52 protein-coding genes, 1 rRNA gene and 2 pseudogenes are annotated in these 52989 nt (G+C 30.5%); 10 read left to right on the top strand and 45 right to left on the bottom strand.

What is annotated here, in order from left to right; all coding sequences use genetic code 11:
• Together Ctaglu_RS19475 and abc-f are read right to left on the bottom strand one after the other, a co-directional pair.
• A 16S ribosomal RNA gene (locus tag Ctaglu_RS19475) occupies positions 1–181 on the bottom strand; the annotation flags it as partial.
• A 447-nt stretch (positions 182–628) separates the two neighbouring features.
• Entirely contained in the window at positions 629–2284 is a 1656-nt protein-coding gene (gene abc-f, locus Ctaglu_RS19470; protein WP_125004822.1) for a ribosomal protection-like ABC-F family protein, read from the bottom strand.
• A 527-nt stretch (positions 2285–2811) separates the two neighbouring features.
• Here abc-f and Ctaglu_RS19465 point away from each other — a divergent pair.
• On the top strand, positions 2812–3369 hold the full coding sequence (locus Ctaglu_RS19465; RefSeq protein WP_125004820.1) for a TetR/AcrR family transcriptional regulator C-terminal domain-containing protein: 558 nt from the start codon (positions 2812–2814) through the stop codon (positions 3367–3369).
• A gap of 101 nt (positions 3370–3470) precedes the next feature.
• Here Ctaglu_RS19465 and Ctaglu_RS19460 read toward each other — a convergent pair whose 3' ends face one another.
• The 17 genes and pseudogenes from Ctaglu_RS19460 to Ctaglu_RS19380 all read right to left on the bottom strand — a co-directional run bounded on the left by Ctaglu_RS19460 (position 3471) and on the right by Ctaglu_RS19380 (position 17929).
• On the bottom strand, positions 3471–5168 hold the full coding sequence (locus Ctaglu_RS19460; RefSeq protein ID WP_125004818.1) for an oleate hydratase: 1698 nt from the start codon (positions 5166–5168) through the stop codon (positions 3471–3473).
• 123 nt (positions 5169–5291) lie between these two features.
• Positions 5292–5468: an IS1096 element passenger TnpR family protein gene (locus Ctaglu_RS26505; protein WP_373861703.1), complete on the bottom strand. Its 177-nt coding sequence runs from the start codon at positions 5466–5468 to the stop codon at positions 5292–5294.
• 35 nt (positions 5469–5503) lie between these two features.
• Entirely contained in the window at positions 5504–5899 is a 396-nt protein-coding gene (locus Ctaglu_RS19450; protein ID WP_125004816.1) for a nucleotidyltransferase substrate binding protein, read from the bottom strand.
• Positions 5886–6176 carry a nucleotidyltransferase domain-containing protein gene (locus tag Ctaglu_RS19445; RefSeq protein ID WP_125004814.1) on the bottom strand — a complete coding sequence of 97 codons (291 nt, stop codon included), beginning with the start codon at positions 6174–6176 and terminating at the stop codon, positions 5886–5888. The genes Ctaglu_RS19450 and Ctaglu_RS19445 overlap by 14 nt, the downstream gene beginning before the upstream one ends.
• 396 nt (positions 6177–6572) lie before the next feature.
• Positions 6573–6689 (bottom strand): annotated as a pseudogene (locus Ctaglu_RS19440) (helix-turn-helix domain-containing protein); the annotation flags it as partial.
• A 179-nt stretch (positions 6690–6868) separates the two neighbouring features.
• Entirely contained in the window at positions 6869–7741 is an 873-nt protein-coding gene (locus Ctaglu_RS19435; protein WP_125004810.1) for a BglG family transcription antiterminator, read from the bottom strand.
• A gap of 175 nt (positions 7742–7916) precedes the next feature.
• Positions 7917–9671, bottom strand: coding sequence for an ABC transporter ATP-binding protein (locus tag Ctaglu_RS19430; protein WP_125004808.1), 1755 nt, complete (start codon positions 9669–9671; stop codon positions 7917–7919).
• A 245-nt stretch (positions 9672–9916) separates the two neighbouring features.
• Complete coding sequence (locus tag Ctaglu_RS19425) at positions 9917–10828, bottom strand: Rpn family recombination-promoting nuclease/putative transposase (RefSeq protein WP_125004806.1); 912 nt, start codon at positions 10826–10828, stop codon at positions 9917–9919.
• A gap of 741 nt (positions 10829–11569) precedes the next feature.
• Positions 11570–12448 (bottom strand): SPL family radical SAM protein, encoded by an 879-nt coding sequence (locus Ctaglu_RS19420; protein ID WP_125004804.1) that lies wholly within the window; start codon positions 12446–12448, stop codon positions 11570–11572.
• A gap of 79 nt (positions 12449–12527) precedes the next feature.
• Positions 12528–14222, bottom strand: a complete 1695-nt coding sequence (locus Ctaglu_RS19415; RefSeq protein WP_125004802.1) for a diguanylate cyclase — start codon at positions 14220–14222, stop codon at positions 12528–12530.
• Between the two features lie 68 nt (positions 14223–14290).
• The gene (locus Ctaglu_RS19410) at positions 14291–14425 is read right to left on the bottom strand and encodes a cyclic lactone autoinducer peptide (protein ID WP_125004800.1); all 135 of its coding nucleotides are present in this window, start codon (positions 14423–14425) and stop codon (positions 14291–14293) included.
• A gap of 19 nt (positions 14426–14444) precedes the next feature.
• Positions 14445–15086 (bottom strand): accessory gene regulator ArgB-like protein, encoded by a 642-nt coding sequence (locus tag Ctaglu_RS19405; protein WP_125004798.1) that lies wholly within the window; start codon positions 15084–15086, stop codon positions 14445–14447.
• Positions 15070–15555, bottom strand: coding sequence for a hypothetical protein (locus Ctaglu_RS19400; protein ID WP_125004796.1), 486 nt, complete (start codon positions 15553–15555; stop codon positions 15070–15072). Before Ctaglu_RS19400 ends, Ctaglu_RS19405 begins: the two co-directional genes overlap by 17 nt.
• Before the next feature lie 116 nt (positions 15556–15671).
• Complete coding sequence (locus Ctaglu_RS19395) at positions 15672–16220, bottom strand: DUF5317 family protein (RefSeq protein WP_125004794.1); 549 nt, start codon at positions 16218–16220, stop codon at positions 15672–15674.
• A gap of 142 nt (positions 16221–16362) precedes the next feature.
• Positions 16363–16524 carry a Fic family protein gene (locus tag Ctaglu_RS26500; protein WP_185732836.1) on the bottom strand — a complete coding sequence of 54 codons (162 nt, stop codon included), beginning with the start codon at positions 16522–16524 and terminating at the stop codon, positions 16363–16365.
• 639 nt (positions 16525–17163) lie between these two features.
• Entirely contained in the window at positions 17164–17730 is a 567-nt protein-coding gene (locus tag Ctaglu_RS19385; protein ID WP_148097599.1) for a DUF8743 domain-containing protein, read from the bottom strand.
• 7 nt (positions 17731–17737) lie between these two features.
• Positions 17738–17929 carry a hypothetical protein gene (locus tag Ctaglu_RS19380; RefSeq protein ID WP_148097598.1) on the bottom strand — a complete coding sequence of 64 codons (192 nt, stop codon included), beginning with the start codon at positions 17927–17929 and terminating at the stop codon, positions 17738–17740.
• A gap of 611 nt (positions 17930–18540) precedes the next feature.
• Between Ctaglu_RS19380 and dcm the strand changes: the two genes are divergently transcribed.
• Positions 18541–19779 carry a DNA (cytosine-5-)-methyltransferase gene (gene dcm / locus Ctaglu_RS19375; protein ID WP_125004788.1) on the top strand — a complete coding sequence of 413 codons (1239 nt, stop codon included), beginning with the start codon at positions 18541–18543 and terminating at the stop codon, positions 19777–19779.
• Between the two features lie 10 nt (positions 19780–19789).
• Here dcm and Ctaglu_RS19370 read toward each other — a convergent pair whose 3' ends face one another.
• The 11 genes from Ctaglu_RS19370 to Ctaglu_RS19330 all read right to left on the bottom strand — a co-directional run bounded on the left by Ctaglu_RS19370 (position 19790) and on the right by Ctaglu_RS19330 (position 32506).
• Positions 19790–21211 (bottom strand): Sau3AI family type II restriction endonuclease, encoded by a 1422-nt coding sequence (locus Ctaglu_RS19370; RefSeq protein WP_233439871.1) that lies wholly within the window; start codon positions 21209–21211, stop codon positions 19790–19792.
• A 642-nt stretch (positions 21212–21853) separates the two neighbouring features.
• Positions 21854–22711, bottom strand: a complete 858-nt coding sequence (locus Ctaglu_RS19365; protein WP_185732833.1) for a toll/interleukin-1 receptor domain-containing protein — start codon at positions 22709–22711, stop codon at positions 21854–21856.
• Positions 22712–22715: 4 nt separating this feature from the next.
• Complete coding sequence (locus Ctaglu_RS19360; protein WP_125004781.1) at positions 22716–24497, bottom strand: hypothetical protein; 1782 nt, start codon at positions 24495–24497, stop codon at positions 22716–22718.
• 304 nt (positions 24498–24801) lie between these two features.
• The gene (locus Ctaglu_RS19355; RefSeq protein WP_148097597.1) at positions 24802–25026 is read right to left on the bottom strand and encodes a hypothetical protein; all 225 of its coding nucleotides are present in this window, start codon (positions 25024–25026) and stop codon (positions 24802–24804) included.
• A gap of 36 nt (positions 25027–25062) precedes the next feature.
• Positions 25063–25635 carry a metallophosphoesterase family protein gene (locus Ctaglu_RS19350; RefSeq protein WP_267901305.1) on the bottom strand — a complete coding sequence of 191 codons (573 nt, stop codon included), beginning with the start codon at positions 25633–25635 and terminating at the stop codon, positions 25063–25065.
• A 582-nt stretch (positions 25636–26217) separates the two neighbouring features.
• A complete protein-coding gene (locus tag Ctaglu_RS19345; RefSeq protein WP_125004831.1) occupies positions 26218–26991 on the bottom strand; it encodes an NERD domain-containing protein in 774 nt (257 codons plus the stop codon).
• Positions 26992–28371: 1380 nt separating this feature from the next.
• Complete coding sequence (locus Ctaglu_RS25395) at positions 28372–28518, bottom strand: hypothetical protein (RefSeq protein ID WP_185732831.1); 147 nt, start codon at positions 28516–28518, stop codon at positions 28372–28374.
• A 379-nt stretch (positions 28519–28897) separates the two neighbouring features.
• Positions 28898–29914: an alpha/beta hydrolase gene (locus Ctaglu_RS19340; RefSeq protein WP_125004775.1), complete on the bottom strand. Its 1017-nt coding sequence runs from the start codon at positions 29912–29914 to the stop codon at positions 28898–28900.
• A 276-nt stretch (positions 29915–30190) separates the two neighbouring features.
• Complete coding sequence (locus tag Ctaglu_RS19335) at positions 30191–31393, bottom strand: MerR family transcriptional regulator (RefSeq protein ID WP_125004773.1); 1203 nt, start codon at positions 31391–31393, stop codon at positions 30191–30193.
• Between the two features lie 634 nt (positions 31394–32027).
• Positions 32028–32189 (bottom strand): hypothetical protein, encoded by a 162-nt coding sequence (locus tag Ctaglu_RS25390; RefSeq protein WP_185732830.1) that lies wholly within the window; start codon positions 32187–32189, stop codon positions 32028–32030.
• Positions 32190–32299: 110 nt separating this feature from the next.
• Positions 32300–32506 carry a pepsin/retropepsin-like aspartic protease family protein gene (locus Ctaglu_RS19330; RefSeq protein ID WP_125004771.1) on the bottom strand — a complete coding sequence of 69 codons (207 nt, stop codon included), beginning with the start codon at positions 32504–32506 and terminating at the stop codon, positions 32300–32302.
• 214 nt (positions 32507–32720) lie between these two features.
• On the opposite strand from Ctaglu_RS19330, the gene Ctaglu_RS19325 reads away from it, so the two are divergent.
• The 4 genes and pseudogenes from Ctaglu_RS19325 to Ctaglu_RS19315 all read left to right on the top strand — a co-directional run bounded on the left by Ctaglu_RS19325 (position 32721) and on the right by Ctaglu_RS19315 (position 35006).
• Positions 32721–33068 carry a hypothetical protein gene (locus Ctaglu_RS19325; RefSeq protein ID WP_125004769.1) on the top strand — a complete coding sequence of 116 codons (348 nt, stop codon included), beginning with the start codon at positions 32721–32723 and terminating at the stop codon, positions 33066–33068.
• A 20-nt stretch (positions 33069–33088) separates the two neighbouring features.
• A complete protein-coding gene (locus tag Ctaglu_RS25385) occupies positions 33089–33226 on the top strand; it encodes a hypothetical protein (protein WP_185732828.1) in 138 nt (45 codons plus the stop codon).
• Between the two features lie 190 nt (positions 33227–33416).
• Positions 33417–34478: pseudogene (locus Ctaglu_RS19320) on the top strand (IS1595 family transposase).
• Positions 34479–34685: 207 nt separating this feature from the next.
• On the top strand, positions 34686–35006 hold the full coding sequence (locus Ctaglu_RS19315) for a hypothetical protein (protein ID WP_125004767.1): 321 nt from the start codon (positions 34686–34688) through the stop codon (positions 35004–35006).
• A 175-nt stretch (positions 35007–35181) separates the two neighbouring features.
• Here Ctaglu_RS19315 and splB read toward each other — a convergent pair whose 3' ends face one another.
• From splB to Ctaglu_RS19255, 15 genes are all read right to left on the bottom strand, one after another.
• Positions 35182–36204, bottom strand: a complete 1023-nt coding sequence (gene splB / locus Ctaglu_RS19310; protein ID WP_125004828.1) for a spore photoproduct lyase — start codon at positions 36202–36204, stop codon at positions 35182–35184.
• A gap of 119 nt (positions 36205–36323) precedes the next feature.
• Positions 36324–37538 (bottom strand): NAD(P)/FAD-dependent oxidoreductase, encoded by a 1215-nt coding sequence (locus Ctaglu_RS19305; RefSeq protein WP_125004765.1) that lies wholly within the window; start codon positions 37536–37538, stop codon positions 36324–36326.
• 309 nt (positions 37539–37847) lie between these two features.
• Positions 37848–38237, bottom strand: coding sequence for a hypothetical protein (locus tag Ctaglu_RS19300; protein WP_125004763.1), 390 nt, complete (start codon positions 38235–38237; stop codon positions 37848–37850).
• A gap of 798 nt (positions 38238–39035) precedes the next feature.
• Positions 39036–39446 carry a peptide deformylase gene (locus Ctaglu_RS19295; protein ID WP_125004761.1) on the bottom strand — a complete coding sequence of 137 codons (411 nt, stop codon included), beginning with the start codon at positions 39444–39446 and terminating at the stop codon, positions 39036–39038.
• 130 nt (positions 39447–39576) lie between these two features.
• Entirely contained in the window at positions 39577–41472 is a 1896-nt protein-coding gene (locus Ctaglu_RS19290) for an ATP-dependent DNA helicase (RefSeq protein ID WP_125004759.1), read from the bottom strand.
• A gap of 650 nt (positions 41473–42122) precedes the next feature.
• Positions 42123–42284 (bottom strand): hypothetical protein, encoded by a 162-nt coding sequence (locus Ctaglu_RS25380; RefSeq protein ID WP_185732826.1) that lies wholly within the window; start codon positions 42282–42284, stop codon positions 42123–42125.
• Positions 42285–42646: 362 nt separating this feature from the next.
• Complete coding sequence (locus Ctaglu_RS19285; protein WP_125004757.1) at positions 42647–42799, bottom strand: lmo0937 family membrane protein; 153 nt, start codon at positions 42797–42799, stop codon at positions 42647–42649.
• Positions 42800–43091: 292 nt separating this feature from the next.
• A complete protein-coding gene (locus Ctaglu_RS19280; protein ID WP_125004754.1) occupies positions 43092–44618 on the bottom strand; it encodes a transposase in 1527 nt (508 codons plus the stop codon).
• A gap of 303 nt (positions 44619–44921) precedes the next feature.
• Positions 44922–45188: a YggT family protein gene (locus Ctaglu_RS19275; protein ID WP_233439870.1), complete on the bottom strand. Its 267-nt coding sequence runs from the start codon at positions 45186–45188 to the stop codon at positions 44922–44924.
• 99 nt (positions 45189–45287) lie between these two features.
• Positions 45288–45575, bottom strand: a complete 288-nt coding sequence (locus tag Ctaglu_RS19270) for a sll1863 family stress response protein (protein WP_125004750.1) — start codon at positions 45573–45575, stop codon at positions 45288–45290.
• Between the two features lie 41 nt (positions 45576–45616).
• Positions 45617–45769, bottom strand: a complete 153-nt coding sequence (locus Ctaglu_RS19265; RefSeq protein WP_125004748.1) for a lmo0937 family membrane protein — start codon at positions 45767–45769, stop codon at positions 45617–45619.
• A 66-nt stretch (positions 45770–45835) separates the two neighbouring features.
• Positions 45836–46012, bottom strand: coding sequence for a hypothetical protein (locus Ctaglu_RS25375; RefSeq protein ID WP_185732824.1), 177 nt, complete (start codon positions 46010–46012; stop codon positions 45836–45838).
• A gap of 205 nt (positions 46013–46217) precedes the next feature.
• Positions 46218–46409, bottom strand: coding sequence for a rubredoxin (locus tag Ctaglu_RS19260; RefSeq protein WP_125004746.1), 192 nt, complete (start codon positions 46407–46409; stop codon positions 46218–46220).
• Between the two features lie 426 nt (positions 46410–46835).
• On the bottom strand, positions 46836–46982 hold the full coding sequence (locus tag Ctaglu_RS25370) for a hypothetical protein (RefSeq protein ID WP_185732822.1): 147 nt from the start codon (positions 46980–46982) through the stop codon (positions 46836–46838).
• 676 nt (positions 46983–47658) lie between these two features.
• Positions 47659–47940, bottom strand: a complete 282-nt coding sequence (locus Ctaglu_RS19255) for a helix-turn-helix domain-containing protein (protein WP_233439868.1) — start codon at positions 47938–47940, stop codon at positions 47659–47661.
• Positions 47941–48989: 1049 nt separating this feature from the next.
• Between Ctaglu_RS19255 and Ctaglu_RS19250 the strand changes: the two genes are divergently transcribed.
• The 4 genes from Ctaglu_RS19250 (at position 48990) to Ctaglu_RS19235 (ending at position 52662) form a co-directional block, all read left to right on the top strand.
• A complete protein-coding gene (locus Ctaglu_RS19250) occupies positions 48990–49139 on the top strand; it encodes a lmo0937 family membrane protein (RefSeq protein ID WP_124997758.1) in 150 nt (49 codons plus the stop codon).
• Between the two features lie 70 nt (positions 49140–49209).
• A complete protein-coding gene (locus tag Ctaglu_RS19245; RefSeq protein ID WP_125004824.1) occupies positions 49210–49995 on the top strand; it encodes a PRC-barrel domain-containing protein in 786 nt (261 codons plus the stop codon).
• A gap of 747 nt (positions 49996–50742) precedes the next feature.
• The gene (locus Ctaglu_RS19240) at positions 50743–51141 is read left to right on the top strand and encodes a hypothetical protein (RefSeq protein ID WP_125004744.1); all 399 of its coding nucleotides are present in this window, start codon (positions 50743–50745) and stop codon (positions 51139–51141) included.
• A 237-nt stretch (positions 51142–51378) separates the two neighbouring features.
• A complete protein-coding gene (locus Ctaglu_RS19235) occupies positions 51379–52662 on the top strand; it encodes an Nramp family divalent metal transporter (protein WP_125004742.1) in 1284 nt (427 codons plus the stop codon).
• Positions 52663–52989: the final 327 nt, after the last annotated feature.

Genomic DNA, 52989 nt, shown 5'->3' with positions numbered 1-52989 from the left:
AAAACATATTATGCGGTATTAATCTCCCTTTCGGGAGGCTATTCCCCTCTTTGAGGCAGGTTACCCACGTGTTACTCACCCGTCCGCCGCTAATCCACCCCGAAGGGTTTCATCGCTCGACTTGCATGTGTTAGGCACGCCGCCAGCGTTCGTCCTGAGCCAGGATCAAACTCTCAATTTAAAAGTTTACACTTTTTATTTGAAATGAATAATCTGCGACAACTGTTAAGTCGTTTAATCAACATTACGTTGATTCGCAAGCTCATTACATACTTTTTAGTCTTACGACTAAAATTACTTTTTTATCTAAAGTAATTAACTGGTCTAGCAAAATGTTATTTCGCTATTTTACCTATTTCTCTGTTTAATTTTCAAAGACCAACTTGCTTTGTCATCATGTGACGACAAGGAGTATTGTATCATATAAATAAGTTCATAAATATACCCAATGGGTCTTCTAACTGGATTATCTTCATATACCTACATATAAGTATAAATATTTCTACATTCCGCATTCCGATACGCAAGGCTAATTATTATAAAAATAAGAATACCAATTTGGTATCCTTATTTTTTGGTTCTCCTATAACGTTGTATATAGCTACTGTTAAATTAGATATCCCTTAATCTATTGCGTCTTTTCTATCTTAAGTTTCTTTAACTGCTTTAATACATCGAAATATTCTCTATCCAGTTTCTCAGGATCATCCTTTCTAGACGGTATAGAAAGCTTACTGATAATCCCTGACAAGCGATTTTCGAGAACAAATATTTGGTTCTCCAAAGCTTCTGCTCTTACATCTGTTTTATTACTGCTTTTCTCCATAAATTCTTCATAACTGCCACGAACAGTGATCAATTTGTGTTTTTCAATGGATAATATACTATTTGCAACTGTACTTATAAATCTTCTGTCGTGTGATACAAACAGAAGGGTTCTCTCGTATTCCTTTAATGCCGCTTCCACAACATCTAAGGAATATATATCCAGATAATTTGTTGGTTCATCCAAAACAAGCAAGTTAATATCGCTCAAAAATACCTTTACAAAAGAAGCCTTTACTCTTTCCCCTCCACTTAGTACTTTAACCTTCTTATAAACCTCTTCTTTTTTAAATAGAAGTCTGCTTAATAGGATTCGTGCAAAAGTTTCATCATAAACACTATTTTCCATTACATTTTTCAGAATGCTAAGCTCCTCATTAAGAATATTCATGTCCTGGCTGAAGTAACCTATTTTTGCACCTTTAGCTATTTTAATTGATATGTCTCCTTCTAAAATCATCTTAATAAGAGTACTCTTTCCACTACCATTAGGCCCTATAAGCGCAGTTCTTGAGCAATTATAAATATCAAACCCTGTATCATTAAATATAATTTTATCTCCAAAAGACTTACTTATATTCTTTCCTGAAATAACTATCTTGCTATAAAGCTCACCATTATCTAATGCATCTAGCTTTATACTTTGAATTTTTTTAGGTTTTTCTTTTACCTCAAGATGATCCATTCTAGCTTTCATATTCCTTGCAGCTCTGTCTAGATTGGCCTTTGCCTTCTGGTTGCCCATTTTACTATGAAGTCTTGCTTCTGAATTCCCCATTCTTGATGGAGCCTTTCTCATAGCCCCAACCTTTTGTTTTGTCTCATCCATGGCATCTTCAAGCTTTTTTTTATCTTTCCCATACTTATTGAATTCAAATAAACTTCTTTCTATGTCTAAATCCTTTTGAAGTTTAAAGTCTGTATAATTACCCTTATATTCCTTGAGTTTTCCCTCATCTATCTCTACTATCTTATTGCATAACTTATCTAGAAACTCCCGGTCGTGAGATATGATTAGCAGGGCGCCCCTATATTCCTTAAACTTATTATTAAGAAGCTCTATACCCTCCACATCCAAATTACTGGTTGGCTCATCCGCGAATATTATATTATTACCTTTATCAAAGCATTTAGCCATTTTAAATCTTGTTTTCTCACCGCCACTTAAATTATTGTTCCATTCATGCTGAGTAACAAATTGATTAGCTACTTTTTTGTCTATGTCTTCATATTCTTTGGAACCAAGTTGATCTGCCACACTATGGGTTCCGTATCTTCTAACCCAGCCTTCATCAGGTTCAGATTCGCCACAAAGTATATTAATAAGTGTAGTCTTACCCGAACCATTAAGTCCCACCAGACCTATCCGTTCTTCTGAGTATATTTTAAAATCTTCTATATTAAGTATAAGTCTGTCTCCATAATATTTTTTTATATTTATAGCTTCAATTAATAACATAAAAAAACCCCTCCTTTAATTTGGAGAGGATAATAGTTTGCTTTAGTTTAATAATTATCATAAAAATACCCTAAAGTATTTTAAATAATACTCTTAGGAATAACATTTAAGGCAATATTCACATCAACAAGTTAATATCCACTCACAATTTCAATAAAATGTACAACAAAAAAATCCTCAATGGGGAATTTCTCATCGTTTTATTAAAAAAATTCTTTAAGTGAATTATATTCTCATATCTCCAAATACCTTACCTTTCATAGATTATACCTAATTATAGAATCAAGAATAAATATTGTCAATGATAGTTTTTCCTCAAAGGCTACTGACTTAAAACTTTATTGCCACTTACAATCGATAGCTATTGCCAATTTTATTAAGGAAATATTTTTTACTCATTATGAAAATGTTTATCCATGGAATGAATTAAAGAAAAAGAGGTGTCCTGTATTGACTTATCTCACATTGACTAAAGAGTTTACTTTAAATATAATATATATAACGCCAATGGAAAGGAGATATAATGTATGCACCAAACTACAAAAGAATCTTTAGCAGAATCCTTGAAAAAACTAATGAATACCACACCTTTAGCAAAAATTACAATTAATGATATTGTTTCGGACTGTGGAGTTAATCGCCGTACATTCTACTATCACTTTCAAGATATCTATGCACTTTTAGAATGGATTTTCAGAACTGAAGTTACCAATGCCATGGAAGAAAATACAACCTATCAAACATGGCAGCAGGGATTTTTGAAGATATTAATCTATTTGGATCAAAATCGTAAAATGGTGTTAAATACCTATAACTCCATTGGGCGTGAACACTTAGAGACCCATTTATACAGCGCAGTGTATAACCTTGTGGTTAACGTTGTAGATGAAATCGCGGTGGACATGAAAGTTTCACAGGAAAAGAAAGAATTCGTGGTTAATTTTTACAAATTTGCTTTTGTAGGATTATTACTTGAATGGATAAGAACCAATATGATTAATGATTCTGATCAGATTATTGATAATCTAGCTAATATAATTAGTGGGGATATCCATAGAGCATTATTAAAATGTGAAATGCAGTAATAGCAATTGCTTATACTAATCTATGGCCACTACTTCTACTATAAAAATATATAACAAAAAAGCAAGAAAGCATATACTCTCTTGCTTTTTTTGTTATATATTTAAATTAAACCTTCAAGCGTTGTATTTTTCAAAAGCTTGCGCACAATAGTCTCTCCTGGGAGAGGTCGTCCACTATATAATGCCTTTGCAGCTGCTGCAACCACACGAATATCATATTTAGTAGGATATACTTCTGGCACCTTTTTATCAAGGTTAAGTAATGTGTAAACCGCCATCATAGCTGAACGAATAGAATATTCAACTGTGAATACGCAATCATCTGCAACTTCTGCAAATTGTCCTAAAAAGGCAAGATTGGTACTCCCTTGTGGAATAACATCAGGACGATCACCCTTAACACGAGGCATAAATTGACTTGTGGTATAAGGCATCATGCAAGGGATAACATTAACGTTTTTAAGAATTTCTGATATCTCATCCTTCTTACCCATATGGTATAAAAGCTCTGTCATCATTTCTTCACCAGTACAATCGCTCATTCTCTTTTTCACAAAATCACCAATATTGTCAGGGAAAAGACCATAAGCCCATATTACTAAAACATCCTTAGGTTGGTCAATAAAATGAGGTTGTCTATTGCAAGTTACACTCAAAAGCCAATTTGAATCCTTAATAGTTATAATGCCTCCAGTAACTGTTTTACCAGAGTATGGATCTCTGCCGGTGAGTTCCTTAAGCAGGTCTGCCATTCTAGCATCTTTGCTAGTTATAGTAAAAGATTCCCATTTGCTTTTGTCGATGTCACTACAGAATACTTCTGGTTTTCCAAAGGAAGAATCTTTCTTTGCAATGTTTTTCCATAAATCCCAGCATCCAGAAGCCCCACGATTAGTTATTGCAGGTTCATGCATACTTCCAGTAGTAGAGTTTTCTGTCATAGATCCATTAGTAACAAATACCAAATCATTCTTTGTTGTATGAATTACTTCATCTTTACCATTGTGCACCAAGTGAATGGCAGTAACTGTTTTCTTATCTGCCTCTATGTCAATATCTAAATCTGTAACCTGTGAATCTAGGTCAATGACTACATTTTTAGATTGCAACCATTTTTCAAGTGGAAGAATCATAGATTCATACTGGTTGTACTTTGAAAACATAATGTTTTTCATACGGCTCATTCCAGGAAGCAAATGCATAAAACGTTGCATATAGCGTTTCATTTCCACAACGCTATGCCAATTTTCAAATGCAAACATAGAACGCCAGAAACACCACATATCAGTTTCTAAAAAGGATTGTTCAAAATACTGCTCAACAGTTGCAGCTCCTAAATCTTCTTCGGTTGCAAGGAAAAGCATAGTAAGTTGCTTAATGTGATTATCCTTAAGTCCTAGAGAAGAAAAATCTGCTTTTTCACCACAATTCTGAAGCAATCTACAAGTTGACTCATTAGGGTCAGCATCATTTAACTCGCGGAATTCATCTAAAACAGTTCGATTAGGAGCAGTTAGAGATGGAATCTTGCCATATAAATCCCAGCAACACTCATAGTGTTCTTCCATCTCTCTTCCACCTCGAACAATATAACCGTCCTTTGCATTTCCGCATCCATCCATACTACCACCGATAATATGTGATTGTTCTAAAATAGTTATGTTTTTACCATCCATATGACCATCTCGTATTAAATATGCGGCAGCCGCAAGAGAGGCTATACCCCCTCCAACCAAATACGCTCTTTTGTTTTCAATGCCTTCTGGTTTTAAAGTATTAATGTTTTGATAATTTCCCATAAATATTCACCTTCCTAAATGTTGATTACTATATACTTCCACTATAGGATAATATAATTATAGGAAGAATGAAATCATCAATCTTCATCAAATGTGCAACTTTTTAATAAAATTATAGGTTTGCTAGTAGCATTCTGGATATTGCTCTGGCGATTGCCCTTTTGATTCAATAACCTCAGGCTGCATAGGCAATGTTGCATTTTTATCAATATCAGTTACTATTATATTAAATTCCCATTGATAACCAAAATCAAAAATGTATTTAATCTTCTGTCCTTTATAAATACTAGCTTCCCCTATAGTAATATCAATTTCTAAGTTATTAAACGATAAAGTTACATTAATAATTCTAAGTTTTTAATTAATTCACCAATGGAGTCAACATATTTATTGGCTATTCTCTCTGCAATTTCATTAGCTAACTTTTCGTTATAAATATGTGATGTAGAATTTCTATCTTCTAATAAATTAATCCATACCAATTCATCTGATATAATATTGTTAACATATGCCTTTTTAAATATTGTACGTGGAAATGAGTTCTCGAGGGTTACTCCTTGGAAATTCATAAACTCTTTAAGTGTTTTATGAGTGAGCTCATAGGTAAATTCAAACCTTTGAATTAAGCTATCTCTTATTATTTCATTTTTACCGTCGTATAAATCACTAACTTCTTTAAGTCTATCGTATGCCCTTTTCAAATTCATATACTTAAAATCAAGGTTTCTCATAAATAATTACCCCTTCTTTTTCAACTTGTTCTATAAAAAACTTATCTTCAATATTATTCATATGTGAAAAATCAAACTCTAATAAAGTACTAACTTTCTCCTCAATTTCATCTTTGAATTCTGCAATAGAATTATCAGAATACACACCTAAATCAATATCACTTTTTAATAAATTATCACCACGCGCTCGTGACCCGAAGATAACAATTTTATCAATATATTTATGTTTCTTTGATATATCAACTATTTTATTAACTATTCTATTTTCTAAATTCAATATACTCGCTCCCCTATTGTACTTAATTTTTTATCCACGCGGTAAACAAATAATTCAAATTATTTAATATGCCATTTTTTTATAATCATACTTGATGAATAAAACTTTGATTTAACTTCATTCTATCTTTCATAATTTTATTTTATAATAAAATTTTTACTTATTATAATATAACTCTAACCCTATTTCATTTGAAAAGTAAGGGTGTTTTTCAAATTACATTACTGTCCTTTTGCCTATTCTTTTAAAATAATAACAATTTAACTTGTAACATTGACTAATTCATTATAATGCTATTAAAACATATTTTCAACATCAATAAGGGATTACTGAATGTACTATTAGTGAACTACTCGCCACCCAAGAGGTTGGAGCTTCTTGGTCAAATCTGCGAAGCTAGAACTGTCTATGTTGCTCTATCTTAATCATAGATTTTAATTTAGGTACTTTGATATGTTTATTTTCTTCATAGGACTTTATTCTTTCAGCCAACATTCGATTATATACAAACCTAGTTCATCCAAATAAATATATCTATTATGTATCTCTGCAGATTTAATATGTAGAGATAAGTAAAAGACTTACCTTTTAGAGTAAGTCTTTTATTTATATCTACATTTAACTGTAATATCATTCATATTTTTTATCCCCAACATTAAGCGGATTCCTGTCCCTTGGTGCTAGTCCCTACTTTAAAAAGTAACTTTTTTTCGTTTTTTCAATCTATTACTTTTAAATCTCTGAATGTGTATAGCTAAATATGCAGTTTCCTCTTCAACAACTTTTAGCTCAAACTCTCCTTCAACAAATTTCGAAATTTTTTGTGCCAGCTTGAAGCAAGGATCATATTTACGTTTTATAGTATTTACTAATTTATTTTTAACAGGAATATTACCTAAAATCCTTTGAATAGCAAATCGAATATGAGTAATAAATCTAGCATAATCAAGCGACTTTCTATCTATTTTAACATTTAATTCATCTTCAATCATTTTTATAATGGTATTTGATACAAATGCATATTTTATTGTATTAGCTAATCCTCTCTCATTCCTTGCAGAATATATATGCAGAGTTATAAATCCAATTTCATCATCTGGAATGTGAATCTTTGTTTTATCCTCAATTATAGTTGCCGCTTTTTGGGCTAGTTCAAATTCTATTGGAAAAAGTGTCTCAATTTCATCTAAAAATGGATTTTCTATATTATCACCGTTTTTAAGTCGCTTTAAAGTAAACGCTATATGATCAATTAGTGATATATGAACTTTTTCATGTAAATCTTCATTTAGTTCTTTGGAGATCATATATATTATTTCCTCACAAAGCCCAATCACTTCTGCGTCAAGACTATTTACCAGTTCATGAAAATTAACTTTATTAATTTTGTTTTTAATAAAAAATGTTTTTTCAATTAATGCATTCCTAGATATACTATCGCCTGAATGCTTTCCAAGTCCTATTCCTTTTTCACAAAGAATTTTTTCTACACTTGCTTGATAAACTAACACAATATTGTTATTAAACACTTTAATCACATTAAAATCAGAAGTTGCAATTTTCATTAGCTTTACCCCCCATGTTTTTATGGAAAATTCGTATATACAACATAGAATTAGAAAACTGTGTAATTTCTAAAATTCAACTCTATACCATTATACCACCATATTTAGGTTCAATGCTTTTAGGGGGCAGAAGTATTTCATAAATTGAAAATGAAATGAAGTAACTACCTTATATCTAAAATATTTTACTATTAGAATCCAATCCTTCAAATTGCATATTATAGTAATATGCATACATACCTTCATTTTTAAGAAGCTCGTTATGATTGCCTCTTTCTTGTATGCCTTCATTATTAATAACTATTATCTCATCTGATTTCTTTATTGTACTTAACCTGTGGGCTATAACTATAGTAGTTCTATCCTTTGAAAGTTTCTCAATGGAACTTTGTATATATCTCTCGCTTTCATTGTCTAATGCTGAAGTCGCTTCATCTAAAATTAAAATGGGAGGATTTTTTAAAAATACTCTTGCTATGGAAAGCCTCTGTTTTTGTCCACCAGAAAGTTTTACTCCACGCTCACCAACATAGGTATCATATCCTTCATCAAGATCCATTATATAGTCATGAATATTGGCATTTTTAGCTGCCTCCATAATTTCTTCATCAGAAGCATTAATTTTACCATATCCAATGTTTTCTTTTATGCTACCTGCAAACATATATACATCTTGTTGTACAACACCTATGGAATTTCTAAGGGATTCAAGTGTCAGATCTCTTATATCATTTCCATCTATTGTAATGCTTCCAGATGTTATGTCATAGAATCTTGGAAGAAGTGAACAGATTGTAGTTTTTCCACCACCAGACGGACCAACAAATGCTATGTTTCTCCCGGCCTTTATCTTTATGCTTATATCATTTAAAACATTATGATCATCACCATAACTGAAGGTTACATTTTTATATTCTATATTTCCCTTCACGTTGGTAAGAGTTACAGCATCTTCTTTATCCACTATAACAGGCACTGTTTCTATAACTTCCCTAAACCTCTGAAACCCTGCATATCCCTTTTGAAATAGCTCTGTAAAATTAATTAATATATCTATAGGGTTTATAAATATATTTATATAAAGAGCATAGACTACAAGATCTGAGACTTTTAAAGAACCGTCAATAATAAATAATGATCCAGCTACTATTATTGCAACATATAAAATTCCTTCAAAAAAAGTATTTCCAGCAATAAACTTACCCATTGCAGTATAGCTTTGTACCTTAGAATTTAAATACTCTTTGTTTCTTTTATTAAACTTTTTCTTTTCTATTTCTTCATTTGCAAATGACTTTACAACTCTAATTCCTGATAAACTATCCTGCACTGCAGAGTTTATATTTGCTGTTTTTTTCCTATTATCCAAGAATATTTTACGCATTTTCAAATTTTGATAAGTTGAAAAGACTACCATGATTACTGTAACTACTAGCAAAATGAGTGTCATTTTCACATTTATGAACAATAGTATTGTAAAGGAGCCTAAGATTTTTAAAGCTGAGATAAGTACATTCTCCGGACCATGATGTGCAAGTTCTGAAATATCAAACAAATCTGATATTAGCTTAGACATCATCTCTCCAGTATTATTTTCATCATAATATGAAAATGGTAAACTTTGAAGATGACTAAATAAATCTCTTCTCATATTATTTTCCATTCTAGCCCCCATAATATGTCCCCAAGTAGCTATAAAATATTGACAGAAATATTTTATTATATACATACACACCAATGCTATGCCAATATAGCCAATGTTATGAAGAATAACTTGTTTATCTTTTGTAAAGAAGTTTTTCGAAAGATAACTAAGAATTACTGGAAAAGATATATCCACTGCAGAAACTACTAGTGCACAAAACATGTCTGCAAAAAAAAGAAGCTTGTAAGGCTTATAATAATTAATAAATTTTTTAAAAATGTCCATGATTTCACCCTTTCTGTTCGTCTGAAAAATAAAGTAATTTAATCTATATTTTTCTATTCATTATATTATACCAATAGTATTTAACTAAACACAATGAAAAGAATGTTTATAATATTCACTCTCATCACTATATGGAAACAATTCCTATAATACCACCTCCAAATAATTTAATATAAAAAACCGCCTGGATAAATTCATCTTACCCAGGCGGTGGATATTTTCCTTTAATTATGCTCCCTATGGTTCTAATGCACCATATTACGCTTTATTTCAAGTAATCTTTCTACTGTAAGCTCAGTTATTTCAACTATATCATCCATTGAAAGCCCTTTTATTATCATTTTTTCGGCTACCTTTATTGCTTTCTCATTTGCGCCTTTTTCTATTCCTTTTTCTATTCCTTTTTCTATTCCTTTTTCCTCTGCTGATTTTATCCTAGTAAGCTGGTCACTAATTTCTGCCTGCCTAGCCTCATATAACATTCTAGCCTTTTCATCCTTGCTTATTATTTGCAATAAGTTATAGGCTTTCTTTATATCCTTATTCTTTTCTGCCAGCATCTCCATCTCTCCCTTCGATTTTGCATCTAAGAATTCCATCCACTGAACTATTGGATCATTTTCATCTCTCTCAATATCTTTATCAAATAATTTTGGTATCTCCAGGAAATGTACCTCTATTATATCCGTTAATCTAAAACCTGTTTTATCTTCTGTTAAGTGATAACTAGAATATAACCTCTTTAGCGGTGTACACTTGAAGTCTACTATGTTTATAGTTACACATTTCTTTAGCTTGTCGTAAGTATCACCTGGCTTTATCTGACTTGTATACATCTTGCTCCAATAAAAAATGGTGCGTTCTGCCATATAATCTGTGGGTAGTATTTGTATCTCAACATCTATTTGCTTTCCTACCTTTGTTTTCACTCGTACATCAAGTATCCCTTTTTTGTCTTCCTTAAAGTCCTTTAGTAGTTCACTATTGATTATTTCTATTCCTTCAAATTCTTCTTCTGGAACACCTAATACATCACTTAACAGTGCAATTAGTAGGTCCTTATGTTTTTCGTTTCCAAATATATACTTAAATACAAAATCATATTTTGGCGACATTATGAAATTGTCATCTATTGATTTTATTTTTTTCTTAGTCACTTTATCACATCCTCAATATTTACCTTTGACTATTATTCGTTGTTTTATTCATTCTTACTTATCTTTATTTTATCAGAAAATTACGTTTTATTCTACACTATTATAAATAGAAATTGCTTTATGGTCATTTCTTGAGCACCAGATCTTAATTCAACCATAATGCTGACGTCAGACTTGAAAGTCAGCTCCTTTATACTAATTACCGTCCCCTAACAATATATTTCACTTTATTACCACATCTTGTAATTCACACAACCCCTTAATATATCTACATTAGAACATAAATATACATGTATATTACAAAAAAACAAAAACACCATATTAATATAAGTATAAAAATTGCCTATATAAGTGAAAATTGAACTTTAAAAAATATTAATACAGTGCATCCCCCCTGATAAATTTGTAATGCAATATGTGAATTAATGATAACCCCTTATATATCAATGAACTAAGCTAATTACATATCTCATATTTAGTTACAAGATTACTATAATTAAAAATTCTTCGTAATAATTTAACAAAATTACTGCAAAACTCCGCGCAAGGGCATATATGTTTATTGAAAATGTAATTCAAAGCAATGCTTGTTATTTCCCAGGAATTTATCTTAGATATAATGCTTAGTGGACCTAAGCCGTACAAAAGTAATTAGTGGGTCGGAAATTTATAAGAGGTAAAATTACAGAAAGATGTATAAATGAAATACAGGATCATTTAAGAGATTATGTAATGGAACAGCTAATCTAACCCAGGTAGCATTAACTGCTCATGCTCATTTTTTTCCTCAAATTTATGAAGATAATTGAAGCATTCATCAATATCGCACAATATACCATGGGATTTACAGGTTGTTTTAAAAATATTCATCAACCTGTCGTTAATAGGACTTGGTAACTGATATGCATAGTTATATCCTTCTATATATCGAGCCTTCATTCCTGGAAAATGCTCATCCAGCATTTTATAGAAATATTCCCTGTTTCCTTCTCTTAAGGTTAATCCCATGCCAAAACAAATAATGCCATGTACCTTTGCTTCTATACAGTAATCCAGAATTCCCCGAATATTTTCCTCTGTATCATTAATAAATGGTAAAATAGGACTGAGCCAAACTACCGTGGGAATTCCGTTATCACGCATTATCCTTAACACATCAAACCGTTCTCTTGTGGTGCTGACATTGGGTTCTATAATTTTACACAGTGCTTCATCAAAAGTCGTAAGGGTCATCTGAACAACACACTTTGTCTTCTCATTAATTTTTTTCAGTAAATCCAGATCCCTTAAAATTCTTGCGGACTTGGTCTGTATGGCCAGTCCAAATCCATAGGAATGAATAAGTTCAATACATTTTCTAGTATTACCCAGTTTTTCCTCCAGGTGAATGTATGGATCACTCATTGCCCCAGTGCCTATCATACATTTCTTTCTTTTTCTTCGGAGGCCATCCTCTAAAATCTTCGGTGCATTAAGCTTTACCTCTATATCTTCAAAATCATGATGCATCTGATAGCATTTGCTTCTTGAATCGCAATAAATACAGCCATGAGTACATCCACGATATATATTTATTCCATTTTGAGCCGATAAGATACCTTTTACCTCTGTTTCATGCATAATCTTCTCCTTGTTGTTGAAATACTTTTTGTTGCTTAATAATAATGTGCTTTGTTTTAGAGTCCTATTTTTACATTTTTTAGGGATTTATAATACCAAGTCCATTTTTACTTTCCATAATAACCTGGATAAAGGAATCAACGATATCTTTATCGAACTGAGTACCACTGCATCTCTTAATCTCATCAACAGCTTCTTGATAAGTTTTTCTTTTATTGTAAGGTCTGCTAGACGTCATAGCATCAAAACTGTCCACTACTGTTAAGATCCTCACAAGATAAGGTATATTATCTCCATATAAATTATCAGGATATCCTTTGCCATCATATCTTTCATGATGATGTAATATTAGAGGAGCAATTTCCTTTAGTGATTCAACCGATTTTATAATCTCTACTCCATTTACTGAATGTTGTTTCATTATTTCCCATTCTTCCGTGGTTAATGGCATATTTTTATTTAATATTTCCTTTGGAATATTTATTTTTCCAATGTCATGCATATAAGCACCATATATTAATTCTTTTTTATTTTTCTCATTTAATTCAAGTTTATCCGCTAGTAGCCGGCTATAAATAACTACCCTCTCAACATGACCATATGTGTATTTATCCTTAGCATTAATAACGCTTATGAGAGTTTTTATTGATGTAATAATATCTATATGTTCATCTTCTGTATCAATTTTTAATTCATCTAATATAGAATTATAACTTTCTACCCTATTTTTATCAAAAAACTTTGCTCTATAAAGTGCATCATCCGCACTTTTAAAAAGTTCAATAGAATTTTTAGCTTTTTCTGGATAAATTGATATTCCTATGGAGACAGTCACTTTACCATTTGGCTGGTTTTCTTCGCCAATAAAATAAGTTTTTTCTATCTTACTTCTTAATTCTTCTGCAAGCTTTATAGCTTCTGCCTCAGATGTATTTGGAAGAATTATTGCAAATTCTTCTCCACCATATCTTGACACTACATCGCCTTTTCTAAAACTATTCTTTAGTATAAACCCAATTGTTCTAAGAACTTCATCACCCATTTGATGTCCATTAAGATCGTTGTAAATTTTAAAATAATCTATATCTAATAACATCATCGAAACTAAACTATTTTCTTTTGAGCTTATTTCCATTATTTCCCCTAAAGCATCATAAAAAAACCTATGATTATAAAGTCCTGTGAGTCCATCTTCATTTGCTAGCCCCTCAAGTTTTCTTATATACTCATTTTCAAGCTTTACATAAAATCCCAATGGCCATGCAGTGAGAATGAAAACTCCAGCTAAAATTAAATCATTTTCAAAGTACTTATTAACTTGTACATTAGGTACACCCATAATAAGGTCTAATGCTAATATAAAAGCTGAAGAAATAAATGCAACTATCATTCCTTGCTTCATACCTTGTTGCAAGGTTGAGGTTATTATAATAAATAAAAATAAAAATTTACAATCACTTGTATTTTTACCCGAATAAAATATAACAATAATAAAAAATACAATAAATGCAATATTTTCGATTAATTGTACAATGTTAATATATTTATAACTTATTTTTTCAACATTTGAAAATGACCATATAAAATATATTGACAATAATATTAATATTACTACCAAAAATGAAATAAAACTATAACTAGTAACTTCTTCTATGCTAGTACCATTGAAGAAATGTCGCAGAAATGCTATTCCTGAAAATAATAATGAAACTAATTTTACTATTGATACTATTTCGCCAATTTTTCTCTGCTTGTCATCTTTTAAATTACCCATATTATCCCTACCTCATTAAATTAAATATAACAAATAAAAAAGGTCAGTTAACTGACCTCATCTACTTATTATTTTTCTCTTAGGCATTTTGGTTCTTCAGGCTGATAAGAAGCCCAAAAACATGCTGAAGAAGCTACAGAAGTTGCTACAAGAGTTGTTACTACTGCAATTAAAGTAAATAAATGTTTTTTTACAAATTTCATACTATTTTACCCCCATTTCTTAATATATATGATTTAAAAAGGTATCTACTTTGCCTACTAATAAGTGGCCTAAGGTCGTAAGTGTAAATCCTTGCCATAATATACCAGAATATAAGCATAAAGCATAAAAAATAAGTTTACTTTCACCACTACCCAAATACAACAGGATAAAAACTAATGCTATAATTAAATATATACTTAAAAGTATTATAGATCCTCTCTTCATCCGCTTTCTTTTTTCTTCTTTTACTATAGGTTTTGAAGCGCTATCCACTGGTGCTAATTTATAAATTATGTAGTAGGCCCATATAAAAGTCATAACTCCCAGTATTATGATTAATTTCAAATTAACCACCGAGCTTATTAAAAACGATATTAATAGTGCTTGTCCTACACATACAATTGTGCCTATGTAAGTACAATTTCCTGGCGAACTTGCATGAACCCCTCCAGAATACTTTCTGAGAAAAGCCGCTGTAAAAGAGATTATTAGAGCTTCAAAAGCTACATGAAACAACAATCCAAATAGAAATACAAAAATTGTAGAAACAAACATCTGCATTAAAGCAAAAGTTCCATAGGCAATTACCTCTCTATTATCCTGATCAAGAGATAACTCTAATGCTACTTTATTAGCAATATTATTAGATAGTTTCTCCATTTATTACCTCATTCAACTTTTTTCTTCTAGCTAAATAGAAGTAATATGTAAATACTGTAGCTGCAAAAATAACCAATGATGGAATGCCATATAATATTTTTTCTGACGTATTAGATAACATATTAATCACATTTACTTTAAATATATATTTAATTATAATCATATTAATTCCTTCACAAATAAATAATAGAATCAATGCCATAATGCTTGATCGTATGGATTTAATTATAACAATTTTATTTAAAAAAGCAGTTAATACAATAATTATTATAATATTAAGAATAGTATGTACCCCATATTGAATTGGTAATGACCTTATTAAATAAACCGAAATACCATAAAGTATACTTGATATTATATATCTTTTTACATTAATAACAGTCTTAGAAAACGCATAAACTGCGAAAATAACTAAAAACGATTCTGGCAGAGCTCTTAAATACACTTCTAATAACGACAATTTCAACATCTTTTATTCCTCTCCTAACAATCCTATGAATATCTTTCCATTTATCATTGATGTTACAAAATAGGGTATATTCATTAATATAATTAAATCAATTTAGATACTGTTCATGTAAGGTTTCATCCTATTATCTTTGTTTTATTAATGACTTTTATTGTATTAAATATAATGATAAATGAAAAAACTCTTATACATATATCTCCAATGCTCATAACACAGTATCCCACATCAATTATATCTGTTAAAAATTTAAGTTTAGTTACTGAACTTCCTAAAATGTGTATATCTTTAACCTTCATAAAAGAATCTGGCTTTGCATAACCAGTTAAGTAGGATAAGGTTGGGAATACTGGCATTTTCCCATTATTAGCTGCTATTGCTATATTATTTAAAGCACTTCCAATAATAATAAATATTGACCCTATAATTGCGCTAATATTAAGCTTATATTTGATAATCAAAATCAAAAATGTTAAAAGATAAAGATAATGAAAAATACTGGTATACTTTATAAATGTATAATTGTTATTAAATATCATAACCTCTAAAATTAAATATATTAGTATAAATATAAATACTGGGTATATTGCCCATACTTTAAAAAGTGGTCTTACTTTGTACCCTTTTATTTTCGCAAAAAAAAGTGCTAGGAGCATTGGTTCCATCATACATGTTCCTCACATTCAAAATTTTAATATTAAACTATTTCTATTTAGATATTTTCAACGCTATCCCAACTACCTTCAGAAAATGAGTATCAGCAGTAATATAATTATCGTAATAATTTCATAAAACTTAAGGGTAAGACAATTATTTCTGTTTTGGACTTGTCGGTTTAGCTGGTATTGTTAATTTTAATAAACCACCTTTAATCAAAGTGTTTAAAATGTTCTTTCTGAAATTCTCTCTATCGCTAAGTTTCATGAATTCTTGCATTTCACTTCTGCTTCTAGCTGTTTTACAAAACTTCAATTTTTTTTGGTACTATCCTCAGCTTGTTCACCAGCTTAAGGTATCAATGGAATCATCCTTCTAAAAACATCGTCTTCCATAAATTGAGATGATGCTCCTAAGTATATTTTATTGTATTTATATATATTTCTAACACCAGAACCAAGTTTATCTCTCAAATATCTTCTGTCAAATTAAAGCTAGAATACAATTTCTTTAGTGGCGTACACTTAAAATCTACTACATTTAAAGTTACACATTTTTTTAACTTGTCATAAGTATCACCTTGCTTTATCTGGATTATATGGTTACACCTATTTTTTATCATTTATAACACAACAAATCAATAAATTCATAGCAAACACAAAATATAGCATAACTAATATTGATGTTCGTAAAGGCTTATTTTTAAATCTTCGTTATAGCCCTTTATCAAGTTTAATACACCTAATGACTATCTAGTGAAGTATAAAATCACAAAAACCTTACATCTTTTATTGATGTAAGGTTTTAATGAATATACTATTATTAAATTCATGAAATTTCTAATGTATTTTCATACCTCTTGTCATTCGATTATGTGTTGATGTAGAAATTTGCATTTTCCTGAATAGTGAGGTTCTACTACTAATGCCATCGGTATAACCTTAATGGCCGGATTTACACCAATTCATCCTCAATCTCCCCAGCCTCACCTATCCTCCCATCAACTCTAACTTCCCCATGCCCAAGCATCTCAATAACTCTCCCATCTAAAACATAGCAGTCCGTTTTTCTCAGAAGTTTCAATCCCTTTTCCTTTGATATTTTCTTCAAAATTTTATAAAGTTCAATTTCATCCCTATTTTTAAGTTTAAGCTCATGTATATTCCCTGCATTTTCAAGTAAATAAAGTGTGGTATATGTAATGAGCTGCGTTCCATATTCCACAGGTTTAATATTATTAATTTTAGTTAGTTCTTCTAATTCAAACCTTAAATATTCTTCATCTTCATTACCTCTTTTAATTGGAATCTCGCTACACATATAACGTTTATATCTTTTAACTTCTTTTAATTTGCCATAAAAATTTATGCCGCTACCTTCACTAAAGGATTTTTTAGATTCATAAAAAGCTAAATACGCAACACCTAGCCTAAGATTAGATAATCTACTTGCGGGTATATGGTAAAATTTATTTTTAACATAAGCTTTCAAATGCTCTTCATCTTTCACATTAACCAACATAACATTTTCAAGCTTCCATTCTATGCATAAATAAAAACAACTTGGCTTTGAAATATTCAAATACCTTTTGCCCAGAATCTTTCATCTTAGGATGTATCACTGAATCGTACCCAGTCTTGCCTTCAGTTGCTATATACATTTGACCCACATAATTCTCTAAATCAAACTTTATAGATTCTATAGTATTTATTTTTCTCATACCCTTCTTCATAGAAATTATTATACTTAAATATGAAATATTTTACAATTAATATGCTATTATTATAACATATACTTTTACTAAGTAATAAGGCCAAGGAGTAATCATATAATGGAATTTAAAACCGAAAAAGATTTATTAAAGTATACTAAAAATATCATTGGAAAACATTCAAAGAACTTGATACACTCAACCTTTTATCTAAAGGAATTAAGGATAAGGGCGTTTTAGGTAAGGTTGTTGAAACTAGTTTTTATAAGCATCCTCTTAATAATAATAATAATAATAATGCAAAAGCAGATTTTCCTAATCAATTCAGAAAAGAGATTTACTTTTGTTACCATTTCCAAATTCTTTTCAAAATCAGGTTTTAGAAATAGCTCCTAAATGCTGCAAAAACGCTAATGCTTATAATACTTTTTTTGATAATGATACTACAAAAACTTGTTTTATGCTTTCCAAAGATTTTCTATTTTCAAAGCTACATAAATAATTTCTAAGCATGTAACTAATTAAAATCTATAGGTTTTTATTTTTTATTTTACAATTTGATCTTCACATAATGTTATAAGTGTAGTATAATTTATAAGTCTAACAAAGGAGGTCATAATGTGAATAAAACTATATGTGAATTATTTGCTGGTGTAGGTGGCTTTAGAGTGGGTTTTGAAAAATCCTGCGAAGACTGGATTACTGTGTGGGCAAATCAATGGGAACCAAATAAAAAAACTCAACATGCCTTTGAATGTTATAAAACTCATTTTGAAGAACATAGTGGAATTAACGAGTATAGTAATACCGATATTTCTAAGGTACCAACAGATATGATTCCAGAACATTCTGTACTGGTTGGTGGCTTTCCCTGTCAGGATTACTCAGTCGCTTCTACTGGCGCTTTAGGTATACATGGTAAAAAAGGTATCCTATGGTGGGAAATTGAAAGAATACTAAAAGAGAAAACACCTCCATTTGTTTTACTTGAAAATGTTGATAGACTTTTAAAATCACCAACTTCTCAACGTGGTCGTGATTTTGGTATAATACTCGCTTGTTTAAATAATTTAGGATATTATGTTGAATGGAGAGTAATAAATGCTGCTGAATACGGATTCCAACAACGTAGAAGACGCACATTCATATTTGCAGCTCATAAAAGCACTAATTATTATATTACAGGAGAAAAAGATGTTAAATCTATATTGCAGTCTGAGGGCTTCTTTAGCTCAACATTTAATGTTAGTGATTTTACCGAAGAAGAAATTTCTCATAAAGAGATGAATTGTTTATATCCTTCAGATATATTAGATATTTTAGATATATCTAATAATTTTGAGTTTGAGTTTAGTAACTCAGGTGTTTGCTTTGATGGTAGAATATCTACAGTTAAAACTACACCAAATAATTTAATAAAAAATCCACCATTAACATTATTTAATTTACTTGAAAAATCAGTTGATGAAAGATACTACCTTTCAGAAGAAGATTTCGAAAAATGGCACTTCATGAAGGGTGGAAAAGCAATAGAACGAACTTCTAAAACGGGACATAAATATACTTTTAGAGAGGGCGCTTTATCATTCCCTGATTCTATTGATAAACCTGCAAGAACTATGCTTACTAGCGAAGCAAGCAAAAATCGTAGTACCCATGTTGTAGCAGATTTAACTACTAAGAAATTACGTCTGTTAACGCCTATTGAGTGCGAAAAAATCAATGGATTCCCCGCTGATTGGACCAATACAGGCATGCCTCATTCATTTAGATATTTCTGTATGGGTAACGCTTTAGTTGTGGATATAGTCACATTACTGGCTAAAACCCTACATAATATTATAGAAAAAGAAGACTAGATTTTAATTTCTAGCCTTCTTTTTCTATTTGCTCTTTTATATAACTTGCATTTAGCCAAAAGCATTTTTTTCTTTCATAACTCCCTTGAGGCGTTAACATAACATCATTACTATCTTTTCCTTTAGGTCTTATATGTGCAATTTGCTTGTCACTTATTTTAATAAAGCTGTTATACTCTCCACCTAATATTTTATCCACAGTATTTTCCCATACATAGTGCATACTACCTTCTAAATCTGCTATTGGCATATTCCAAAACATAATATTATCTACTAACATTTCATCTAAACTTAATTCTGACTGTTTCTCAAAGTTTTTTGTGGCTTTAAATATAATCCATAGATGCTTTTTATTCTCGAATTTATCCCTAATAGATGATTCTTCCCATATTTCAGTATTAATATCACAATAATCTATTTGTTCAAATGACATAGACTCCTTCGGCATTCCACTAGGTTTAAGAAGTATTGTTTTAACTTCAATATTAGCCTTTTTAAATTCTTCTAAATTATCTAATTTATCACCAAAAGTTTTTTTACAAATGTCATCTACAATTAGTCTATTAAAATTTTTAGCTTTTCTCTCTCTTATAATATCATATTTGCTGATAATTTTTGCTAGCGAAGATCCTTGTAAATCTTTAAATAAATTAAGTATAACTTCATCAAAAGATATATCTTTAAATGTAGCACTGATAGCTTTTGCATTTTCTTTTGTAAAATATACTTCTCTTTGTAAAAGCTCTTCTATTATAGAATCAACATATGATCTTTTTAATGAAAATGCTCTTTGCGGTGCTAATATTTCTGAAAATGGCTGAGATCTTTTACTTTTTGCTGCTGTACTTCCCTTAGTGCATGCACCTAAGTACATTGTATCTCCCTCTGAAATTTCATGAGCCTTTCCAGCATTAATTTTATTAATAATTATTTCCCAATCTTTTTTAATTACTAGAAAATCTTCTTCTGAAGGACTCCAAACATTAATTATCTTAAATATTAATTCTTCAATAGGTTTATCCTTTTCATTAAGGTAAAACATCAGTAATAGTTGTCCACATTTATCAAATAAGGAATTACTACTCCATTGTTCTTTATGAATTTCCATAAAATTTATTATTGATAAAACAACTCTCTCCTTAGCTGAAATACCTTGTTTTTCTCTTAAGGAATCAGAATTTTCTTTAGGTTTTATTTCCTTTAATGGCGCAACTTTAAGTTCTATTCCAGCTCCTTTAAAATCAGCTTCCTTTCTGGAATTAACTTTATATCCAAAATACTCTTCTTCTATAACTTGTCCTAATCTACCTTTTGAATCTTTATTATTGAATCTATGAATAAAATCAAGACCTAAAACACTAGATAAGTTTTTATCTAATAATAGTCTTGCATAGTCCTCAATTGATTCTTTATTACTTGGATTGTAATCCATTGTCACACCTCTAACTTATATTTTTCCAATATGTAAATACAGCTCTCTTAAAAATAACTTAATAGCCTCTAATACTTTAATGTTGCCTTGCTTTAAATAAAGCTAAATATTCTATGATTTAAATTCAACAAATTATTCTAGTTAATTCTAGTTAATTCTAGTTAATTCTAGTTAATTCTACTAATGTCTAATTTATTTATAATGTTTTAAATTTTTATTAATAACTATACAAATCCCTACATAGCAAGTAACACCACTATTGAATTAAATGACTATGCTGTATTTTATAACTGAAAACTCCCCCATATTATAATCGAAAATTTCCCCCACCCTTATATCAATTGATAGCACATGTGGATTGCCATTGACATTGAGCCTCTGTGCATATGGTTATAGGCCATTAACCAACCCATTGCAAACAATTGCTTAGCAATAGCTATAGGCTACCACATGCACTCTCAATGTAAATGGTACGCTTCGCCAACCCACACTAAAATTCTCAATTGCAAATTAGGTGGGGGAATAATTCAACTATAAAGTGGGGGAGTTTTCAACTAGTATATACAAATGTTAAGTTTTGAGCCACCATACTCACATGGGTACTCAATTTCCCCCTATTTTGGGAACGCTTTCTAGGTATTTCTATTTATGTTTGCATAGACCTTCTACAGTATCACAGTATTTTTTATAAACTTCCATCCAATCCATTTCATCAATTGACAAGTCAAACTGATTTAAAATATTGTTTTTGAATTCTATAACTCTTTTTGTATTATCCATTGTAAATCCTATCTTTCTAGGGTCTATTGCCCCTCCAGAAAATTTAGTGTTACTAAATTGAAAACCCGGTATTCCAATTATCGTATACTGATTTTGAACAATCCACGCTGCTCCCATTTCATTTAAACAAGCAACACTGTCATAATAATTATCAGATAACAAGTAAAGAATATAGACACCATTTGTAATTTGTTTTTTTAAATATTCAAAAATATTATCATCCAAAGGTATACCATAATCATCATCGCTGGTAAATACAATTTGATCTCTTTTTAATCCTAATCCTCGTAAGAGTTGAACAATTGCTTTGCCGAAATGGCTGTCTTCCGAAGAATGACTTATAAAAATCTTATTTGCTTTTCTAACTTGTTGAATATTTTCTCCCATATTATTTCCTCCTACTTCTTGTTCACTTTCGTCTAGCCCGAAATCTTTAATTTCCTCTATGCATGTTTCGATTAAACCCATTGCATCTTCTAATCCCCTCATATATACACGTTGAAAACTTTCCTCTGGAGTACTTAATGAAAACACACTCAAGCTATATCTAATTCCATCAAATTCTTTTAAATGCAAACTTCCATTACTAAATACCTTTTCGATTATTAATCTTGTCCTTCTTTTCCATTTATCAAATTGAGGACTTCTTCTCTTATCTGGAAGATTAACAATTGCTTCCTTTTGCTCCAGCAAAAATTTAATACTTTCTTCGCTATTCATATTGTTATTTCCCCCTATAGTATCTATATGGTGAGTTATTACCATCTAATCTTTCTCTTTTTATTAAATTCTCTTTTTCCACTTTTTCAGCAAACTTCGCTACTTTAATTTTATTACAGCCTACTATTTCTGAAACATCCCTAGCTAATATAGCATCATTTACTGTTCTACTTCTAATCGTACCTATAATCTTTCTTTCCATTTCCGTAAATGTCTGATTTCCCTCATCTATTCCATCAATCTTTACTAACATATGTCTATCTCTAAGGCAAAACTCTAAATAAGTATTTAATTGAGGTAAAAAAAGTTGTTCTTGAGTATATTCCGTATCACATTGTGGACATCTATACTCCTTCCTAGTATTTGTAAAATACACATCATATTTTTTCATAATATCGTTATAAACAAATCTCTGTTGCCTATAAACATCTCTGTCTAAGCCAAACCCAATATTATATTTATTTATGAATGCAAGATCTATCATATATAAGCTTAAATTTGTTTCACCTTTTACAGATGTTTCATCTTTCTTCAATAAATGAATCAGATAGTTTTCAGTTAAATACTTAAAATGACTATCTCTAAATCCACCTACCAGAAACATACTAGCAAACTTTTTAGAATTTACTTTTCTTTCTTGTCTCGCTCTAGTTAATATTTCTTCAAATATATCATCATAAAGCTTAGGAATTACTGGTCCTACATTTCCTGAAAAAAATCCATAATAACTATCCCCTGCACTTTTTATTCCAAACATTAAGTCATCATTAGATATTTTGATTCTCTTTTTAGCTTGTGCCTGTGCCCAAGCCTCTTTAAGGATAATTCCTATAGTCCTTGGGATTCCTATCGAAGCTCTTGTTAATAGACTAATAGATTGTGAATAATCGTTAAAAATACTACTTATATCTGTTTCGCATCCAAATACATTTAATCTTTCCTGTACGATATTACTTGTGAACTTTTCCAACCTATTAAACGCATCATTTAATCCGTTTGATCTCTCAATAAATTTATATAGGTCTAGAGATATTTCATAGAAATCTCTTTGTAATCTAATTTCCCCTAAATCATAATTATCTGTTATTGCACATACTTTAAAATATATGCCCCGTCTCGTTCCTCTTAGTCTTTTTAATAGATTGCCTAATATTTTTTGATTTGTACTGCTTAATTCTGAATACTCATCAACAAAAATATATATAGCTGTTGCATTGGATAATTCTTTTATCAAAGCAATTTTATCTAAAAATTCACCTAATGTATACTTCCACTTTTTTGTATAGGTAACATCTTTTTTTATAAGTTCATCTAATTGATCCATATACTCTCTGATGTTAAAAAGCTTTGACTTATCTTCATCTTCTTCAACCGATGATATAATATAAGGCCATAATAAGTTAATATATTTTCTAAACGCTCTTACTAACTCATATGTAAAATACTCCTCAAAAATTATATCTTCATCTATTTTTTGGGTTAATATTTCACATTTACTTAAGTCAATGAATATAGGTAATATGTTTTTCTTATATATTTTCTTACCTTTGTCCCAACTATTAATGCACTCTGCAAATGCCCTATAAATAAGCGTACTCTTTCCTGTCCCTCTTCTTCCTATAATAAAGTTATCTTCTTCTTGCATTATATTGTTAACGTAGTTAAATGGATCAATATAATATTTTTCTAATCTTTTTATATCTTCATTACTTTCAAGCGATATACTATCTGTTGTCTTCATTGAAGAAAATGCATCCATAACTTTTTCACTTAAAAACTTCACCATGTTAAGTCTCCTTTAATTACAAACATATACATTTTATATAGTTACATGCATTGTTTAATATATTATATACAAGGGTACGTTTTTAGTAAAAATAAAACTTACTTTGTACTTATACGTTCCACACAATACTTCCCAATACTTCCTAACATACCAATATTCTAGAAAAAAACTTAAATTCCTTCATTAAAAAGTTTTTTATTATCTAAATTGATATATTTCATCCTCTATGTTTCTCAAGTCTAACAGTTTTATATCCTTCACACTTCATTTTTAGCAACAAAAATTGAAAATCCATTTCCAATGTTTAATCTTGTTTTGCCAGATGCTTCACACCCACTGTACCTGCAACTACGTGGATAATATGCATATAAACATTATCTTTATGTACTCTATCTTCATATTCGCATCTACTACAAACTATTAATTCAGGCACTAATTCTAAGATTTTATCTGCATAAGATAAAATCTCATCTCCATTGTTATTAAGAAGTATATTAGTAAGTTCGTCTCTATCAACCATATAAACCATATGAATTTCCCCTTTTTCCATACTGAAATTGTATTTTTATAATATTACCTTCTCATATTTTACAGTTTCTAAATTTACAACCCAACCTCTTGTTGTAATTTTATCACAAGCAACGCTTACAACAAATGTATTATGTAATTTTTTAAAACCAAAAGCATCATGCACATGTCCACAGAAAAAATATGCAGGCTTTTTTTCCTTTATCATATCTCTAATAGTTCCGCTGCCATAATAAACTCCATTATTAGCTTTGTCTAAACATTTATATGGTGGGATATGTGATATAATAATGCTTTTATTGTCTATATTAAGCTTAGATATCCTGTGCATCATATCTTGTTCATTTCCTTCACGCTTTGTTCCATACATAGGGAAATTAATATACTCTATAGATACGAAATCATTAAAAGCTTCTGTATTACAATAAGGTAAGTAATTTGTATCCGTCTTATCAACATTAAAAACATCATGGTTACTCAAAATAAATAAAACCTCTTTATTTAATTGTTGCAACATCTCAATATTTTTTTTATAATCGTAGTATTGCATATCTTCAAGCTCATTAAAAGAAGTAACTACATAATCTGCTGTTATATCTCCACATAAAATTACGCAATCTATTATGTCACGACCTCGATGGACGTAACAATAACTAGCAGTTATTGTTTGCTATTTCTTATATTACATAACTTTTCAGTAATTTCTCCTAGAATTTATTATTAAGGTTCCACTCACATTGCAAGTGGCTAATTTAAAAACCTATTAACTATTTTCGAATTCCATTTTCTAACTAACATCAGAAGCAACAAAAATTGAAAATTCATTTCCAATTTTTAAAAGGTGACAGTCACCTTTCAGATATTGGTAGTGAAGCGTACACTATCTCTTCTGAATCATCCCAACTTTTTCAAAAATATATTCATTAAAATAATAAATTTAACCGATTTAATCCCTAACCGTATATCCTTTGTTTTGTTGCTTATATCACATATTTTTTCCGTTTCAAAATACAATTTTTCTCTATGAACTAATAGCAAGGCTGCCCGTTGGTCCCCCAATGACCCCTAGGGATAAGCTAAATATGTCGAATAGAAAGATGGTCCCCTCTAACACCTCCGAGGTCCAGAAAATTACCAATTCAAATATTCCATTACAAAAAACTAAAAAAGGTGTTTTAAATGAAGCTGTCTGTTATTTTTCGATAAACCTACATTTAGGAAAATTGCTGCATCCTTTAAATTGACCATACTTTCCATTTCTTAATACCAATAGTCCTCCACATTTAGGGCAGATACCACTATTTATTTTGATACGCTTTTCAGCTAAAGTATTTTCAGCTAAAGTATTATGAATTGCTTTTACATGTGTTTTTCTAGTTTCTTTACTATCAACATTTAACGAAAGAAGCTTTGTATATATTTCTTCTTTGACTAAATCACTAATATTCTCTACATTATATTTCTTTATTGTCTTCGGTAATTTAATAGTGTACACGACATCTGTTTTAGCGGTTACTTTTAACTCCGCCTTTGTTGTAAAAGCTACTATTGAAATGTAATTTATATCTTGATATTCCTTTAAAATCTCTTTCAAAGCTTGTATATGTCCATAATTCTGTTTTATTGGATTATGTAGTTTTTCTTTACGCTTATAAATTACCTGCTTCCAATTTTCATCAAATTCATTCCCAATAACCCAACCTTTATAATTCTTAGTTTCTATAACAAAAATACCATAGTTAGATACTATTACATGATCTATCTGTGTTGTTTTATTTTCTATTTGCAACATTATATTATTAATTAATTTGTACTTTGTTTTATCAAGACCAGATAAGATAAAAGCAACAGATTTCTCACCAGTAAAGCCTTTGATTCTAGGCATGAAAACTTCTAATACACCTAATGCAATAACTATTACCCATAGAAACCAAAGCTTTGTTATCATTTCATATAATATTTCCATATACTCTCCTTTTTTCATTCTTTCTTATATAATCTTTTAAGCTCCCACAAACTATATTTCTACATTAATTTCCAATTTCCTCTATATAGAGTAACATTTTTGTCAACAAATTCTAATTAATTATTTTAATCAACTAGCGAAAGCCTACCCCCTAGATTCCTCTATGAAATAAACTTTAACATTTATATATATTTTATTTTTAGTAACAAACTAATCCGTGCAGAAATACAGAATCCCTTTGTATATTGTAAATAAGGAAGAAGATCATAAAATTGGAGGATTATAATCAATTGAAGAATATTGAAACTTATACCACCCGGCCAACTAAAGAGGATATTAAAAACTTAGAGAAAGATTTTAAATACGTACATTAAGCACAAAAATAAAACAGAGAGGTGATCTTATGTATACATGCAATCATTGTAAAGTTAAATTTAAAAATGAGCCTTATATATGTTCTAATAATAAAAAATATTGCAGCTTTAAGTGCGTTCCAGAATCCGCAATTGATTAGCAAATATAAACTTCCAGTTTATGTCATGACATTGGGGGACGTAACAATAACTTGAAGTTATTGTTTGCTACTATCTTGTTTTGATTTTTTTACAGTATATTTTATTTTGTATTCTTTGTAATTAAGCTTCTTTAAGAAATAATTGAGATAGGTGGGGTAATGAGGAAACTTGAAGTGTGTTAGAAGATTAATGATATAGTTCAATTGCCTATTTACAGCATAAAAGAGTTTTTATAAGAGAATCTATGGGACAGTGTGGACAGTATCTTTTAGGTTGTCCCGCACCTTGTCCCAGCACACAAAGCCCTATAAAATAAGGGTTTGGAGCTCCTTTGGGACAAGTGGGACAAGAATTCTCTATAGAAGTATGTAAATTAGGTAGAATAACAAGGGTAGGTGTGCCTAATACGTATATCCGCGTAAGACATTCTTGTCCACCTTGTCCCTAATATGTATTAAAACCTAGTAAACAAGCCATTTATATGCTGGACAAGTGGACAAGTTAAAAGTATTGATAAGCTTTAGCTTTATCTAAATATCCTATTATCCAGTTCATCTATTCTATTTCAACCTCAATATCATCAAGGTCACTTTTCCATTAAGTACAGTAAAAACATTTTTTATATCCTTCTTTAATGTTCTAACTGCAAAATAAAAAAGCACCTATGCATGAAGACAACGGGTTCGTTTTTGAAGTGCATATGTAGTAATTAGCACATCAAACAGCACGTATCTTAACAATAGAATAAGCAGAAGGCTATGTTAAGCTCTTAACTGAACTTAATTAGAATTTAATAAAATCTAATATCAAATTAACTAACAACTTTATTCTTTAAATCTACTTTATATCTTTAGTGCGTTACTTTTTATCTTGCGCGGGTTAACGTAAATTTAGTTTTAATTCCATACTCTTTTGCCATTATCTTTTCTAATGTGCATGAGATACGCTCAAAAACTTTCGTCTCTTCTTCCCGTGTAATATTAGGTCTAACTATTGTCACTGTTGCTGGCATATTATCACCTCTATATTTTGTATGAACGTTTGTATTTTTTCTTTTCCATTGAAAATTCTAATTTCATATGTCAGTAATGTATTCACTTTTCTCTCCTTTCTTTTTTATAATGCGATAATTTTAGATGTAATATTTAATAAGGCTGCTCTTATATCTTCATAAGTTGCCAGTTTCTGCTTAAGTATTTCAATTTCTCTTTCAGATTTTTTCTTTAGCTTATTAAAAAGTATAACCAAATTTGTATTTTCATAATTTTGTGATGAGTCTTTGAATCATCTTAGCTTGGTGTACATTACAATAACTAGAAGTTATTGTTTGCTATCTAACCATATCTCTATATATTCAAGTTACCGAAAGTCCTCATTATTTGTAAGATATGTTAGTTTGAGAATTTCTTAATAAGCCACTCAGCAAATTTTTCTTTTTCTTCAAATTGTGGATAATGCGCTGATTCCCAATATAGTATAAATTCTTTTTCAGGTGATGTAATAGAATCAAAATAATTCTTTGCGGCTTTTGATGAAGCCTTATAATCATACTGTCCCATATGGAAGTAACATGGTATCTCAAGTTTTTTAACAAGACTTGGCAAAGGATTCTGAAGTAAGTCACCAATCATAACCTCACTTTTTTTCACGCCTAAATTAAGACGAACTCTGTCAAGTAAATTGTATTCCCGATTTGTAAGATAGCCTTTGGTATAAAGGCCATCCTCATCAATAAGGCGTGAACCACCACCATATTTTCCTATGTAATTACGTGGAACGAAAATATCTCCCTTTTCAACTTGGCTTCTTATTTTTTCAAGGTTTGCAATATCGTCTTTATTTGCTGCTTTGTTTGCCTCTTCAATGCAATAATTTAAAGAATCTGTTTCACTTTCATTAAAATTTGATACTTGTCCAATTCCGATGTAGGCAATATAATTTTCTGGTGCTTTTGCAGCAGCCACCATTCCAATATAAGATCCAAAGGAATGACCAGCTAACAGCACCTTATCCTTTCCAAATCTTTTACGAATATATCTAGTTAGTGCTATTAAGTCATCTGCGAGTAATTCTGGAGATAAATTTGAGTAGTCCTCAAAAAAATGATATGATTTGCCAGTTCCACGTTGGTCGTAGTGAACTATGGTGAATTTCTGCTCCAAAATATCTTGATACTTTCTTACATATGGAATTTCCGAACACCCTGGCCCACCATGTACAAAAACTAAAATAGGGTTATTCTTATCTACACCTCGTATCATAAGTTGATGTTTAGCGCCGTTTATTGAAACTTGCTCATATACCCTAACACTATTTTTGCCCTTAATAGTAGGTGTCCAAGTTGGGAAAAGTGCCCCTGTCAATATTAAGCCAAGTATTAGTATTACTAAGATAAAGTAAATTTCCATCTGATAACCTCCCTAAAATATAATCCTGAAGCGGTAGTTTTCAATACATACAATTCAAGTGCAAAAGCTTATATTGCGCTCCCAAATAATGAAACAAGCTTTGCGCAGGAAAAAATCAACAAAATAGATAATTCTTTTTTATTAATTGAATCTTTAGAAAATATCTTAAACATAGAAAACACCCCCTATCTATATTTTAGATAAGGGGCTTTACACCACGTCAATAGCTTAATTTACTTAATTTTTCATTTTTTTAAATAAAACATGGTGTAAAGGCTACCTTTTTGCATATACAATATATGAAGAAATTCCTTCATTGCACTTAAAATAATTTTCATATTTACCGCCCTTAGATATTGATTTAGATGTTTTTTCATCGATTATATTGTATTGTAAATTTAAAATATTATTTTTTATACTTTTTAAAATAAAATTTTTCCTTACTTTTTCTATAATGCTGCTGTCAATGCTAAAATTATTGAATGTAATGTATGCAGCAATCATAATCAACTTTCTTTTTAAAGACTTATCAATTAAATTTAGCAAAAACTCTTCATGTTCGAATGAGTAATTACTTGTACCATTAAAATCTATCAAAACATCAACTAAATTATCTTTTAATGGCATTTTCAAAAAATCGCAACATAAAAATATCACTCTTTTGTTGTACTCAGATTTTTGAAGCATTGACTTTAAAAATTTATGCCTATTCAAATCATTATCTACTGCAATATATAAGGAATCATCCGGTAAATCAGTATATATACTCCTTAGAAAGAAACCTGCACCAGAACCTATCTCCAATATAATTTTATTATTTAATTTCTCAAATTGTATTTTTTTATTCATATACTCAAGCCCAGAGTAAACATTATCTAGGTATTCTGAATCAGTTGAATTAACATAATCTACTATATCTAAATTAGTTTCAGATTGTACGCTTCCAACTAGTAAAATTCCATCTTCAATTTTATAATCTTCACCACAAGTACATTTAAGTTTGCCTTCCATCACCTGATTATTTGTAATAATTCCATCAGAAAGTATCAACTCTTTTCCACATTTCAGGCAGCTGAATAGTTTTAAAGCTTCAATATCTATACCAATTTTAAAATTATCCATACATTTTATTTTAGATAGATCCTCTATCGTTTCTTCTAATTTATCTCTAAACCTTTCCAATTCTTTAATTTTACTAGAAAGTTCAATTTTCTTGTTACAATAAATGTCCCTATAATATTCATTCTCTTGATATGTGGTAAGCTTACCAATCCTCTTAAGTACAAATATTGCTTTAATTTCATTTAGGGTAAACCCTTGACCTTTAAGTTTAATTGTTTTTTCAAGATCACTCTTGCATCTTTCATCAAAGTCATACTGTCCTCCACTTTTTTCAGGTATTATTAGCCCCAATTCTATGTAGTATCTCACTGCATCAATAGTTATATTATTTTGCATAGTGAATTTACCTATTTTCATTTTCTCCTCCTTTGATAAGTTAAAATTTTATAAAAGCTATAAGAAATATTAAAAATTAGGTAGCGCCAGCAAAAATTTATATAAAAAATCTTTATATTTACCAATTTATAACAAGCAACCCCATACAACATAATTATAAACTATATTGAGCCAAAAGAAATAGCCATCTTAGCCCTAGACGGTTATTTCAATATTATTTTGCTTTTTAAAGTCTTAATTTAAACATATATCCGTTCGTCTGCGGTATGAACTATGTGACCCACTAAGGTAACTGTGACTTGGAAAAAATATCAATTCCAATTAAGTTCTGTGGTATGTAGAAATCAGTAGCAAATTTGTTTCGCTAACGATAATTGAATTATTTCTTATATTACATAACTTTTCAGTAATTTCGCCTAGAATTTATTATTAATGTATACTTCTTTAAGCTTATCTAATTTGGGAATTATTAGAAAGTAAAAACTTTCAGTTTTTACTTTGACCTCGGGGAACGTTACAATAACTAGAAATTATTGTTTGCTATCGCTATAGATATAACTTTCTATTTTAAGACAGATTCCTATTGACCATACCTAGTTAATTTTACAAAATCTAATATTTCTTTAATAGAACCTCCATCTTTTTTCAATACTAATCATTTAAGGCGTTCTAATGTAAATTTTTTAAATGGTTCCATCTTATTAATATCAATTTTTTTATGAATCATTATTTCTTCACTTTCCTGTACTATTGTAGGACAGTATAAGTCATATTTCTTATAATCATCTTTTAATCCTACGTATGTATCGATTAACAAGCTCTAGCCTACGTCCTTCGCAAATGACCCAGAGGTGTAAAATTTTTAATTTCCAATGTTTAAATACTTCCAAATGTTTCTCTTGCTAACTGCTATTTTTTAGAAATATATTATCCTTTTAATATAATTTTATTTTCATCCACATCAATAATAACAGCTGCGCCTTTAAGAAAGTCAAGTCCTAAAAGCCCATTTACCCTATCACTCGGATCAATCTCACCAAAATTAACCTTAAACTTATTAATAGTAATATCCCCGCAAGTAACCTTATCTATCTTCTTTCTTAATGAGCTGAGCAACAAAAATTGAAAACTCATTTCCAATTTTTCAAAGGTGACAGGCACCTTTCAGATATTGGCAGTGAAGTGAATGGCAAACAATAACTTCCAGTTATTGTAATTTAATTCGAGGTCATAGTAAAAACTGGAAGTTTTTACTTTCTTCTGTGCAGAATTGAAAAAAGCCTTTGTATATTGTTAACACTGGTGTAATTCTAAAAACTCTAAAATAAATAACCATAGGAGGAATACAATGAGCGAAGTTATAAGTTTAAAATCTGGTAAGAAATTAGGTGGAAATAATTATAAGCAAAATGATGAAATAGCTAATACAAAAGGAGAATATATAGGAATGCTTCCTTTAACAGTTGCTAAGGAACTTAGGGAACTTCAAGATAATCTTAATATAGAAGAAATACAAATTAATCAACTTATTGAGGAATTTGAAGGACACTACAAACAGTATCTATACGAAATAGGAACAACCCTAAAGAAATATAACTATATAATCAACTCCTATAATCCTGAAACAAAACAATTACTAATTGGTGAAGATGGCCATATGTGGGTAGTTAATGATAGTGATTTAAATGTAAAATAATTATGGTAAGGAGGAAAAATATGAGCGATAACAATCAGGAACTATCAGAAGAAACTTTAAAAAGACTTGAGAAAATTAAACATGAAATAATTGAAAAAATGGTAAGAAGAGGCTGGGACAGAAAGAAAGCAGAGGCTCAGGCAGAAGCTTTTTCATAAGATATAGCAAGTGGCAACTGCGTTCTCACTAGGGTGACAGGGAAAGCTCCGAAAATCATAGCAAGCGGACCACTTCGTGAACCGCTTATGCTTTTTTATTTAGGCTATGTTTAATAAAGATGTTGAAAATGGATATATATTGAATAATATGGTATAATAAGACTATATGAAGGATTACGGAGGTCTTATTATGCCAAGTGTAGAGTCAGTAAAAAAAGATTTAGAGGCGTTAGGAACAACTGGACAGGAAGAAATTTTAGCCTACCTTGAAGAAGTTATTGTATTAGGTTCGTTTGCTACTGAAGTTACAAATGAAGTTAAAGAGAATAGGTTTTCCAAGGGAAAGGTCTGCCCTTGTTGTGGACACGATGAAGTATCGAGATATGGCAAGTTTAATAATAAACAAAGATATATTTGTAAGTCCTGCCGAAAGACCTTCACTGATTTTACACGTTCACCAAGATATAACAGCAAAAAAGATATTAAAAAATGGATACTATATTCTAAATGTATGATAAATGGTTATTCCATAAGAAAATGTGCTGAGGTAGTCGAAATTAGTGTACCGACCTCTTTTTACTGGAGGCATAAGTTTTTAGACGCTATCAGAGTGTATATGGGTATTGGTCATGTTGGTGGAGTTATAGAAGTTGACGAGGCATTTTTCAGGGAGTCCTTTAAATGAAATCATAAGAAAAGCACCACTTTTACAATGCCACGAGAACCTCATAGACGTGGAGTTAAGGGCAGTATGAGTAGTCCGCTTGAAAAAAGAAAAAGAGGTATATCAAAACAGCAAGTCTGTGTACTATGTGCGATTGATAGGGTAGGAAACATTGTGACAGAGTTAATCTGTAAAGGTAGAATGAAGCATACAGATTTAGAAAGACTCTTTACAGGTAGGATAGAAGATAATTCAACCCTCTGTACTGACTCACACAAGAGTTATATTAAGTTTGCCAAAAATTTGGATGTAGAACTACAACAGATTAAGCGTGATAAGCATAAGGAAGGCATATACCATATACAACACATAAATGCTTTCCATAGCAAACTAAAAGAATGGATGTATGGATTTCATAGTGTTTGCACAAAATACCTTGCTAACTATATGTATTGGTTTAAATGGTTACAGTTATTTAGCACACAGAAGGATACTGTAAAAAGCAAATATTTATTAGTTCAATCACACACATCTCATTCTGATACAAAATTAAAGGATTTTAAAATTAGAGAAGCAATTTATATATAGTTATGTTAAAAAATTGAATATTTACATTAATATACTGTATAATGAAACAAGGACATATTTATATAATATAACAAATTTAAAGAGGGGGATATTATAGGTAATTTAAAGAGAAATTTTATAATAATTTTTATCCTTTGTATAAGTGGTTTCTTTATTGGTTGTGCTAAACAAACTGTAAGTTATGAACCAACAATTAAAGATATTGCTTTGAAAACAGATTCTACGAATGTAGAAGTCATTTCTAAACAGATTATGATAAAACTTTTTAGTGAATACAAGAAAGACTCGGTAATAAAAGAATTAAAGATTACAGATTATACAATTAACAAGATAAATGATTTACAGGGTAATAGTGATAAATTTACATTTTACATTGAATACTCTTTAAAACCAGTGGATATAAACTCATATGTATTAGCGGGTAATGGAGAAATAAAAGATTCATGGATTGTAAATAAGTCTGCTTTTTTAGAAGTCCAAAAGGTTAGCGGGGAATATAAGATTAATAGCATGGGTACAAGTAAATAATTAATATTATTCATAAAATGTGTAATAAGAGACGCAATTTGGCGTCTCTTATTAATTGCTATATTATCAACATTATTCTTAAACATAGCCTTTATTTAAAGCATAGGATTTTTTAGTGCTCGTAATTGACTTACAATTAACATTTTATAATAATAAAACAACTACACTAAAATGCCTATATAATATACAAAACTTTTTTATTCTTAAATATTTCTTCTATCTCTTTTGTGAAGAATTCTTTTATTTCACTTATACTTTCCTTTTGATATACATACTTACCATATCCAAATTGTCCATATTTGAATTTACGTTCTTCATCATTCATAGGTAATTCACTTTCAGGGAATACCTCAAGTATTCTATTTTTAGCTATTGTTGTATACCTATGAGATATTACTTCAAAGGTTACTGGGAATTTTAAGTTATTTGGAAGCTTACTACTTAGTTCTAATAATAAGTCATGATACTCTTCTTTCCAACTAGGGTAAATAAATATTGGAGCAATTAAAAAACCAGTAGGATACCCTGACTCAGCTACCTTTATAGCTGCTTCTATTCTTTTGTCACGAGAAGCAGTAAAATGTTCATATTTATCTATTACAAAAGAAGTATTAATACTAAATCTTATCTCTGTATGACCATTGTGTTCTAAGTTAAGCAATGATTCTATATCATTATATTTTGTTACAAATCTAAATCTAGCGTTTAGGTTTTTCCCAAAAAAATCTATGGATTTCTGCAATGAATGTGTATAAGGTTCCACAGGTATAGGGTCAGATGTAGCCGCTCCTTCAAATATAGTTATCTCTGGTAATCTTTCATTAATATATTTCTGAGCTTGATTAAGAATATCATCTATATTAGTATGTACTTTTACAAAAGGCTTATCTCCTAACTTAGTATTTAAATAGCAGTACTCACATTGTCCCATACACCCTGATACTAAGGGAAGCTGATAGTGGGCGGATGGTTTGCATGATTGAAACTTTAAAGTCTTTTTAGTTCCAACTACTAAAGTCCTCTTACCTTCTCTATATTGAGTGAATAAATCATTACCTGGAATATGTTGTTTTAGTTTATTAGAGGTCAAATTTATTATCTCAACATTATCATTATCTTTAAACTTAGAAAAAATACTCTTACCCATTTCATAATCTAACGAATCTTTTTCAAATATAATTCTTTTAGGTATAAACATATTTTCTAATAAATAAATCACTATATATAAAGTGATTTATTATCTCCTTTCTCTGGTTTTATTTGTAATGTATGTGTTAAATTTTTACTTTTTTAAATCTAATATTATTAATAGTAAGTTTAATGATCAAATCTATCTACTTTAAATAGGTTCATATCTTTATCTACTTCTCCAGAATATAATTTACTTAACATCATTCCACCTAGCATAGCAAATAATATTCCATTTGCCCCATAACCTAAGCAATACCATAATTTAGAATTAGTCGGATCTTTCCCTATAAAACCCAAATTATCTTGCGTAGATGCAAACGCTCCACAATATCTATATTCTATCTCTATATTTAAATTTGGAAATAAACTTTTTAGCCTTTGTTCTAATGTTTCATAACTTTTACTACATAATTGCTCATTATATATATCTGGTATAAAGTTTATATCCTCCCCTCCAATTATGAGCCTGTTATCTCTAGTTGTTCTAAAGTAATTATAAGGAACTCTGTTATCTCTAGTAACTACGTTTTTATAAATATCCTCAATGTTATCTATTGGACTAGTTGCAATATTAAATGTAGTAGTCTTAGTTCCAAAAGTCCTTTTAGTGAAAAGTTCTGTATTATATCCTGTAGCTACAATAACAATTTTCCCTTTAACTTTATGACCGTACACAGTTTCTACGGTAACACCATCATCGCAATATTTAACATCTATAACCTCTGTGTTTTCATATGCTCTTAATCCCTTTTCACAACTCACCTCAATTAGGTGATGAGTAAATTTATAGGGATCAAATACAGCTCCTCCACCTTTACCTAATACACCACCCTTTACATCAAATAAAAATGGATTATTATCTTCATCAATAAATTCTACAGGTAATCCAGCCTCTTTTCTAATATCATATTCTTCTTCCATCCCCTTCTTTTCTAATTTCTTAGCTGTATATAAAAAACTATCTACTCTTTTAAAATCACACCTATTCCCATATTTATCTATAAACTCTTGAATTTCATCTAATGCCTTTATCCCCAACTTATATGATTTTATTATATTCTCCATACTTGTATATGACTTTAACTCCATAGCATTACTATCAAGCTCATATTGAAGTAATGAGGTTGTTATACTAGTACTGCCGTGACCTATTCTTGCTTTCTCTAAAATAACACAATTAATATTATTTTTACTGAAATAGTATCCTAAAATTGCCCCAGTGACTCCTCCACCTATTATCATTACTTCTGTCTCTATATCCTCTGTTAAATACTCATATTGTTTTATCGTTTTGTTGATTCTTGCAAATATACAATCTCCTTTTACATATTGTGTATCCATAATAACCACCTATCCTCTTACATATAATTTCAATTGGAATCTTTTCAATTCACTCCTCATGATTTGCTAATGATTTCATCTCTATTTGCCGAGTTAAATAAAAGTAAAAAGCCATAAATCCAATTATAACTTTTAATCTTCTATTAACTTTTAAATCTATATTTACTCTTTTAGATTACCGATATTTTACGGTTCTTTCATATATATCTCTTTCCTTTTAAATACTTTACCAATTTCTTTTATAATTTTTGCACATTTATATCTAAGTGTGCTTGAATGCATCCTCATTTATATGGTTAATATATCCCATTACTTGTAAAATATTGCCGTAATTAAAAAATCTGTACCATATTCTTCATTTTCAATTATTCCCTTATCTCCCCATTTCCCAAAGCCTGCTTCTGCAGCTAATGGTCTTAAATCTCCGTATAAAGAGAAAATGCCTTTTGTCCATACTTTCTTGTAGCCGGCTGACTTCACAATCTTTTTTATTTCTTTTAAATTCTTATTGGCAACTCTATTTACATTAAAAATATCTTTAGACACTCTGAAAAAATCCTTGTAAAATACGTTACTCTTACAATAATGAGCAAACAATATGCAGTTAACATCTCTTGAGATTTTTATATTTCCCTTTAAAATTACATTATATCTATCACTAATTTCATAAGCTTTTCTTACTAAATCATCCTTATCCATAATTACTCTCCTGCATGATTTTAATATTTATTAGTGTTTACTGTTTAGATTAATTTATCCATGGTCACCAATATTCATAGCTTTTATTTATTAGTAGCAATCTCAGTCGTTCCTCCTTCCCAACCACCCCAGACTGTCCAAAAAACATATTATGGAAACAATATGAAAATGACCTTAAACCCCTGGTATTGTTAGGAGCAAGCGGGCCACTCTAGCTCTCCGAGGTCCAGAAAATTAATAACTTCCAGTTATTATTACTTCCCCCGAGCTTGATTTGGCTTCTTTCTATGTATCAAAGATTGTGTTTGCTCAACCGCAAAGCACGTGGAATAGATTATGAATTTAATAAAGAGGCTACACCGGTAATTTTATTTTAAGGATGTGTTCTTAATGGAAGTAGTCTATAAGAATTGTTGTGGACTTGATGTTCACAAAAGGGTTATCGTAGCTTGTATCTTAAATGGGCGAAAGAAGGAAATAAAATCTTTTGGTGCTATGACTTCTGATATTCTTGACCTCGTTGACTGGGTAGCAAGTAAAATCTGTCCACATACGCTTCCATATTTTACAATGGGGTCAAACCGACAACCTAATAAATGCAAAGAAAATATGCTTCACAATAAACATTTCTACTCAACTTATTTTCATTTGAATCTTAATCAAACAGGTCATTCTAGCCATGTCTCTGCTTTATTACCTTTTTTTAGATGGCTGTCCAGACCCCATAGAAGAAACTGGGAACAGTTTGTTCTTGCTACTAGGCTGCCTGTACATTTTTTTGCTCCTTCAAATATTCAATTAGATTATTACACCTTCAAAATGATCCATTTCATGTTGAATTATTTGTGCTGCAAATCCATTAAACACTTTCTTTTGCTTATTAAAATTTCTATCAAGATACTCCACCTCTATCATTTCATATCTCTTTGTTTTTCTAAAGCCAATTAAAGATAAACAACTCTCTTCTGTTTCATAAAGCTTTTCTTTCTTTAATATAACTGGATTTATCATAGGCATAATAAGGTTGCCTACATTAAATACCAATATACGCTTTTTTGCTCCAATCATATTACCAGCCAATCCAACACAATGCTCTAAGTTTGCACTTAATGTATCTATTAAATCATCAATTACTACTATATCATTTTTAGTTGCCTCTTCTGATTTTTGTCCTAAAAACAATATATCTTTTACAATTGGTTTTATCATAATTTATACCTCTTTTTCAGTTATATTTTTCATAAAAAATAAGATATGATTTTAAAATATATCTTATAACCTAAGCATATTAAATAAATTTGCTTAGGTTAGATCCTTCTATTGAAGAAGGTGTGGTATTTTAAATATCCCTATGTTCCAAAGTTTTTATTTTCGCTCCTCTAGGTAGAGCCCTCATAACCACCTTTTCCCATGGGGTTCCTATTACTTGGTCCATGACAGCTATTGCTCCACGGTCATCCTTTGTTCTAATTAATCTGCCACAACCTTGTTTTAACTTCAATCCCATTTCAGGGTAATCAACGGTTATAAGTGGGTTCATCCCCTCTTCTTCTGCTTCTTTCCGCCTCATTTCAATCAAAGGGTCTAGGGACGGAAAGGGAAGTTGCCAAACTACAACGAGAGATAAAGACTCCCCGGGCACATCAATTCCCTCCCAAAAGGTAGAACCTACTAATACAGATGTAACTTCCCCACGAAACTTTTGGACAAGGTATCCTCGCTCACCTTTATCCTCCCATAAAACTTCAAAAGGTAGCGCGTATCCACTAATTTCTTTTCTTATTTTCCTGACTTCCTTCAAAGAGCTCGCAAGTATCAGCGCTCTTCCTCCATTTTCTTTCAGCAAACATAGTAATTGTTTAATTTTGCGTGAAAACTTGGCACTGTCAGTTTCCTCAAAGGATGGCTGTTGTAAATAAACCACCACCTGCTGCTCAATATCAAATGGACTTCCAACCGTTGATATTGCTGGATTTTTTAAACCAAGAGTCCTCATAAGGTAACCAAAATCCCCCTCATCACTTAAAGTTCCTGAAGTAAACACCACAGGCAATTTTTTTAAAAATAAATGTTTATCTAGCATACTGCTCAAATTCCGAGGAACTACCCAAAAGCTGCCGTCTGCCCTATCTACCCAAGTAATAACCTCTCTACCTTTATTCCTACCAAACCTATCTAAGGCTGTAATTGATAGTTCTATTTGAATTTCAAAGGTATGTAACGTGCTTTCCGGTAGCGCGTCTATGTATAGCTCTTCCTCAATTTGTATCTCTAAGAGCAACCGATCTAGTGCCTTATGAAAAGTATCAGCTGCTTTCAGAAGTATATCATCGATGCGAACCGCCAGACGCTCTGATTGCTCATCATCTATTACGTTTTGATTAAGTTTTTCGAAAAAGTTAGAAGTGGCCTGTTCCAAAGCAATTACACTTACACCCAGTGAAGTTCTTGCTCCCTGGATTTCCTCTATGCAAAGGATAATATTATCAATATCCTCTTTATGAATTTGTCTTCCAGCACCCATAGCTGCCGGCAGTATGACTTTATGCCCTTCATCAAAAATCACCAGCGAGTAATCTGGAAGCATAGGCATTTTACCGTCTGCAATTCTTTCATCCCTTGTCCACAGGTCCTGAAAAAAGATACTATGATCTGCGATAATTAAATCCTTGGAAGATCTGTAATGTTCCCTTACCTTAACAAGCTTACAAAAGCCTCTTCTGGGACAGGCATCACAGGGCATAGTCTCATCCCACCCAATCTGTCTCCATACACTATCGGATATATGCGGCATTTCTGAGCGTTCACCTTTTGTAGTCCTTACTAACCATTGATTAATCTCATCAGAGGCTGTCGCATCGCCAAACACTCCCCCCATTCCACTAACTCTCTCATCACAAACATACTGACGAGGATCCTTTGCCATTGGCGCATCTATTTCTAATCCCAGTATTCGTGAAAGTGTTTGAATATCTCCCTTTGGCCCTGCCAGCTGTTCCTGAAGTGCTGTCGAGGCACATGCAATTACTACAGGTTTTCCGCTAAAACCAGCATAGGCAATTGCAGTGAGTAAGTAGGCGAAAGTCTTTCCGGTACCTACCTCAGCCTCCGCCAGATGAACTTTTTTATTACAAACTGCATCAGCAAGCTGAAAAGCAGTATATATTTGCTCATCACGTATCTCATATCCGTGTTTCGGAAGAATATCGTAAAAAACATCGCCAATCCAATCCATCAACTTACTTGGAAACTCTTTTTTTGTTTTATAATCAAAAGGGAGCCCTATTTTCTTATGCAAAATTTTATCCTCCTGTTAACCTATGGAATACCATAGAAAATATTATTTGAAAAAATACTGTAAGTTATGTACATGCACATAGTTTTTCTTTATATACTAAGCATAAACACCCTTACATTCTAAACTTTTTCAATAAGTATTATAACATTAACAATGGAGAAAAAAATTACATCTTTTAATAAGGTAACTGTGACTTGGTAAAAACAGTAATTATATTCTATGATTATAAGTATAAGTAATTTCTGTTTATTTTCAATCAATTAGAGAAAGCTTACCTCATAAATTTCTCTATGGAGTAAGCTTTTGAGAGCTTTATTTAATATTCTTTACATCTATTCTATTAATAAGCTATTGCTAAAGAGATTAATATAACCATACCCACTAAATTAAACAATAAAAATATTTTAATTGGTTTTATAATAATCCTAATAAGCTTGTAGCTTAATGTGGTACCCTTTGTTCTATAAAGAAAAATCTTTTAAGGATGGTATTGAGTAATAAAAGCAAAAAGATTAAAGCATTAATGCCTTAATCCTTTTCTTTTTCTTTACGAGTATTTGTGTGCCCTATATTAATAGTTAATATCTTTATTTATCACTTAAAGCTTTTTTAAGGGCTTTAATTTCATCTTGGTGTATTTGCTTACTTTTGCTATCTCTTTTCTTATCATCTATAACTAATTGAGCCTGTAAGGTTTTAATTTGTCGCTTTATTTCGTCTTTATCTTTTGGAATTTCTAATTTTGACATATTTTTGACCTCCTTTAAATAGTCTTATATATATCTATTCTGTATTGGAAAGTTATTTCCTTGTAAATAGTTAATTTTTATTAGATAAATATAATAAGTATTGTAAGCGTCAAATAGCCCCCATCTTAAATTAAGATGAAGGGAATATGCTTAGCAAACATAAACTTCCAGTTTATGTAATAACCTCCGAGGTCGTAGTAAAAACTGTAATTTTTTACTTCCATTGGTGATACATGTAGATTATAAACCTAGGGCCTTTATTAAAAACCTTGTGCAGTGCCTATCTTCTGAAACTTTCAATGAATTTTAGTATGAATAAAAAAAAGAGCCTACTGGCTCTTTCATGTTGATGAAATAGTTTCCTATCTAATTCTTTTTTTTGAAATCATATCTACTATGAACACTATAACAGCTATTACAAGTAACAAATGTATCATTCCGCCGCCAATACTAAATATAAGTCCTAAAACCCAGAAAAATACAACTATTGCACCTATCCAACTTAATAAACCCATATTATCACTTCCTTTCAAGCTTATTAACTTACATAAAAGTTATATTACCTGTTAAATAAAATGTTACATTATATCATATATATTAGAAAGTATAATTATCTGAAAATATTGAAACTCTATTATCTGAAACTCCCAAGCCTAAAGGCATGGGGTTCTTAGGTACTAAATAACTTTCTTTGATATCACAAATGATATTAACACTTATTATTTTCCCTAAGAATTTCACTACCAAGCAATCCATTGACAACCTTTGCGGTAGTATAACGCCCGTTTCAAGACGTTTTTTTTAAATCTAAATCCCTATACTATTCAAATTATCTAATCCTTGCAATCTTTCAATTTCTTTATTATGAAGTTCTAAAAACTTATTAAAACCCTTACTACAATTATCAAGATGTATGCTGCATAAATCATCATTTACATTTTTAATTAAGTATGCCGAATATATATCCCTCTGGACTTTAAGTTGTTGTCCATTATACTCAAAATAATTCCACCTTTGAGATAACTTCTTTTTATTATATTGTTGATTTAGGTGGTTGTATTGCGAAGCTTTCACTTGCCTTGTATTAATTTCAAAGTATTTCCCACCTTTAGCTCTTAACTTATTATCTAATATTTCCAAAAACTTACTAGGTGCTTTATTGGCTAAGGATTTACCAAATCTCTTTTTCTTGTTGATCTTCCTAGTTTTCTCATTAATAGTTGTATTTTTGGAACGCTTTTGAAGACCTTTAAAATTCATTTCTTCAACATAGATTACACTGCAATTTCTCACTATTTCATTGGTCATTATATTATGGTCTTGCATTCTTATATCCTTTTGTTTCCTATATAGGTCCTTAAGTTTATTCTTAGCTTTGGCATATTTCTTTGAATATTCCCATTCCAATTTAACACCTTTTTTAATCATTCCAATTTCACTAAAATTATTAGGATTAGTAGCTCGTTTGCTTCTATCCATGTACCTTTGAATTCTACGTTTTTCATTTTCAATATTTTGTACATGTGGAGCCAATTCGTATAGCTTAACATCATAATCAGAAATAAAAGCAACTGTTTGCGTACCTATGTCAATTCCGCAAGTTCCACTTCCTATATTATTTTTAATTTCTCCTGTCTCCTTGTTAAACTTAACAGGAGCTACCCCATCTAAAACTATTTGAAGCATATATTTATATTGCCCACGTACAAATTTTCTTTTAACTCTACAGAAACTTATTTTATTCCTCAAAGCATCTATCTCATATTGATTATTTATATTAAGCATTGTTTCAAGATTTAAACCTATCCATTTAAAAGTATTCGTTTCAATGTCATACCTTATTCCAGTCTTATTAGACTTACCTTCTAATGAATTTAGCGGGTTATTTCTGCCTTTAAAATGAACCTCCGCGCCTTTACCAAATATATTAGTTTCTAAAGCTTCCCATACTCTTGATGCAATCTTCTGAGCCGTGAAACTATCTATATTTTCTTTGAATGCATGTTGAACTAATTTTACATCTTGATGGAGTGAATATTCAGCTAGCCTAAATTCTTTAAGCATTTCATTTTTAATATGAAAATATGGAGCGCAAAGCTTATTTAATTCTTTCTTATCGCATTTGCTTTTATAAACATTTGACAATTCAGATTGATTGTTTCTCCATTTTCTACTCTTAATCATTTCATTGTACCTATTTAAGGCTTTACCTAAAACTGAATTATAAATCTTTCTGCCTATTTCAAATCTCTTATCCAATATGTCTTCTTCAAAGTTTTCAGTTTTAAGCTTTAGATTCAAAACAAATCTTTGCTTAGGTTCTTTTTTTGCCACTGAATATTCACCTCGCTTTCCGTCGCTAGTTTGTTTTTGGTCTTACATATCTTTTAATAATTTCACTAATACAATAGGTATTAATAATATTTTTCTCATATACCTTGGACAATATACAAAATATTAGTCATTATAGTCTTATTTTTGTATGCTATAGATGTTTTTATACACTTAGTACTATTTATAATACTTGCGTTGATTGTCTGCAAGTGCTATCCATCCCACACCTGAAGGAGTGGGCTTTTCGCACAAATTTGTAATTTTAGTAGAGACCTGATTAGGCGTCAGGTTTCATCGCAGCTCTCAATGCTTATTGGTAGAAAAGATTTCAATTAACCTTACTACTCCATATGCAATAAGCGCATAAACTATCATTGCAATAATAGTGGTAGGCTCCAAAACTGACTTGGTTTCTATCCCTTTATTTACAGCAGATCTAAAAATACCACTGAAGGTTGCAATAAAAGTTTTTGAAATAGTATAGATAAGTGATACAAATGTATTCCCAGGATTCGCCCCAAGAAGCTTAAATATAAGTCTAAATGCAAGAATTACCTCAATTATGCCCATAATATAATACACTATCTTTCTGAGTTTAAAATTGATATCTTTAGACCTATAAATCTCATTTGTTTTCCTCCAATTTAGGTTATTTATAATCTATAAGGATTATTTAAAATGATTTGTTGCTTTAGCAACGGAATCCTTAAGCTCATTCCAAGCATTTTCAGTTCCTTCTTTCATATCTTTCCAGGAACTTTCGCTAGCTTTACTAAGTTGTTCATATTTTTTCTTCAAACCATCCCTCTTACCCTCGAGCATCTCCACTTGTTTAAGATATTCCAATTTCATATCAACATTGACCTCAGTGGCTTTGCCATGCATCCCCGCTATTTTAGCACTATATTGTTCTAACTGAGCCTTAATTTTTTGTATATATAAATCACGTTTTTCCATTTTAATACCTCTTCCTAATTTTTTTTAATCTCCTAAACTTTCTAACGTCTTCGTCTTCCACCAACAAAATCAAAAATAAATATAATTACGGCTATGACAAGCAACGTGTGTATCATGCCCCCACCAATATTAAGTACAAATCCTAATAACCATAAAATTATCATTATTCCTACTATCCAGCGCAAAAATCCCATATGTATCCACTCATTTCATATATCATTATTTACCTGTCTTTTTCTTAATAAATTTAGGAACTATTCTCATAAAAGTATGGCAGTCAAAACAATACATATTCCTGTAACATTAGTACCCAACAATATATATCTAATACCTTTTATGTCGCACTCATGATTTTTAAGAATCTTAATTCCTATAACCCAAAAGACTAATGCTATTATTGCTACTAAAGTATTTATTACGAACAAAATTTTGAGCATATCAACCTCCAAAACTATGACTTATCTTATAGTAAGCAAGCTAGTTATCCGTACTGCATAGGTTGTCCCTATACCTCTAAACCTCATAGCGAAGTACAAGAACCAAATTGCTATACAATTTGTATTGCCTTCTTTCTGGCCTAACTGACTCTAATTTAGATTCTTTCGTAACTTTCCCATTAGCCCATCTAACACTCAATGATATTTATTTAAGTTCGTTAACTGCGTGTTTATCAAATCGGGTATTAGTAATCTCAATAATATGTACTCCACATACTGGACAAACCCAATCATCTGGAACATCCTCAAACTTAGTACCTGGTGCTATTCCGCCATTTGAATCTCCTATTGCTTGATCGAACTCGTAATTACATACTAAACAAATATATCTATACATAGAAACACCCCCTGCTTTTATACATATTAAAAAATATGTAAGATTTTAAGTATTATACTAATAACAATAATTCGTCCAATTAATCATAGTATATCCTAGCATCCTCTCTAACAAAATATGTAATTAAACACATCCCGTTGTAGAAACAGCGTATCATGCCATTAAAATATACCAAGAAATTTAAGTATTATAATTATGACAACAATTCCACCAATTAAAGCTAGCATGCATTTCACACTCCTTTCTATTCTGGATTATAATTTATTTTGTAGAATTTATTTATGCCACAAGACTTACCTAAAAGTTTCTCTTCAACAAACATTTTATTAGAACCAGAGTTATTTTAATTAGAAATTGTGATAGCTATTCCATCTCGTTTTGTCTGCTACTTAAAAATTAGAAAATTATCTACAAAATCACTTTAATCTATATTTGTCTTTCTAGAGCCATATATTCTTCTATAAGTTCATCTAACTGGTGCTTTAGCGTTACTCTTTCTACACTCAAATCTCTCAATTTATTAATGCAGGTTTTAAGATTGTATTCATCTAAATCTCTAACTATTTTTCCCATTATGAGCTCCCTCCCAAATTAATTCACAAATAAATATAAATAGTAATAAGCTAACAGCTAATAATTAACATTGTATTAACTTTTATTATATGACTTATATGAATTAAAGGTATATGCTGTAAGCCTATATAAATAGTTTGCTAATGTAATATTGCTTTTATTTCAAATATGTGACTCCTTGTGTATTACATTTTTTAATATTTATTTATTAATTATGATATTAAAATAATTTATTATAATCCTGAGTTGTGTCTTATTGAATGTGGATGATACCGATACATAACAGCCACTTTATTGGTAACTTGAGATACTACAAAGAAACCCTAGAAGCATTTCAACTTCTAGGGTTTCTTAAAGTGTGTTACCAAATTTTTGCTTAGCATATTTTAAAATAATATCAGCACATTCATCGATGCCAAATTTTGCATGTATCTATACAAATAATAAACTGTGCTGATGATTATTAAAAATGAGGGTCACCATCCTAATAATATTACACGCAATATTAGCGCCTTAGTTCAGTATTTTTATTTTCATTTGAACTGCTCTTTACTATATTTTTTTATTAACTTATAATTTGACATAACTATACACTTATTACTGCTAACTAACAATCCCATATAAATCTATGTAATTTTTTTTGTAAAGGGCATTGCGAAAGTGTTTTAATGAGAATTTAATCATCTCCAATATTTCCACCTTTACCATCTTTTAATTTATCCATGAATTTTGCTAATTCATTTTTATTTATTCTCCAATGACCGCCAATTTTAAAAGCTGGTATTTCCCCATTTTCTACTAATTTAAAAGCAGTATCTTCACTTACTTTAAAATATGCTGCAACTTCTCCCACAGTCATAATTTCATCATCTTTGATGTCTACAATCTTATCTACCTTTTCCATACCTTCATCTTTATTAATTTTTTTCACCTCCCTTTCAGTAATTTTAGTAACCATATAAACACACCCTCTAGATTTATTTAAGAACCCAATTATTAGTCACTTGCTCATTTCCTTAAATTCTTAGTACAGTATTCTTCCTCTAATCTCTCTTATTTCTTCTTTTTCATTGCATTCTCGAATCTAGTCACAGCTTTATTTCTTTCTATACTCATTTCATAATATACCTTTTGTGCTTCTGCGTTAACTTAATCATGCGCTATGTTTTTTCTTTCTTTATAAGTATTTCTCGTTTAATTTCTTTAAAATTGTCCTAGGATAACTGTACTATAATCTTAAATTTATTTTACATTAGAATTGAAAAATTAAGAATGTGCTAGTAGCCTATAAATATAGTTAGTCTAATAATTATATCTATATAGTAAATTTACTCATTTTTTTTATAAATATTCCTTTATAGAACGAAGCCTTATGGTGTTTTGTATTGTATTTTAATTAAATAAAGGATTTTCCTGGTAAAACTCTTTTGGGGGTAGTTTATAAATCTAGAAGGTAATGTTTGGATGTCTGCCATCTACTTTTAAAATGAAAATAGGATAAATATTATAAGAAGTGTCGGTATGGCGTGGACCGAGGTTGGATGCTACATATATGAATTATTATAGATCTTGCGGTATTATCCCTATAATATTTACCTAAGAACATGCTTAATCCATATTTGGCAAACACTTTTCTGTCTATTGGTTCATTTTGTACTTTCATTCTTAGAATTAACCACTTCACAGCACCACTCCTATTACTTTCACTTTCCCATGTACCATTATCAACCATAAGTTCCCCCGAGGCGCTAGGAGGTGACTGGAAGTTACCTTCTTGCTACAGAATTTATACCTCCAAGAGCTGAAGAGCTAGAATGTATTTTAAAAAATGAATTACCTCAATTTAAATCAATTGTCGAAAAAGGTTGAAACATGTCGGAATTAGTGATACACTATAACCATAATATTCTAAGTTTTCCGCAAATTTAAATTTGTTTAGTATTAGACGTAAAATTTAGGTATTAACACCTTTTTTAAAAAAATAATTTATAAAGGAGTGATATCTGTATGGGATTCTTACGTTGGATAGCAGGAATATTAATAATTTTCTGGTTATTGGGGCTGGTGCTTAATATTGGTGGTGGCCTGATACACGCATTAATTGTCATAGCTGTTATATTATTCGTTTTTGATGTTATTGGTAGAAGAGGACGATAATAAAAAGTGTTATTTTAAATATAACACAGAGCCATTTTACGAAAAAATAAAATATGAAAGGGATGTTATTATGTTAAACAAAGCCAAAACACTAAAGAATTACAAATTGAGCTGTATAGACGGAGAAATAGGTAAGGTCAAAGAATTTTATTTTGATGACCACTTTTGGGCAATTCGCTATTTGATTGTAAACACAGGAAATTGGTTAACTGGTAGACAAGTAATAATCTCACCGTATGCGTTGGCCGGGGTTAATAAAGAAGAACAATCCATCACCATTAATCTCACCAAGAATCAGATTGAAAACAGTCCGTCTTTGTATAATGATGAACCTATATCACGACAATATGAAGAAGATTACTATAAATATTATGAATGGCCAACATATTGGGGTGCATCAACCATGTGGGGAACAAATGGACTTTATCCTAGCATAGAGAGTAGTCAAGACCAAGAAAAATTAATGGGATCACCTCAAGTTAACGAACAGTGGGAAAACCGTTTACACATGGCTAGCGATGTAATTGGGTATGACATCCAAGCTACAGATGGCACGATTGGACATGTTGATGATTTTATCATTGATGATAAAACATTGGCGATTCGTTACCTAATCATTGATACAAAGAATTGGTTGCCGGGGAAAAAGGTTCTTATTTCACCAAAATGGATAGAACGTGTTAGTTGGGATGAATCTAAAGTATTCATCACTCTTCTTCGTGATGACATAAAGCAGTCACCGGAATACACAGATGAAGTTCTATTAACCCGAGATTACGAGGATGGACTGTATCAACATTATAATCAACAGGGATACTGGATCGATGAAGATAATTTCAATGAACATTTACGCTAAAACCAGTGAGCGAGAATCTATATTTTTTTAATATAACTATATGTCGGTGTAAATGTGTATGTTAATAAAGAACTAATTAATTAAACGGCAATGGTATAAATTGTATTTATCATTGCCGTTTTTGTTTCATTGCTACAGATACCCCTAACATGTTGTTATTAAACTTAATTGGTTATGGTGTAATATTCTATACATTAATTATAATTGTTTTCTTTTTTGTTACAGAAAAACTAATAGATAGAGAAAAAAAGGAGTGTGAATTATATGTTAGCAATAATTGGTGGAGTGGTTGTAATAATTGTAATACTTAAAATTCTCCATATTTTTTAGTTGTTATTTTATATATAATAACAAAAATAGATTCAATAGCTGTGCTGGTTACTGCCTCTTTGAAACTATTACTTAGTAGATGGTATACTTCTCACATGCAACGATTAAACTAATATGCTATTTCTTGACATATAAATTACCTTCTTCATATTTTAAAATAATTTTCATTTATAATTGAATACAGAGACCTAAATATAGCTGAAATAGTATGGTATTAAAATGAGTAAGGTACAAAGCAAAGCCGTGAAATGCTCATTTCGCGGCATTTGTTGTTTGCAGACTTATTATGTTGTATGGCACTTAATTCTTTTACCCTTAACTATATAATTACTTGTACTACTATGGTAAAGTTTATGAAAATTTGATCAATAAAAACCAAGACATGGATATATTCTTGAAAAGGGGGAACAAATTAGAATGTATAAATTAAAAGACGCTAGAGCAATGCACAATAATGATACAGGAATAAAAAACATTTTATTTGATGGAATAATAATAGGCAACATATTTTTTGTGATTAATGAAAATAGCATGCATGTAAATGATATAAACATAGACGTTAAATATACACATAAGAAGCATGCAACAAATTTATTAATACAATTAGTAAAAGAATTTAACATTGATATTATTGATGGTACTGGAACATATGATGAAGGAGAATACTTCTGGGAAATGTTAGGAGCCAAAATGTCAGAGTATATATATACTAAAAATATTGTAGACGTCCAAGGAAACACTCCACACTGTTGTTGTTTAGGTAGGAATTTCAAATTAACAAGGGAACAGTTGATAAAATATAGTAAATTAAAATAGTAGATTTCGTGAATTAAGGATAAAAAGGAGTGTGAATTATATGCTAGGAATAATTGGTGGCGTGGTTGTTATAATTGTAATACTTAAAATACTCGGCGTTATGTAGTAAGATTAAAGGTAATTCATAAAAACTACATTTATACATATGTTCAATTAAGATTGAGTATATCATTTAGTCTGGTGTATCAGTTAAAAATATTAAATGTGTATTTATAATGTAAAGGAGGTATTAAAAAAATGAAAACAACACAAAAGCTAAAGAAGTTCCTTAGAATTTTAGGCCCGGGTTTTATATCAGGAGCATCAGATGATGACCCTTCTGGCATAGCAACATACTCTCAGACTGGAACACAGTTTGGTTTCGGTCAATTATGGGTTGCTCTGTTTTCATTCCCTTTTATGGTGGTTATTCAGGAGATGTGTGGTCGCATTGGTATGGTAAGCGCGAAAGGACTCTCCGGTGTAATAAAAGAGCATTACTCAAAAAAAATATTATATTTTGCTGTGACATTACTAGCAATTGCTAATGTAATTAATATTGGAGCTGATTTAGGAGCTATGGCTTCTGCTGGTCAACTTATCATTGGAATACCATTTATTTTTTGGCTGGTAGGTATAGCCATATTAATAGTTATTTTAGAAATAGCTGTTACATATAAAGTATATGCTAAGTTTTTAAAATATATGGCATTAACGTTATTTGCTTATATTATAACCACTTTCATCATCAAAGTAGATTGGTCGAAAGTTCTTTATTCAACACTTGTGCCGAGTTTTTCTACAAGTAAAGACTATCTTCTAAATATTGTGGCTATACTCGGAACAACTATCTCGCCTTACCTATTCTTTTGGCAGACTAATCAGGAGGTTGAGGAGGGACATGAAAAAAATAAATTAGGTTTAAAAGCTGTAGGTACAGCAAAAGGTATACCGGATGTAAAAAAAGTGGATGTACGGGATATGAAAATTGATACCAATGTAGGCATGCTATTTTCTAATATTGTTATGTTCTTCATTATTGTAACTACTGCATCTACTTTAAAAACAAATGGGATAACCCATATAGACACTGCCACCCAAGCAGCTCAAGCATTAAAACCACTTGCTGGAAATTTTGCATCTTTGTTATTTGCTATGGGCATCATAGGGACCGGCCTACTTGCAGTACCTGTTTTGGCTGGTTCTGCTGCGTATGCTATATCCGAAGTCTTTCACTGGAAAGAGGGCCTAAATAAAAAAATCAAAAGAGCGCCTGAGTTTTATGGCGTAATTATAGTAGCTGTGATAATTGGAATTATCATAAACTTTCTTCCAATTAAACCCTTTCAGATGTTATATTATACCGCCATTATTAACGGTATTGCTGCGCCACCACTAATGGTTTTAGTTATGTTAATATCAAACAATAAAAAAATCATGGGTAAGTACTCAAATTCTACTTTTTCTAACATTATGGGGTGGATAATAACAGTTATTATGGCAATGGCTTCTATTGGACTTTTGGTTAGCCTCTTTTTTTAGGGCTTCTGTATCTGCACTGATATTATCATAAATCGGGAGGAAATATTGAAATCCAATTTACTGTTATTACTATAACATTCACTGAAAAAACAAAAATATAATAAACACAAAAGGGTTCATTGAATCAATAAATGCAATATTGAAACAACTTAAATCAATTTGTCGAAAAAGCTTGAAATATATCGAAATTAGTGATACAATATAACCATAATATTCTAAGTTTTCCGCAAATTTAAATTTGTTTAGTATTAGACGTAAAATTTAGGTATTAACACCTTTTTTAAAAAAATAATTTATAAAGGAGTGATATCTGTATGGGATTCTTAC

The organism is Clostridium tagluense (assembly GCF_003865095.1).
Classification (GTDB): domain Bacteria; phylum Bacillota; class Clostridia; order Clostridiales; family Clostridiaceae; genus Clostridium_AD; species Clostridium_AD tagluense.
Note: the sequence above shows the minus strand (reverse complement) of the source record. Positions and strands in the feature narration are given on the sequence as shown.

Coding starts and splice junctions, on each gene's coding strand:
- Ctaglu_RS19275 (WP_233439870.1), bottom strand. CDS start 45,188: ATGGGCATAATTGAGGTAATTCTTGCATTTAGACTTATATTTAAGCTT.
- Ctaglu_RS25385 (WP_185732828.1), top strand. CDS start 33,089: ATGAGCGATAACAATCAGGAACTATCAGAAGAAACTTTAAAAAGACTT.
- Ctaglu_RS19385 (WP_148097599.1), bottom strand. CDS start 17,730: ATGTTGGTTAATGTGAAAGATGAAGAGCATTTGAAAGCTTATGTTAAA.
- Ctaglu_RS19340 (WP_125004775.1), bottom strand. CDS start 29,914: ATGGAAATTTACTTTATCTTAGTAATACTAATACTTGGCTTAATATTG.
- Ctaglu_RS19395 (WP_125004794.1), bottom strand. CDS start 16,220: ATGATGGAACCAATGCTCCTAGCACTTTTTTTTGCGAAAATAAAAGGG.
- Ctaglu_RS19380 (WP_148097598.1), bottom strand. CDS start 17,929: ATGAGAAAAATAAATACTATAGAATCTATAAAGTTTGATTTAGAGAAT.
- Ctaglu_RS19415 (WP_125004802.1), bottom strand. CDS start 14,222: ATGGGTAATTTAAAAGATGACAAGCAGAGAAAAATTGGCGAAATAGTA.
- Ctaglu_RS19235 (WP_125004742.1), top strand. CDS start 51,379: ATGAAAACAACACAAAAGCTAAAGAAGTTCCTTAGAATTTTAGGCCCG.
- Ctaglu_RS19295 (WP_125004761.1), bottom strand. CDS start 39,446: ATGATAAAACCAATTGTAAAAGATATATTGTTTTTAGGACAAAAATCA.
- Ctaglu_RS25370 (WP_185732822.1), bottom strand. CDS start 46,982: ATGGGAAAAATAGTTAGAGATTTAGATGAATACAATCTTAAAACCTGC.
- Ctaglu_RS19325 (WP_125004769.1), top strand. CDS start 32,721: ATGAGCGAAGTTATAAGTTTAAAATCTGGTAAGAAATTAGGTGGAAAT.
- Ctaglu_RS19260 (WP_125004746.1), bottom strand. CDS start 46,409: ATGTATAGATATATTTGTTTAGTATGTAATTACGAGTTCGATCAAGCA.
- Ctaglu_RS19335 (WP_125004773.1), bottom strand. CDS start 31,393: ATGAAAATAGGTAAATTCACTATGCAAAATAATATAACTATTGATGCA.
- Ctaglu_RS19290 (WP_125004759.1), bottom strand. CDS start 41,472: ATGGATTGGATTGGCGATGTTTTTTACGATATTCTTCCGAAACACGGA.
- Ctaglu_RS25380 (WP_185732826.1), bottom strand. CDS start 42,284: ATGTCAAAATTAGAAATTCCAAAAGATAAAGACGAAATAAAGCGACAA.
- Ctaglu_RS19405 (WP_125004798.1), bottom strand. CDS start 15,086: ATGGAGAAACTATCTAATAATATTGCTAATAAAGTAGCATTAGAGTTA.
- Ctaglu_RS19450 (WP_125004816.1), bottom strand. CDS start 5,899: ATGAGAAACCTTGATTTTAAGTATATGAATTTGAAAAGGGCATACGAT.
- Ctaglu_RS19330 (WP_125004771.1), bottom strand. CDS start 32,506: ATGAGTTTTCAATTTTTGTTGCTCAGCTCATTAAGAAAGAAGATAGAT.
- Ctaglu_RS19305 (WP_125004765.1), bottom strand. CDS start 37,538: ATGGATACACAATATGTAAAAGGAGATTGTATATTTGCAAGAATCAAC.
- Ctaglu_RS19245 (WP_125004824.1), top strand. CDS start 49,210: ATGTTAAACAAAGCCAAAACACTAAAGAATTACAAATTGAGCTGTATA.
- abc-f (WP_125004822.1), bottom strand. CDS start 2,284: ATGTTATTAATTGAAGCTATAAATATAAAAAAATATTATGGAGACAGA.
- Ctaglu_RS19400 (WP_125004796.1), bottom strand. CDS start 15,555: ATGTTGAAATTGTCGTTATTAGAAGTGTATTTAAGAGCTCTGCCAGAA.
- Ctaglu_RS19410 (WP_125004800.1), bottom strand. CDS start 14,425: ATGAAATTTGTAAAAAAACATTTATTTACTTTAATTGCAGTAGTAACA.
- Ctaglu_RS19435 (WP_125004810.1), bottom strand. CDS start 7,741: ATGAAAATTGCAACTTCTGATTTTAATGTGATTAAAGTGTTTAATAAC.
- Ctaglu_RS19355 (WP_148097597.1), bottom strand. CDS start 25,026: ATGGTTTATATGGTTGATAGAGACGAACTTACTAATATACTTCTTAAT.
- Ctaglu_RS19365 (WP_185732833.1), bottom strand. CDS start 22,711: ATGAATAGCGAAGAAAGTATTAAATTTTTGCTGGAGCAAAAGGAAGCA.
- Ctaglu_RS19255 (WP_233439868.1), bottom strand. CDS start 47,940: ATGGTTACTAAAATTACTGAAAGGGAGGTGAAAAAAATTAATAAAGAT.
- Ctaglu_RS19460 (WP_125004818.1), bottom strand. CDS start 5,168: ATGGGAAATTATCAAAACATTAATACTTTAAAACCAGAAGGCATTGAA.
- Ctaglu_RS19420 (WP_125004804.1), bottom strand. CDS start 12,448: ATGCATGAAACAGAGGTAAAAGGTATCTTATCGGCTCAAAATGGAATA.
- Ctaglu_RS19370 (WP_233439871.1), bottom strand. CDS start 21,211: ATGGATTACAATCCAAGTAATAAAGAATCAATTGAGGACTATGCAAGA.
- Ctaglu_RS25375 (WP_185732824.1), bottom strand. CDS start 46,012: ATGCTCAAAATTTTGTTCGTAATAAATACTTTAGTAGCAATAATAGCA.
- Ctaglu_RS19465 (WP_125004820.1), top strand. CDS start 2,812: ATGCACCAAACTACAAAAGAATCTTTAGCAGAATCCTTGAAAAAACTA.
- Ctaglu_RS19345 (WP_125004831.1), bottom strand. CDS start 26,991: ATGGAAATATTATATGAAATGATAACAAAGCTTTGGTTTCTATGGGTA.
- splB (WP_125004828.1), bottom strand. CDS start 36,204: ATGTTTATACCTAAAAGAATTATATTTGAAAAAGATTCGTTAGATTAT.
- Ctaglu_RS19270 (WP_125004750.1), bottom strand. CDS start 45,575: ATGGAAAAACGTGATTTATATATACAAAAAATTAAGGCTCAGTTAGAA.
- Ctaglu_RS19430 (WP_125004808.1), bottom strand. CDS start 9,671: ATGGACATTTTTAAAAAATTTATTAATTATTATAAGCCTTACAAGCTT.
- Ctaglu_RS19265 (WP_125004748.1), bottom strand. CDS start 45,769: ATGGGATTTTTGCGCTGGATAGTAGGAATAATGATAATTTTATGGTTA.
- Ctaglu_RS19300 (WP_125004763.1), bottom strand. CDS start 38,237: ATGGATAAGGATGATTTAGTAAGAAAAGCTTATGAAATTAGTGATAGA.
- Ctaglu_RS19250 (WP_124997758.1), top strand. CDS start 48,990: ATGGGATTCTTACGTTGGATAGCAGGAATATTAATAATTTTCTGGTTA.
- Ctaglu_RS19360 (WP_125004781.1), bottom strand. CDS start 24,497: ATGGTGAAGTTTTTAAGTGAAAAAGTTATGGATGCATTTTCTTCAATG.
- Ctaglu_RS25395 (WP_185732831.1), bottom strand. CDS start 28,518: ATGCCAGCAACAGTGACAATAGTTAGACCTAATATTACACGGGAAGAA.
- Ctaglu_RS19285 (WP_125004757.1), bottom strand. CDS start 42,799: ATGGGTTTATTAAGTTGGATAGGTGCAATAGTTGTATTTTTCTGGGTT.
- Ctaglu_RS19240 (WP_125004744.1), top strand. CDS start 50,743: ATGTATAAATTAAAAGACGCTAGAGCAATGCACAATAATGATACAGGA.